The organism is Bradyrhizobium sp. FW305-F6, from assembly GCF_058782905.1.
The window spans coordinates 2,032,702-2,087,696 of record NZ_JBYSYD010000001.1 but is presented as its reverse complement, the minus strand read 5'-3'; the positions used below and the strand labels follow the sequence as shown (position 1 = coordinate 2,087,696).

Below are 54,995 nucleotides of genomic sequence, written 5' to 3'. Positions count from 1 at the left end.
CCGGCGATCGGCGCGGCCGTGAGCCGGCCCGCCGCAGCCGTCACCGGCCACGGGGCAAGTACGGAGTTGTCTCCGTCCTCTTCTGTGCTAGCAACGAGCCGATCTCCTTTGCGTCGGCCGGGGCACGCGATGACCACCTTCAACCGCATCTTCACGACCGAGCGCCTGCTCCAGATCATTCTGGTGCTGGCGGCCACCGCCGCCATGAAGCTGATGAGCTGAGTGCCGGCGGCCTATTGCCCGCCGAGATCGGGCACATCGGGCAGATAGTTCGACCCTTCCGAGCCCAGAAAATCGAACATCGCCTGCGCCGGCGGCAGCAGCACCTTGTCGCTGCGGCGGATCACGTACCATTGCCGCACGATCGGCAAGCCCGCGACGTCGAGCACGACGAGCCGGCCCTCGGCGAGCTCATGCGCCACGGTGTGAGCCGAGATGAAGGCGATGCCGAGCCCGGCGATCACGGCCTGCTTGATGGTCTCGTTGCTGCTCATCTCCATGCCGATGATCGGCTCGAGATCGGACTTCTGGAACAGGCCCTCCATCAGCGTCCGCGTGCCCGAACCGGGCTCGCGGGTGAGGAAGGTCTCGTGCACGAGATCGGTCAGGCTGAGGCCGGAATCCTTCTCCAGCCAGTGCCCCTTGCGGGCGACGATGACGTGCGGATTGCGCCCGAGCTGGCGGACGTCGACGGTGACGTCGGCCGGTGGCCGACCCATCACCGCGAAATCGAGGTCGTAGCCGTGCATCGCCTCGCGGATCTTCTCGCGGTTGCCGATGGTCAGCTTGATCTCGATCCTGGGGTAGCGCTTGGAGAATGCCGCAATCGCATGCGGCACGAAATATTTGGCGGTCGAGACCGCGCCGAGATGGACCGTGCCGCCGGTCCGCCCCGCGAGCAGATCGAGCGCGCCCTGGCAGTCCGTGATGGCGGCCTCGACCCGCTCCGCGAGCGCCAGCACCTCCTTGCCCGCTTCCGTCAGCAGCATGCCGTCGCCGGTCCGCTGCACCAGCGGCAGGCCGGCGAGATCCTGGAGCTGCCGGAGCTGCTGCGTCACGGCCGGCTGGGTCAGACCGAGATGGTTGGAGGCCGCGGTCACGCTGCCCTTGGCCGAGAGCGCCGCAAGCGAGCGCAGCTGCCGGATCGTGAGATGCCGGAGCTGAGCCGCTGCATGGCCAGGACCATTATAAGAAAATTCTTTGAGGCTCATTATGAATAGAAATTTTCCTTATTAAATTGCCCCTGTCAATCTCCTGAAGCCGGGACTGACCGCATCGACCCCCAGTGGGGAGGGAATGAGTGCGGCACCGGCAAAGGGGATGGACGCCGATGACCGGGCAACTCAGGCTGGACGATCACCTTCAACGGTATCGCGAAACCGCACCGCACGCGCTGGCCGTGGCGGCCGCGGTCGATGCCGTCGCTGCGGCGGCGATCGAGATCGCCGACCTCATTGCCGGCGGCGACCTCTCGGACGCATCGGGCCTGACGACGGGGCGCAACAGCGACGGCGACGTCCAGCGCGACCTCGACGTGCAGGCGGACGCGATCCTGCGCAGCTGCCTCGGCAAGCTCCCGATCGCGGCGCTGGCGTCGGAAGAGATGCGCGAGGCCCAGATCGTCGATCGTCAGGGCCGCATCTGCATCGCGATCGATCCGCTCGACGGCTCCTCCAACATCGACATCAACATGACCGTCGGCACGATCTTCTCGATCCTGCCGGCGCCGGACGATCTCTCGCTTGCCTTTCACCAGCGCGGCTCGGCACAGCTCGCGGCGGGCTTCGTCACCTACGGCCCGCAGACCTCGCTCGTGCTGACGCTGGGCGAGGGCGTCGACATCTTCACGCTCGACCGCAAGTCCGGCTGCTTCCGCCTCGCGCGCAGCGGCGTGCAGATCGCCGAGTTTAGCGAGGAGTTCGCGATCAACGCCTCGAACAGCCGGCACTGGGATCCGCCGGTGCGCGCCTTCGTCGACGAATGCCTCGCAGGTGTCGGAGGGCCCGCGAACCACGATTTCAATATGCGCTGGGTCGGCTCGCTGGTCGCCGAGGCCTACCGCATCCTGACCCGCGGCGGCGTGTTCCTCTATCCCTCCGATGCGCGTCCCGGCTATGGCGACGGCCGCCTGCGCCTGACCTACGAGGCGCATCCGATGGCGATGATCATCGAACAGGCCGGCGGCTCCGCCACGACGGGACGCGGACGAATCCTCGACCTCTCCGCGCAAAGCCTGCACCAGCGCGTGCCGCTGATCATGGGCTCGAGCAACGAGGTGCGGCGGGTCGAGGAGCTGCACTGCGATCCGCTGCTGGTCGCCAACGTCTCGGCGCCGCTGTTCGCGCGGCGCGGATTCTTCCGGCTCTGAGCGGGGTGACGCCATGTCCAGGAAACACCCGATCATCTCCATCACCGGCTCGTCCGGCGCCGGCACCACCTCGGTCAAGAAGACCTTCGAGCAGATTTTTTTCCGCGAGAAGGTCAACGCCGTCTACATCGAGGGCGACGCCTTTCATCGCTACGACCGCGCCGAGATGCGGGCGCAGATGGCGAAGGAGGCCGAGCGCGGCAACAAGCACTTCAGCCATTTCAGCCCCGAGACCAATTTGTTCGAGGAGCTGGAGCGTGCCTTCCGCGACTACGGCGAGACCGGCACGGCGGTGACGCGGCATTACGTGCACGACGCCGAGGAGTCCGCGCTGCACGGCGCGGCGCCTGGTACCTTCACCGATTGGAAGAAGCTGCCGGAGAACTCCGACCTGCTGTTCTACGAAGGGCTGCACGGCGCCGTGGTCACCGACAAGGTCAATGTCGCGCGCTATGCCGATCTCAAGATCGGGGTCGTTCCCGTCATCAATCTCGAATGGATCCAGAAGCTGCACCGTGACCGAAGCGCGCGCGGCTATTCGACCGAGGCCGTCACCGACACCATCCTGCGGCGAATGCCCGACTACATCCACTATATCTGCCCGCAATTCAGCGAGACCGACATCAACTTCCAACGCGTGCCGACGGTGGACACTTCCAATCCGTTCGTGGCGCGCTGGATACCGACGCCGGACGAATCGATGGTCGTGATCCGCTTCAAGAATCCGCGCGGCATCGACTTCCCCTATCTGCTCTCGATGCTGCCGCAAAGCTGGATGTCGCGCGCCAACTCGATCGTCTGCCCCGGCGCCAAGCTCGACCTCGCGATGCAGCTGATCCTGACACCGCTGATCATGCAGTTGATCGAGCGCAAGCGCAGCCTGAAGTGAAGGAGGAGAGCATCCGATGAACATCTCCGTCCATGCCGAAGCCGACCTCACGGCGGTCACGCACCACGATCTCGCCAATGCGGTCCGCTTTCTCGCGGTCGACGCCATCGAGACCTCGCAGTCCGGTCATCCCGGTTTGCCGATGGGGATGGCCGACGTCGCCACCGTTCTGTTCTCCCGCTTCCTGAAATTCGACTCGGCCCATCCCAATTGGCCGGACCGCGACCGTTTCGTGCTGTCGGCGGGGCACGGTTCGATGCTGCTCTATGCGCTGCTGCACCTCACCGGCGGCGACCTCAGCCTCGACGACATCAAGGCCTTCCGGCAATGGGGCTCGAAGACGCCGGGCCATCCCGAATACGGCCACACGCGCGGCGTCGAGACCACGACGGGGCCGCTGGGGCAGGGCATCGCGACCGCCGTCGGCATGGCGCTCGCCGAGCGCATGGCCAATGCACGGCATGGCGACGGCCTCGTCGATCACTTCACCTATGTCATCGCCGGCGACGGCTGCCTGATGGAAGGCATCAGCCAGGAAGCGATTTCGCTCGCAGGCCATCTCGGCCTCGGTCGGCTCATCGTGCTGTTCGACGACAACGGCATCTCGATTGACGGTCCGACCTCGCTTGCGACGTCGGACGACCAGCTCGCGCGCTTCGCTGCCTCCGGCTGGTCGGTGCGCCGGGTCGATGGGCACGATTCCGAGGCGGTCGCGCAGGCGATTGCCGAGGAGCGGGAGACCGCAAAGCCGTCGCTGATCGCTTGCCGCACCATCATCGGCTATGGCGCGCCTGATAGACAGGGCACCGAGAAGGCGCATGGCGCGCCGCTCGGCACGGAGCAGACAGCGGCGGCGCGCCGGAATCTCGGCTGGGACTACCAGCCCTTCGTGGTGCCTATCCCGGTGCTCAAGGCGTGGCGGATGATCGGGCAGCGCGGGCAGGTCGACCGGCTCGCCTGGCTCGATCGCTATGAAGGCGCGACGCCGGAGCAGCGCGACCTGTTCGTCGAGGGCAAGGCCGTCGCTCTGCCGGCGGCCTATGTGTTGGCCGCCGCGAAATTGCGCGAGCGCTTCGCCAGCGAACGGCCGAAGCTCGCGACGCGGCAGGCCTCGCAACAGGTGCTCGACGGCATCGCCGGGACCATTCCCGGCCTGGTCGGAGGCTCCGCGGACCTCACGCATTCGAACCTCACGCATGCCAAGGCGCAGGCTCCCGTCAAACGAGGAGCGTTCGGCGGCGAATACATCCACTACGGAATTCGCGAGCACGGCATGGCCGCCGCGATGAACGGCCTCGCGCTGCATGGCGGCTTCATTCCCTATGGCGGCACGTTCCTCGCCTTCTCCGATTACAGCCGGCCGGCGATCCGCCTTGCCGCGCTGATGCGCCTGCGCGCCATCCATGTGATGACCCACGACTCCATCGGCCTCGGCGAGGATGGCCCGACGCATCAGCCGGTCGAGCATCTGGCGGCGCTGCGCGTCATCCCGAACCTCCTGGTGTTCCGTCCCGCGGACGCGGTGGAGACGCTGGAGGCGTGGGACTGCGCACTCAGCTCCGAGAAGCGTCCATCCGTGCTGTGCTTGTCGCGGCAGGCGCTGCCGACCTTTCGCAGCGATGCCCGCGGCCGAAACCGTGTCTCATGTGGCGCCTATCTCGTCGTCTCGCCCGACGGCGGCCGCGACGTGACGCTGATCGCAACCGGCTCGGAAGTGGCGATAGCCCTGGATGCCGCCCGCCTGCTAGCGACCGAGCACATCCGCGCGGCCGTGGTCTCCGCGCCGTGCTTCGCCCTGTTCGAGGAGCAGCCGGACGACTACCGCGCCGCAGTGCTCGGCACCGCGCCGCGCGTCGGAATCGAGGCAGCAGTGTTGGGCGACTGGCCACGCTGGATCGGCGCCGACGGCGAGTTCGTCGGCATGCGCGGCTTCGGCGCCTCCGCGCCTGCGCCGGTGCTGTATCGCGAATTTGGCATCACGCCGCAGAGCGTTGCGGAAGCCGCCCGCCGGGCGATCGCCCGCAAGAGCCAATAAGGAGGACGACCCGTGGCCCGTATCACCCTTCGCCAGCTGCTCGATCACGCTGCCAGCCACGGCTATGCCGTGCCGGCGTTCAACATCAACAACATGGAGCAGGGCATCGCGATCATGCAGGCGGCGGCCGAGGTCGACGCGCCGGTCATCATCCAGGCCTCGCGCGGCGCGCGCAGCTATGCCGGCGATCTCATGCTCTCGCACATGATCGACGCGCTGGAGCGGACCTATCCCGACATCCCGCTCTGCATGCACCAGGACCACGGCAATGACGAGGCGACCTGCGCGTCCGCCATCGCCCACGGCTTTACGTCGGTCATGATGGACGGCTCGCTCAGGGCCGATGCCAGGACCGCGGCCGACTATGATTACAACGTCGCGATCACCCGCCGCGTCGTCGATCTCGCGCATTGGGTCGGCGCATCCGTCGAAGGCGAGCTCGGCGTGCTCGGCTCGTTGGAACATGGCGGCGGCGATCAGGAGGACGGTCACGGCGTCGAGGGCAAGGTCAGCCACGACCAGCTCTTGACCGATCCCGACCAGGCCGTCGACTTCGTTCGCGCCACCAAGGTCGATGCGCTCGCGATCGCGATGGGCACCTCGCACGGCGCCTACAAGTTCAGCCGCAAGCCCGATGGCGACATCCTGGCGATGCGCGTGGTCGAGGAAATCCACCGCCGGCTGCCGAACACGCATCTCGTCATGCATGGTTCCTCCTCGGTGCCGCAGCAGCTGCAGGACATGTTCAACCAGTTCGGCGGCGAGATGCCGCAGACCTGGGGCGTGCCGGTGGATGAGATCGTTCGTGGCATCCGAAGCGGCGTGCGCAAGGTCAATATCGACACCGACTGCCGTCTGGCGATGACCGCGGTGTTCCGGAAAGTGGCCGCGCAGAGCCGCAGCGAGTTCGACCCGCGCAAGTACCTCAAACCGGCGATGGATGCGATGCGCGAGCTTTGTCGCGAGCGCTTCGAGCAGTTCGGTACCGCGGGCCATGCCAGCAAGATCAAGGTGATTCCGTTGAGCGAGATGGCGCGGCGCTATCGCGCAGGTGACCTCGATCCGCGCATTGGCACGCGTGAGCCGGTCGCCGCCTAATCAATTCAGAGAGACGAGCAGGAGAGAGCCATGAATGCGCATGCAGGAACCGTCCGCGGCAAAGAGCGCTATCGATCGGGCACGATGGAATACGCGCGCATGGGCTATTGGGAGCCCGAGTACACGCCGAAAGACACCGACGTCATCGCACTGTTCCGCGTGACTCCGCAGGAGGGCGTCGATCCGATCGAGGCCTCGGCTGCTGTGGCCGGTGAATCCTCGACCGCGACCTGGACGGTGGTGTGGACCGACCGCTTGACTGCGGCGGAGAAATATCGCGCCAAGTGCTACCGTGTCGATCCCGTCCCAGGCTCGCCCGGCTCGTATTTCGCCTACATCGCCTATGACCTCGACCTGTTCGAGCCGGGCTCGATCGCGAACCTCTCGGCCTCCATAATCGGCAACGTGTTCGGCTTCAAGCCCCTGAAGGCGCTGCGGTTGGAGGACATGCGTTTCCCGGTCGCCTATGTGAAGACCTTCCAGGGACCGGCCACCGGGATCGTGGTCGAGCGCGAGCGGCTCGACAAGTTCGGCCGGCCGCTGCTGGGTGCGACGGTGAAGCCGAAGCTCGGGCTGTCGGGCCGCAATTACGGCCGCGTGGTCTATGAGGCGCTGAAGGGCGGCCTCGACTTCACCAAGGACGACGAGAACATCAACTCGCAGCCCTTCATGCACTGGCGCGACCGCTTCCTCTATTGCATGGAGGCGGTGAACCGCGCGCAGGCGGCCTCGGGCGAGGTCAAGGGCACCTATTTGAACATCACCGCTGCCACGATGGAGGACATGTACGAGCGCGCGGAGTTCGCCAAGGAGCTTGGGTCGTGCATCGTCATGATCGATCTCGTGATCGGCTACACCGCGATCCAGTCGATGGCCAAATGGGCGCGGCGCAACGACATGATCCTGCATCTGCACCGCGCCGGCCATTCCACCTATACCCGGCAGAAGAGTCATGGCGTGTCGTTCCGCGTCATCGCGAAATGGATGCGGCTTGCCGGGGTCGACCACATCCATGCCGGCACGGTGGTCGGCAAGCTCGAGGGCGATCCCAACACCACGCGCGGCTATTACGACGTCTGCCGCGAGGACTTCAACCCGACCAGGCTCGAGCACGGCCTGTTCTTCGACCAGCACTGGGCCAGCCTAAACAAGATGATGCCGGTCGCCTCCGGCGGCATCCATGCCGGCCAGATGCATCAATTGCTCGACCTGCTGGGCGAGGACGTGGTGCTGCAATTCGGCGGCGGCACCATCGGCCATCCCATGGGCATCGCGGCAGGGGCCACCGCCAACCGCGTGGCGCTGGAGGCGATGATCCTCGCCCGCAACGAGGGCCGCGACTACGTCCATGAGGGCCCGGAGATCCTCGCCAAGGCCGCGCAGACCTGCACGCCGCTGAAGGCCGCGCTCGAGGTCTGGAAGGATGTCACCTTCAACTACCAATCCACCGACACGCCGGACTTCGTTCCGACGGCGCTGGAAACCGTCTGAGGAGATTCGAACATGAAACTGACCCAGGGCTGCTTCTCGTTCCTGCCCGATCTGACGGATGACCAGATCACCAAGCAATTGCAGTATTGCCTTGCCAACGGCTGGGCGGTGAACATCGAGTTCACCGACGACCCGCATCCCCGCAACACCTATTGGGAGATGTGGGGCCTGCCGATGTTCGATCTTCAGGACGCTGCCGGCGTCATGATGGAGCTCGCCGAATGCCGCAAGGTGTATAGCGATCGCTATATCCGCATCAGCGGCTTCGACGCCAGCCACGGCTGGGAATCGGTGCGGATCTCCTTCCTCGTCAACCGGCCGAAGCAGGAGGCGGAGTTCGAGCTGGTGCGGCACGAGGTGGCGGGCCGCGCGATCCGTTACACCACCGTGCGCAAGCCGGCCGTTCAGGCATCGACCTGAGCGGTTCCCTTCCGCACGGAGCTCTCCCTGCTCCGGATCCTTGGCGGACCATTGCTTCGCGGCTCCCCCGCGGCGAAGCCCTTCTTTCGAGGGTAGCCATGCTCGATGTGCCCCACGTAACGACCACCGAACACAGCGAGACCCATTTCGATCTCCGCAAGGAGGCCGAAGCCGCGGGGATTACCGCAACGCTGCAACAGCTCGATCAGGAGTTGATCGGGCTCAAGCCGGTGAAGAGCCGCGTGCGCCAGATCGCATCCCTGTTGCTGATCGAACGCATCCGGCAGCGCGCCGGCCTTGCATCGGCGCCGCCGACGCTGCACATGTCCTTCACCGGCAATCCCGGCACTGGCAAGACCACCGTGGCGCTACGCATGGCCAGGATTCTGCATGGGCTCGGCTTCGTGCGGCGCGGGCAGGTGATCTCGGTGACGCGCGACGATCTCGTCGGCCAGTATATCGGTCACACGGCGCCGAAGACGAAAGAGATCCTGAAGAAGGCGATGGGCGGCGTGCTGTTCATCGACGAGGCTTATTATCTGCACCGGCCCGACAACGAGCGCGACTATGGCCAGGAGGCGATCGAGATCCTGCTCCAGGTGATGGAGAACCAGCGCGAGGATCTCGTCGTGATCCTCGCCGGCTATGGCGAGCGCATGACGAGCTTCTTCGCCTCCAATCCCGGCTTCCGCTCGCGCATCGCCCACCACATCGAATTCCCTGATTACGCCGAGGTCGAGCTGCTGATCATCGCCGAGCTGATGCTCAAGGAGCGGGGCTATCGTTTTTCCGCAGCGGCGCGAGAAGCGTTCGAGAAATACATCGCCCTGCGCCGGACCCAGCCGTTCTTCTCCAATGCGCGCTCGATACGCAACGCCGTCGACCGCATCCGTCTGCGACAGGCCGACAGGCTGGTGTCCGATCTCGACCGCATGCTCGATGTCGCCGACCTCGAAACCATCGATCCCATGGATGTGCTTGCCAGTCGCGTGTTCAGCGGCGGCGCCGACGCCCGGAGCGCAAAGCCATGACGAGGGAGATCGTCGTCGCTCCCTCGATCCTTGCGGCGGATTTCGCGCGTCTCGGCGAAGAGGTCGCCGCGATCGACGCCGCTGGGGCCGACTGGATCCATTGCGACGTCATGGACGGACATTTCGTTCCAAATATCAGCTTTGGCGCCGACGTCATCAAGGCAATCCGGCCGCTGACGAAGAAGATCTTCGACGTGCACCTCATGATCGCGCCTGTCGATCACTATCTCGAAGGATTCGCGAAGGCGGGGGCCGACGTCATCACAGTTCATGCTGAAGCAGGCGCCCATCTCGACCGCTCGCTCCAGGCGATCCGAGCGCTCGGCAAGCAGGCCGGCGTCAGTCTGTGTCCGTCGACGCCCGAGAGTGCGATCGAGTATGTGCTCGATCGTCTCGACCTGATCCTGGTCATGACGGTCAATCCGGGTTTCGGTGGCCAATCCTTCCTCGGATCCCAGCTTGAGAAGATCAGGCGGATCAGGACCATGATCGGCGAGCGGCCGATCCGGCTCGAGGTCGATGGCGGGATCACGCGCGACAATGCCGCGGCCGTGGTTGCAGCGGGCGCCGATACGCTGGTCGCCGGCTCCGCCGTATTTCGCGGCAAGAGCGCTGCCGAGTATGCCGCCAATATTGCGGCTATTCGCGTCGCCGCGGAGACGGGCCGGGTTCAGAAGCTGCAACATAGTTCCGCGCCCCCACAGCGAGCCGGAGAAAGTGCGCTCATTCGGTAGATTACGGATCAGCCCCGCTGCCGTGGCTAGGGTGTACCAGGGCGCGCCACTTTCTCCGGTTCTCTACGGAGGATGCCGTCCAGATCAACCGGCTCATTCAGGCCGGGGTAACCAACGCACCTGAGAAGGACAATCGATTAACGACCGCGCAAGCCAAGCGTCTCAATCTGTGGTTTAGGAAGGCTATGAGAGCGCGGATGGGGAACCACGGTAATTGCGGGCATGAAGCCCGTACGCGGCGCATAGTGATGGCATGAGCATGCATCGCTTGTTCGCCGAGCAGCTCCGCCGGGCCACCGATGCCACCGGTCAGGTAGATCTCGTCAAGCTAGGCGAGTTCGTCAGCGCGGCCTACGAGGCCGGTGATCGCGAACGTCAGCGGATGATCGAAATACGCGCGCAAACGCGCGACGAGGTCGAGCAGGATCTGCTGCGGACCCGCGAGTTTCTCGATACCATCATCGAAAACATCCCGATCGCGGTCTTCGCGAAATGTGCGGAGAGTTCGCGCTACATCCTGCTCAATCGCGCCGGCGAAGACTATTACGGCATGCCGCGCGAACAGATGCTCGGCCGAACGCCCGAGCAGATCTTCCCGGCTGACGTGGCCCGCATGGTCAACGAGCAGGATAAGCGCGTCGTGGCCAGCGGCATGCCGATGTTTCTCGAGGAACATCTGCTCGAAGTCGGCGTCAAGGGCCGCGACCGGGTCGTCAATTCACGGAAAATGCTGATCACGGATGGGAATGGGGGTCCGCAATATCTGGTCGGGGTGATCGAGGACGTCACGGAGCGTGTCACCACCCGGCAGCGGATCAGCTATCTTGCGCATCATGATGCGTTGACCGATTTGCCGAACCGCAGCGCCTTCAATGCGGCGCTGGCTGAACGGCTGGAGCGGGCGCAGGAGGCGTCGACAAGTTTCGCCGTGCTGAGCCTCGACCTCGACCGCTTCAAGGAAGTCAACGACGTGTTCGGTCACCCCGTGGGCGACATGCTGATGCGGGCGGCGGCTGACCGGCTTGCTGCGGAAGCCGACGGCGCCTTCGTCGCCCGCATCGGCGGCGACGAGTTCATGATCCTGATGCCTGACCACATCAGTCGCGAGGACGTTGTGGCGCTGGCCGAACGCCTGGTCGAGGCGATCGGCCAGGAGCTGGAGGTCGAAGACTATCTCCTCCACGTAGGCCTCAGCGTCGGTATCGCGTTCTATCCGGATGACGGCGTCAACGCCGCGACATTGCTCGCCAATGCCGATTCGGCGCTGCATCGTGCCAAGCGCGAGGGCAGGGGCCGGGTCCGTTGCTTCGTATCCGAGATGGATCAGGAGCTGCGCGACCGCAGGCTGTTGCAGCACGATCTGAGGCAGGCGCTGGAGCAAAACCAGCTCCTGCTCCATTTCCAACCCCAGGCGCGGGTGGATGGCGAGGTGATCGGCTTCGAGGCGCTGCTGCGCTGGAATCATCCGACACGGGGCTTCGTGCCGCCGGACCAGTTCATTCCGCTGGCGGAGGAGAACGGGCTGATCATCGAGATCGGCGAATGGGCCTTACGCGAAGCGTGCCGCGAGGCGGCGTCTTGGCCGCGGCCGTTGCAGGTCGCGGTCAATCTGTCCCCGGTCCAGTTCCAGGCCGGCGATCTCGAACGTTCGATCCACCAGATCCTGCTGGAGACCGGGCTTTCGCCGGCGCGGCTCGAGGTCGAGATCACCGAGGGCGTGCTGATCGGTGATTTCGCCCGCGCGCTCAATCTGCTGCGGCGGCTGAAGGCGCTCGGCGTCCGCATCGCGATGGACGATTTCGGTACCGGCTATTCCTCGCTGTCCTATCTGCAGTCGTTCCCGTTCGACAAGATCAAGATCGACCGCAGCTTCATCTGCAATCTCGAGGCGACGCCGCAATCGGCCGAGATCGTCCGCGCCGTCCTGAGCCTCGCGCACGCGCTGAAGATTCCGGTCATCGCCGAGGGGGTGGAGACGGAGGCACAGCGTGCCTTTCTGGCCCGCGAGGCCTGCGAGGAGATGCAGGGCTATCTTGTCGGCCGGCCCGACCTGATGGAACGCTATCTCGACCTGGTCGGTGTGACGGTGGAGCGCCGCCTCTACGCCTGACGCGCGTTGGCGAGAGTTCCGCGGGGACGTTTGGAACCAAAATTCTTACCCGGCTTTCTCGAAATTAACCGAGCTCAGGCACGTTGCCCGCGCAGCAAATGTTTTGCATAAGCGCCATCGGCCTGACGCAAATCCGGGCAATAAGCCTGTGAACGCGAGGGAGGGTCTCATGGAGAACGTACGTCGCTACCGGGCGCTGGCGTCCCTCTGTCGCCAGCAGGCGGCCTACCGGCCGCTGCAGACCTGGGAACTTCTCGGCCAAGCCGAACATTTCGAGCATCTCGCCGAGATCGAGCTCAAGGCGCATTTCGACGCGTGCAATGTGCATGGCGACGAGGACGCCGCCGCACCCGCGACATGGGAAGCACCCGTCGCAGCGTGACGGCGTCAGGCCGGTGGCTCAATGCGACATCAGTGCGGGGACCGTCATGGCTTCCAGCATGGCACGGGTGACGCCCCCGAGGACGCGCTCCTGCAAGCGCGAATGGCCGTAGCCGCCCATCACCAGGAGATCGAGGCTCTCGTCGGCGGCCAGCGACAGGATGGTCGGCTGGATGTCGGCGCGCGCTGCCGACAGGCCGACCGTGCGGGTTGGCACTCCGCGCCGGCCGAGATGCCTTGCCAGAGCGCTCGCTGAGGCTTCGCCGGAGGCTGCGTCGGTTTCGTTGACCGTGATGATCACGATCTCTGCGGCGCGCGCGAGGAACGGTGCTGCGTCGCGTACTGCGCGGGCGGCGAGGCGGCTGCCGTCCCAGCAGATGCCGATCCGGTTCGCCTTGAAGGCTCCGCGGAACGTGTAGGGCAGGAACAGCACCGGGCCGCCCGCCTGGAACAGGATCTCGCGCGGCACGTCGTTGTCGAACGAGCCTTGCGCCGGATCCGGCTGGAGCACGACGCTGAGGTCGTGCAGGCGCGCCATCTCGCCGAGCGCGCTGGCCGCATCCGCCGGGATCGCGCCGAGTGCGTGGCAGGTGTGGGAGAGACCGGCGTTCGCCGCTTCGCTCTTGAACACCGCGAGCGCAGCCTCGGCTCGCTCCACCGCGCGCTCGCGTTCCAGTTCGAACACGGCCGCCACCGCGGCGCCGCCCTCCATCACGTAAGCCGCACTGGTTGTGACATAGCCGACCGCGACCGCGTCGAGATGTGCGTTCAGGTGCGCCGCGAGCGAGATCGAGCCCTCGATGACGGGACGCATGGGACGTTCGGTGGGAATGTGGACGAGAATGTCTTTGTACATGGCGCGCCTCCGGTCATCATCCGACGCTCGCAGTTTTTCACGGCACCAAGGACCCGTATTGAGCTGCATCAATACGGGAGGTGATTTGCCAAGGCGCCCGCTGCCCCATTGTTTGCCGAGATTTAATCGGATGGACGGGACGCCGTAAGGTGGCAGCGGCCATGTTGAGGGCAAGGCGACACCTGCTCAACATGGACATTTCGACATGAACGACCGCGTCAATTTCGACACCAACACGTCTCGCAAGATACTCAGGCCGCGCCGGCTCGCGCTGCTCGGCACCGTGGCTGCGCTCGGCGTGGCCGTGCTGGCGGCATCACCCGGCGCTTCGCCGTTCGGTATGAATTCCTTCATCGCGCCGGCCCAGGCCGCGGAAACCGCCGCGACGCCGCCCGGCTTCGGCGATCTCGTCAGCAAGGTCAAACCAGCAGTGATCTCGGTACGCGTGAAGATCGACCGAACCAGCGACAAGACGGCGATGCTGCAGCAGAACCGTATGGATTCGGACGAGGACTCCCCGCTCGACCAGTTCTCGCGACAGTTCGGCTTCCGCTTCCCTGGCGGGGCGAACGGCATGCCGCGCCAGCGCCATCAGATGATCACCGGCGAGGGTTCAGGCTTCTTCATCTCCGCCGACGGCTATGCCGTGACCAACAACCACGTCGTCGACCACGCCGAGTCCGTGCAGGTGACCATGGATGACGGCACGAGCTACACTGCGAAGGTCGTCGGCACCGATCCGAAGACCGACCTGGCGCTGATCAAGGTCGACGGCAAGAAGGACTTTCCCTTCGTCAAATTCTCCGACCAGAAGCCGCGCATCGGCGACTGGGTGGTCGCGGTCGGCAATCCCTTCGGGCTCGGCGGCACCGTGACCGCGGGCATCGTCTCGGCCAGCGGCCGCGATATCGGCAATGGTCCCTATGACGACTACATCCAGATCGATGCGCCGATCAACAAGGGCAATTCGGGCGGTCCGGCCTTCGACATGAACGGCAATGTGATCGGCGTGAACACCGCGATCTTCTCGCCCTCGGGCGGCTCGGTCGGCATCGGTTTTGACATCCCGGCCTCGACCGCCAAGCTCGTCGTCGCGCAGTTGAAGGACAAGGGCGTGGTCACAAGGGGCTGGCTCGGCGTGCAGGTGCAGCCCGTGACCTCGGATATCGCCGACAGCCTCGGCCTCAAGGAGGCGCGTGGCGCGATCGTCGACAGTCCGCAGGATGGCAGCCCGGCGGCGAAGGCCGGCATCGAGGCAGGCGACGTCATCACGGCCGTCAACGGCACCACCATCAAGGACTCCCGCGATCTCGCCCGAACCATCGCCACCTTGGCGCCCGGCGCGTCCGTGAAGATCGATGTCTTCCGCAAGGGCGACAGCAAGACGCTGACCGTGGCGTTGGGCGAGCTTCCCAACGACCGCCAGGCGAAGGGAAATGGCAATGCTGACGAAGGCAGCAGACAGCCGAATGCAGGCACGCCGCGCCTGGGCCTCAGCCTGGCGCCGGCCGGTGACGTCCAGGGCGCGGGCCCGAAGGGCGTCGTCGTGACGGAGGTCGATCCGCAAGGGCCGGCCGCGCAACGCGGTATCCAGACCGGCGACGTCATCCTCAATGTCGGTGGCAAGGCCGTCAGCAATGTCGGCGAGGTGCGCTCGGAACTGGCGCAGGCCAAATCGTCTGGCAAGCGGAGCGTGTTGCTGCAGGTCAAAAGCGCTGACGCCACCCGGTTTGTCGCGGTGCCGCTCGCCTAGCGCGAGCCACGGCTGCGCAAATCTGAAAGGCGGCCCTCGGGCCGCCTTTTTCGTGGTCGCGGAAACTCCCACGAGCCGCGATAACATTCTCGTTAACGGCAGGGGCGATGACCATGGACCGTCCGAAAAAGCCGCTATCGCCGATCACACTCTAACAGTGCACTCGGACTTCGCGGCGACGTGGCTGCGGAGACGGGTTGCAAGCGTGGAACTTCGAACGTGCCGGCGCTTTGTGGAACTTGCCGGTGGTTCACATCTGATCGGTGCCGCCATGGATCGATTGAAGCTCTCGCTGAGAAGTGCGCTGCTTGCGGCGCCATTGATACTCGCAGGTGGAAACGTGCTCGGGCGCGACGACGGCCGCTACGCGAATTCTCCCCTGAAGCCGTGGTTCGACAGCCTGCGCAGCCATCTCGGTCCGTGCTGCTCGGATGCGGATGGTTTCGCCGTTGCCGATCCCGACTGGGAGTCCCACAACGGGCACTACCGCGTGCGTCTCGACGGACAGTGGATCGACGTGCCGGACGAAGCCGTCATTACCGAGCCGAACCGGGCCGGCCGCACCATGGTGTGGCCGGTGAAGACTGCGTTCGGGATTTCCATCCGCTGCTTCATGCCGGGCAGCATGATCTGAGATACGCCAACGTCAGCGCTTGCTTGATTTGCGTTTCGACGACTTCTTCGACGACGTCTTGGAGCTTTTCTTGGACGTCTTCTTCGTCGTCTTCTTGGCGCTCTTCCGCTTCGTAGCCTTCTTCGGGACCTTCTTGCCCTTCTTGCGGGCCTTCGACAGTCCGATCGCGATCGCCTGCTTGCGGCTCTTGACGCGGCCGCCGCGCCCGCCACGGCCGCTCTTCGCGGTGCCCTTCTTGTAGCGCCGCATCTCGCTTGCGACCTCGTTGCCCGAACTGCGCGAGTAGCGTCGTTTCTTTGCCTTGCGTGCCATGCATGTTCTCCCTAGGGCGAGAAAAACCACTGGGCACAGCCATGGTTCCGGGAGAGCCTGCGTTCCCTTAGATGACGCAGACTAGAACGAATTCGCCAACGCGATCTCCGCTTCGAGGGCCTGGATGCGCTGTGCGGCCTCGGTGAAGGACAGGTCACGTGCAAATTGGGCGGGCTGATAGGCCTCCTGGCTCAGACGCTTCAGCTTGAGACCCTGCGCCCGCGTCATCTGCTCGCTCAAGAAAACCCTGGCGTCGTCTTTCCCATGAACTCGTTTGCCATGAACTTGCATGCCGCTCCTCCAGCTCAGAATACGACTTGACTATATGTTCTTATTTTGTTCTAACAAGCCATGGACAACAGAATTAATGAAATACGACGTAAAATCAGAGCCTTGAGGCTTGAGATGGCCGACGTCGAGGCGTCGGTGCGCGAGCTCGTCGATCGCGGCTGCGACTGCACGGATAAGGCCCTGGCGCAGATGGATCTGCGCCGGAGAATCAACCTCCTGATCGGCGAATGGAAGGCGGCCGGCGGTAGCCACGCTCTACCAGACGTCCGCCACAGGGTGCGTCTTCGGACCATAAAGATAGTCGGCCGCTGACGGCGGCGGAGCGAGTCAAAGCGAAAGGCTCCGCAATGGCGGAGCCCTTCGCGATCACAGTAAGCACCTATTTGGTGTTGGTCATGCCGCCTTTGTTCGTCATGGTACCGCCCTGATCGGAGCCGGGGCCGGAGCCGCCTTGGCCGGAAGGATCAGCGCCCTTCGGAGCCTTGGTGCTGGCGCCCGTGGTCTGCGACGACGACGTCGAGGATCCATGCTTGGCCTTGTTCGACTTGGCCTGGGCGGCGAACGGCGCGGCGGCGAGACCGGCCGCCACCACGACGGCGAGCGCGAGCTTGGTGGTCTTCATACAGGAACTCCCTGAGTTAAATTGACGCAGGCAGCCAACCGATGCTGGTCGCGGGAGTTCCGGAAGAAAGCATCTATCGCCGGTCACGCACGCTTCAAGATTGCTTGTCCTCCGCAAGAATGAACACGATGCCGGTGAGCGTCGCTCCGACCGCAAATGTTGTCACCAGAGTGAGAGTGACCACAACAGCGGCTTGGCTTCCGCCGTTATTCAGCAGGTCGGCCACGGCCGGATTGGACAGGACGAGCGTGAGGCTGAAGGTGAGGCCGAGAGCAGCGCCCATCATTGCATGCGTCATCAGCTTGAGGAGCCCGCAGGCAGAGACCAGTTCAGACGATTTCTTGGAGCGCATGGGACGGCATCCCGAACTGGCATGCAAACACGCCCGTGATTTCATGGTTCCTCGGTTCAAGGAATTATCGTCACCCGCTTCATCCGGCGTTCATGCCGGGCTTGCGAAGATGAGGCCGATCGAAAGGGGAACATCGATATGGGTAAGGTCGTCTTTCTTTACCGCTCGCTGGCCTATCGCAACGCAGCGGCGGACATCCTGCGCAAGGCACGCAAGCTCCCGCGCGGCGCGGAGCGGAGCGCGGCTCGCCGTTACGCCCGGGCGCTGCGCGATCTGGCGCGAACGGAAGCCTGGCTCGAAGGGCGCGTCGCGCGCGACCACGTGCGGCTCAGCGCATGACGGGCGCGGCGTCCGGTCAACCGGATGCGCGTTGCAATTCGGCGGCACCTGCCGTGTCGAACTTGCCGAGTGCACTCGTCGCCGTCTTGCGTGTCAACGGCACTTCCAGCCGGCACAACAAGCCCTCGGCTCGCCAATTGAACAGCGCCTGCCCGCCAAGCTGGGACTCGACGCTCGCCAGCAAGCTTCGCGTGCCGAAGCCGCGGGTTTTGGGTGCCTTGACCAGTGGACCGCCGGATTCCTCCCAACTCAGCGTGAGCAACTCGCTCTCGACGCGCCAATCGATCGCGAGCCGCCCCGATCGGGTCGAGAGCGCGCCATACTTTGCCGAATTGGTGAAGAGCTCGTGCAGTGCGAGCGCCAGTGTCTGCGCGGTCGTCGGCTGCAACTGGACTTCGGGACCGGCCAATCTGATCTGGTCCCCAAGCGAATAGGGCGCAAGCTCCTCGTCGATCAGCCTCGAGAGCTCGGCGCCCTGCCAGCTCGATAGCGACAGGATGGTGTGCACACGCGCGAGCGCATTGATGCGTCCCTCGACCGCGTTGACATAGGCCTTGACCTCGTCGGCCCGGGTGAGGCGCACGATTGACTGCGCGAGCGCCAGTGCATTCTTGGCGCGATGATCGACTTCCCGCGCCAGCAGGTTCTGCCGTTCCTCGGCACGCTTGCGCTCGGTGATGTCGACTGTGACGCCGCTGACGCGCACCACGCGCCCTTTCTCGTCCATCGTTGCGGCCGCCGTGCCCACACACCAGCGCACCTCACCGTCGGGCCGCAGGATGCGGAACTCGGTCTCATAGGCCCGCGTGCCCTTGTTGAACTCGGCGATCGCCTTGCGCAACTGATCGACATCGTCGGGATGCAACAAGGCCTGAACGTTGGCCGGATTGACCTCGAAGCTCTCGGCGGTGACGCCGAAGATGCGGTATTGTCCCTCGTCCCACATCCAATCGCCGCTGATCCAGTCCCAGTCCCAGGAGCCCATCTTGCCGGCCGCGATGGCCATGCTGCGCCGCTGCTCGCTTTCGCGCAGCATCGCGGTCGAGCGTTCCAGTTCCGCGGTGCGAGCGCGGACGCGGTCCTCGAGTTCGCGGTTCAGGCGCTCGAGCTCGCGGGTCTTGCGATAGAGCTCGGCGAACACCCTGATCTTGGCACGCAGCACCTCCGGCACGACCGGCACCGGCACGTAGTCTACAGCGCCCATCTCATAGCCGCGCAGCCGGTCGATGTCGCTGACCTGGATGGCCGAGATGAAGATCATCGCGGTCTTCTGGAACCGCGGGTGCTCGCGGATCATCGCTGCGAGTTCGAATCCGTCGAGCTCGGGCATGCAGACGTCGACCAGGATCACCGCGATCTCGGTCTTGAGCAGCACCTCCAGCGCCTCGCGGCCCGAAGAGGCGATCACGAGGTTCTCGCCGAGTTCTTTCAGGATCACCTCATAGGCGAGCAGCTTGGCCGGCTGGTCGTCGACGAGGAGGATATTGACCTTTTCGTGGTCCATTCTCTGATCCAACTCAGCGGTGCAGCCACATGCGGATCGCAAGCAGCAATTGATCGGTGTTGACGGGCTTGGCGAGGTAATCGGACGCGCCGGCTTCGAGGCATTTCTCCCGGTCGCCCTTCATTGCCTTCGCTGTCAACGCGATGATCGGAAGACGGGCAAAGGCCGGGTTCTCGCGGATCACGCCGATGGTCTGATACCCATCCATCTGCGGCATCATGATGTCCATCAGCACGATCGCGATTTCCGGATTGGATTCGACCAGGGTCACCGCCTCGCTGCCTGTCGTGGCCGTCAGCACTTTCATGCCGCGTCGCTCCAGCACGCTCGACAGGGCGAAGATGTTGCGGGCGTCGTCGTCGACGAGCAGGGCGGTCTTGCCGATCAGGTCGTCGTCGGAACTGTTCAGCTTCTCCAGCATGCGCTGCTTCGCGACCGGCAGTTCCGTGATCACGCGGTGCAGGAATAACGCGGTCTCGTCGAGCAGGCGCTCGGGCGATTCCACGCCCTTGACCACGATGCTTCGCGCCATGGTGTGGAGCTCTGCATCCTCCTCCGCCGACAGTTCGCGGCCGGTGAACACCACGACCGGGACGTTCGACAGTGCCTCGTCATTGCGGATCTGGTCGAGCACCTCGAAGCCGCTCATGTCGGGCAGCCGCAGGTCCAGCACCACGCAATCACAGGGTTGATCGCGCAGCGTCGAGAGCGCGCCGGCCCCGGTATCCGTCGTCAGGATCTCGATGTCGTCGTGGTGTAGCAGCTCGCGGATCGAGAGCTGCTCAGCCTCGTTGTCCTCGACGATCAGGAGCCGCTTGCGCCGCGGCCGGGCATATTCCTTTATCTGGGTCAGCGCGGCCGAGACGCCTTCGGTCGTGGTCGGCTTGTTGACGAAGGAGAACGCGCCGCGCGCCAAAGCGTGCTGGCGGTCCTCGTCGAGCGTGATGATCTGTACGGGGATGTGGCGGGTGAGCGGATTGTGCTTGAGCTGGCTCAGCACGGTCCAGCCGAGCATGTCGGGCAGGAACACGTCGAGCGACACCGCGGTCGGCTGGTACTGCTTGGCGAGCTCGAGGGCCTCGGCGCCGCGCGCGGCGACAAGAACCTTGAAGCCCTTGTCGCGGGCGAGGTCGATCAGCACACGGGCATAGTGTGGATCGTCCTCGACGATCAGGAGGATGGTGTCGCCGGGCTCGAGGTTGAGCCGGTCGTCGGCAAGCTGCTCGATGACACGCGGCTGGTCGGACGCAGCCGGTTGCAGCGCCGGCGGCTGGCCGTACTGCTGCGGCGCAGGCGCTGCACGCGGTGCAAGCGTCGGGCCGGAATAGTTCAGCGGCAGGTAAAGCGTGAAGGACGAGCCCTTCCCCGGCGCGCTGCGCAGATGGATCTCGCCTCCGAGAAGGCTCGCCAGCTCGCGGCTGATCGCGAGCCCGAGTCCGGTGCCGCCATATTTGCGGCTGGTGCCGGCATCGGCCTGCTGGAACGCCTCGAAGATCAGCTTCTGTTTCTCCGGGGGAATGCCGATGCCGGTGTCGGACACTTCGAATGCGATCACGGCCGGTGCGGAGTTCAGCACCGGATGATCCGTTCCCCAGCCGCCAATCGCGCCGGCGACCTTGAGGCGCACTTCGCCCTCGGCGGTGAACTTGAAGGCGTTGGAGAGCAGGTTCTTCAGGACCTGTTGCAGGCGCTTGGAGTCCGTGACGATGCTGCGTGGAAGGTTCGGATCGACGTCGATCTTGAACGACAGGTTGCGGTTGTCCGCCTCGTGCCGGAACGGGCGTCCGACCGTCTCGAGCAGGTTCGCGGTCAGGATCTCCTCCGCGTCGACCGTCACCGTGCCGGACTCGATCTTGGAGAGATCTAGAATGTCGCTGATGAGGTTGAGCAGGTCGGTGCCGGCGCCGTGGATGGTGCGGGCGAATTCCACCTGCTTGGCCGAGAGGTTGCCGTCGGGGTTGTCGGTGAGCTGCTGTCCGAGGATGAGGATCGAATTCAGCGGCGTACGCAGCTCATGGCTCATATTGGCGAGGAATTCGGATTTGTACTTCGAGGTCAGCGCGAGCTCGGTCGCCTTTTCCTCAAGCGCGCGGCGGGCCTGCTCGATCTCCTGATTCTTGCGCTCCACCTCGACGTTGCGCTCGGCGAGCTGCTGCGCCTTCTGCTCGAGCTGGTCGTTGGTCTGCTGCAATTCGCGCTGCTGGGTCTGGAGTTCGCCGGCGAGCTGTTGCGACTGCTTGAGCAGGCCTTCCGTCTGCATCGTGGCCTCGATCGAATTGAGCACGATGCCGATGGAGTCGGTGAGCTGCTCCAGGAACGTCATCTGCGAGGTCGTGAAGGAGACCAGCGAAGCCAGCTCGATCACGGCCTTGACCTGGCCTTCGAACAGGACCGGGAGCACGACGAGGTTCTTCGGCGCGACGCGGAACAGCGCCGAGTTGATCGGCACCACGTCGGAGGGGATGTCGGAGACGACGCGCGGCCGCTTGTCGAAGGCGCATTGGCCGATCAGGCCTTCGCCGAACTGCAGCACGGGCTGATAGGGGTAGATGCCGTCGCTGGCGTAGGAGGCGAGCAGCAGCAGCTGCGGGTCGTTCTCGTTCTCGACCTGGTAGATCACGCCGGTGTGGGCGTTCACCAGCGGCGACAATTCGGTGAGCAGCAGCCGGCCGACCGTTGTGAGGTCGCGCTGGCCCTGGAGCATGTTGGTGAACTTGGCGAGGTTGGTCTTCAGCCAGTCCTGCTCGGTGTTCACGTCCGTCGTCAGACGGAGATTCGTGATCATCGTGTTGATGTTGTCCTTCAGCTCCGCGACTTCGCCGCGGGCGTCGACCTGGATCGATCGCGTCAGGTCGCCCTTGGTCACGGCGGTCGCCACTTCCGCGATGGCGCGCACCTGAGAGGTGAGGTTGGCAGCCAGAAGGTTCACGTTGCCGGTGAGATCCTTCCAGGTGCCGGCAGCGCCCGGCACGTTGGCCTGGCCGCCGAGCCGGCCTTCGACGCCGACCTCGCGCGCAACGGACGTCACCTGGTCGGCGAAGGTCGCGAGCGTTTCGGTCATGTTGTTGATGGTATCGGCGAGAGCGGCAACCTCGCCGCGCGATTTCATCGTCAGGTTCTGCTTGAGATCGCCATTGGCGACCGCCGTCACCACCTTGACGATGCCGCGCACCTGCTCGGTCAGGTTCGCAGCCATCAGGTTCACGGTGTCGGTGAGATCCTTCCAGGTGCCGGCGACGCCGGGCACCTGGGCCTGGCCGCCGAGCTTGCCTTCGGTGCCCACCTCGCGTGCCACGCGCGTGACTTCGCCGGCGAAGGCGTTGAGCTGGTCCACCATGGTGTTGATGGTGTTCTTCAGCTCGAGGATTTCGCCCTTCACGTCCACGGTGATCTTGCGCGAGAGATCGCCGCGCGCGACCGCGGTGGTGACTTCGGCGATGTTGCGGACCTGGGTGGTGAGGTTCGCCGCCAGCAGGTTGACGTTGTCGGTGAGGTCCTTCCAGGTGCCGCCGACGCCGGGCACGACGGCCTGGCCGCCGAGGCGTCCCTCGGTGCCGACCTCGCGCGCCACGCGCGTGACTTCGGCGGCGAAGGAGCGGAGCTGCTCAACCATGGTGTTCAAGGTGTCCTTGAGCAGCAGGATCTCGCCGCGCACGTCCACCGTGATCTTCTTCGACAGGTCGCCGCCGGCGATGGCGGTCGCGACCTCCGCGATGTTGCGGACCTGGGCCGTCAGGTTCGACGCCATGAAGTTGACGTTGTCGGTGAGGTCCTTCCAGGTGCCGGCGACGCCGGGCACTTCGGCCTGGCCGCCGAGCTTGCCCTCGGTGCCGACTTCGCGCGCCACGCGGGTGACTTCGCCGGCGAAGCCGTTGAGCTGATCCACCATGGTATTGATGGTGTTCTTCAGCTCGAGAATCTCGCCCTTCACGTCGACCGTGATCTTGCGCGAGAGGTCGCCGCGCGCCACGGCCGTCGTCACTTCGGCGATGTTGCGGACCTGGGCCGTGAGGTTGCCCGCCATGGAGTTCACGGAGTCCGTGAGGTCTTTCCAGGTGCCGGCGACGCCGGGCACGTTAGCCTGGCCGCCAAGACGGCCTTCAGTGCCGACCTCGCGCGCCACGCGCGTCACCTCGCCCGCGAAGCGGTTGAGCTGGTCGACCATCGTGTTCAGCGTGTCCTTGAGCTGAAGGATCTCGCCCCGCACGTCCACGGTGATCTTGCGCGACAGGTCGCCGCCGGCGATCGCGGTCGCGACTTCGGCGATGTTGCGGACCTGGGCGGTAAGGTTGCCCGCCATCGAGTTGACGGAGTCAGTCAAGTCCTTCCAGGTGCCGGCGACGCCGGGCACGTCGGCCTGGCCGCCGAGCTTGCCGTCGGTGCCGACCTCGCGCGCCACGCGCGTGACTTCGCCGGCGAAGGCGTTGAGCTGGTCCACCATGGTGTTGAGCGTTTCCTTCAGCTGAAGGATTTCGCCCGACACGTTCACCGTGATCTTCTTGGACAAGTCGCCCTTCGCCACCGCGGTCGCAACCTCGGCGATGTTGCGGACCTGTCCGGTGAGGTTGGAGGCCATCGAGTTGACGCTGTCGGTGAGGTCCTTCCACGTGCCGCCGACGCCGCGCACCACCGCTTGGCCGCCGAGCTTGCCTTCGGTGCCGACTTCGCGCGCCACGCGCGTGACTTCGCCGGCGAAGGCGTTGAGCTGGTCCACCATGGTGTTGATGGTGTCTTTCAGCTCCAGGATCTCGCCGCGCACGTCCACGGTGATCTTCTTCGACAGGTCGCCGCCAGCGACCGCGGTCGTCACCTCCGCGATGTTGCGGACCTGCGCGGTCAGGTTCGAGGCCATCGAATTGACGCTCTCGGTGAGGTCCTTCCAGGTGCCGGCGACGCCGAGCACGTTGGCCTGGCCGCCGAGCCGGCCCTCGGTGCCGACCTCGCGCGCCACGCGCGTCACTTCGCCGGCGAAGGCGTTGAGCTGGTCGACCATGGTGTTGAGCGTCTCCTTCAGCTGAAGGATCTCGCCGGAGACGTTCACTGTGATCTTCTTCGACAAATCGCCGCTCGCGATCGCGGTGGCGACGTCGGCGATGTTGCGGACCTGCGCGGTCAGGTTCGAAGCCATGAAGTTGACGTTGTCGGTGAGATCCTTCCAGGTACCGGCGACGCCCGGCACCTGCGCCTGGCCGCCGAGCTTGCCTTCGGTGCCCACCTCGCGCGCGACGCGCGTCACTTCCGAGGCGAACGAGTTGAGCTGGTCCACCATCGTGTTGATGGTGTCCTTCAGCTCCAGGATCTCGCCGCGCACGTCCACGGTGATCTTGCGCGACAGGTCGCCGCGCGCCACGGCGGTGGTGACGTTGGCGATGTTGCGGACCTGGGCGGTGAGGTTGCCGCACATCGCGTTGACGGAGTCGGTGAGGTCCTTCCAGGTGCCGGCGACGCCGGGCACGATCGCCTGACCGCCGAGCTTGCCGTCGGTGCCGACCTCGCGCGCCACGCGCGTCACTTCGGAAGCGAACGAGCGCAGTTGGTCCACCATCGTGTTGATGGCTTCCTTGAGCTGCAGGATCTCGCCGCGAACGTCGACCGTGATCTTCTTGGAGAGGTCGCCGTTGGCGACCGCGATCGTCACCTCGGCGATGTTGCGAACCTGGTTGGTCAGGTTGTTCGCCATCGAGTTGACGCTCTCGGTGAGGTCCTTCCAGACGCCGGTCACCTCCGGCACCTGGGCCTGGCCGCCGAGCTTGCCTTCGGTGCCGACCTCGCGCGCCACGCGCGTCACCTCGGAGGTGAACACGCCGAGCTGCTTGATCATGGTGTTGACGATGGTCGCCGACTGCAGGAACTCGCCGCCGAGCGGCCGGCCATCGACGTCGAGCTTGACGGTCTGGAGCAGGTCGCCTTGCGCGACGGCGGCGACCGCGCGCGTCACCTCACGGGTCGGCCACAGCAAATCGTCGATCAGCGTGTTGACCGAACCTTCCATGTCGGCCCAGGAGCCCGAGGCGAGGCCGAACTTCACGCGCTGGCGGGTCTTGCCTTCGCGCCCCACCACCTGACCGACCAGTTCGAGCTGCTGCGCCATGCGCTGGTTGGCGGCGATGATTTCATTGAGGGTATCGGCAATCTTGCCGTCGATGCCGAGATATTCGCCGCTCATTCGCACCGAAAAGTCACCGCTGCGCATGGCCTGCAAGGCAAGCAGCAGTTCTGCCCGGGAATCCGGCTCCGACGTACCGTTGGTTGGTGGCTTTGAGGCGCGACGACCGGAGCGTGATGCAGTTCCGGGATCGAGGTCGCTCATACTGATTCCCCCGCAGGCGTCGGCCGAATCCGAGGCATGACGCGTTGGTTGACCGAAATAGAGCGTCAGCCAAATTCGAAATCAAGCGCCAAGGTAACGGCGCGAGATGATGGAACCTGCCTTGCTCAGCCCGGCTAAAGTAACCGCGATCCGCCGGATTGGTTCCATGCCGACGTGAACAAAATGACGCGGGTAAGCCCGCTTTTGCGTCCAGCGGGCGAGGGTCCGTGGCCGGTGATCCGCCGCGAGCCCGCCACCCGCGCGGAAACGACCACCGGAGCGGCCAATCCGAACGACAGCTTTGAGGCCGCAAGGAAGACAATGCGATGCGGGCGCTACAAGATACAAAAGGATTCTGCAGCCGCGCAGCCGGCAATGCCGGCCGACCGACAACCAGAAGCTACTTATCCGCCATGGTGCGCGCCGCGTCCCCGACCTGCGCGCGCAGGATCGGCAACTGCTCGCGCGCGAATGCTGCGAGTGCCGCATTGTCGGGCGACCTCAGATAGCGATCGAGCAGCTCGATGATCGCTTCGTATTCGGGAATCTGCGCGGCATAGAAGCTTCTGACGTAAGCCGGACCATCCGACATGTCGGGCTCGACCAGGCTTGGCGCCGACGATGGCGCCTTGCTGGGGCGCGGCTCCGCGCCGATCGCGTCCTGCACCTCCTTCAAACGTTTGTCGCGCTTAGCCGCTTCCTCGGCGCGGAGGGCGGCGAGGTTCTTGACCTCCGCATTGCCCTTAAGGTCGGTGTTCTCGAGAAGGCCCTGCTGAAACCGGCTGAAGTCGTAGACCGCGCCGATGACCTCTGTCGCGGTCGGGGTCCGTTCGCCGGGCGCTTGACCGGCGATGCTGTCGGCAAGCGCTGAGCTGCCGATGAATGCCAGGATGATCGCCGCCAGAACGCGCATGCATATCAATGACGAACCGCGTGCGGAAGTTCCCCGATGATTACGATCCGGTAACCGGGTTGCAGGGGGACAGTTCCGTCCCCACGTCCTCTGGATGAAACAGTCTGACATCTTCAGAGACAACGCCGATAACTGCCTTCAGCTTGCCGAGCGGGCCGATGGACAGCCCGCGCACAAGCGCTATTCGCGCATGGCCGACGCCTGGACGGCCCTCGCCAACGAGCAGGATTGGCTGGATGGCGAGATCCCGCCGCTCGCTGTGCATACTGCTCCAAGGCGGCGGGCGTGAGCCTTCGCCTGGCGGCCCGCATGTGAGAGCGCTCACGGAAGGTCAGCAACAGGTATGGCACCATCCGAAGGCGGTCGATCACATCGATTCCACACTCATCAGGAGGTTGAAGATGGCTCCGCGTCTGGCTCTTCTCTCTCTCGTTCTCGCTTTCGGCGTCTCGGTCGCGATTGCGGCCGTGACGACGGTGCGACAGGTTCATCTCGAAAGCGCGTCTGCCGTCGTCCATGCCGCGCACAGCTAGTGCTGGCGGGGAACATTCCACCGCGCGGCGCGTAAGGGCTTGAGCAGCAGGAGAGAAAGAACTCATCATGGCCCATTCTGATCAAGGCATCGTCAAGGACGAGCGCGCCGAAGACCAGCCGCGCGACAAGGAACGTGCACAATCCGTTCACAAGAGCAGTCCGAAAGGTTCGCCCTCGCGCGAAGCGACGCGCGATCCCAAGCTGAACGACAACAGCAAGACGCCGGGCTCGGGCGCGATGCCGGACGGCTCGAGCGACGCCACAGGCTAGGTCTCGCAGGGAACCAATTCCCGCGGGACGAGTCGATGGATTGCTTCCCGGTTGTCACGCCCCCGGTGCGCCGGAAGCAGTCTCCAAGGACGACCCCGGCACCAATGTGTCGGGGTCGTTCGCTGAGGAGGGCTGCTTTGGGGCAGGTTGAGCTGTCCCGGGATCGTCGACCTGAAGATCCATCAGCATCAACGCGACCAGACGGATAGATCACCAACGGTGCTTACGCTCGCGAGAGCGCCCGGGCTATGGCAATCAGCATGGCAGAAACACGATGAATGCGGCATGCCACCGAATCCCGTAAAGCGAAGACGAACAGGACCTCGGCAGCGAGCGCAACAGGTGTCCTGGCGATGCTACGGCTGGCCCGACCCGCCTGCCGCGCCGTACACTTGGCCGGTCGCATAGCTTGCGTCGGACGCGGCAAGCTGCACGTAGATCGAAGCGAGCTCGACCGGTTGGCCGGGACGGCCGAGCGGCGTCATGCCGCCGAATTGCTCCAGCTTCTCCATCGTGGCACCGCCGGAGACCTGGAGCGGGGTCCAGATCGGCCCCGGCGCAACGCCGTTGACGCGGATGCCCTTGGAGGCGAGCTGCTTGGCCAGCGACTTCACGTAGCTCATCGTCGCAGCCTTGGTCTGCGCGTAGTCGTAGAGATCCGCCGAGGGATCGTACGCCTGTTCGGAGGTCGTGCCGATGATGCAGGAGCCCGGCTTCAAATGCGGCAAGGCCGCCTTGATGGTCCAGAATGGCGCGTAGATGTTGGTCTTCATCGTGGCGTCGAAATCCTCCGACGACACGTCGAGAATGGAGGCGCGGGCCTGCTGCCGAGCCGCATTGTTGACGAGGATGTCGAGGCCACCGAGGCCTTGCACCGCGCGTTCGATCAACTGCCTGCAAAAGGCTTCGTCCGTGAGGTCGCCGGGAATCGCAAGACCGGTTCGCCCCTCCTTCTTGATCAGTGCGATCACTTCCGCGGCGTCGGCTTCTTCCGCCGGCAGATAGTTGATGGCGACGTCGGCGCCCTCGCGCGCATAGGCGATCGCGGCGGCGCGGCCCATACCGGAATCGCCGCCGGTGATCAGGGCCTTGCGGCCAGCGAGTCGGCCGCAGCCCTTGTAGCTGGTCTCGCCATGATCCGGGCGCGGGTCCATCTTGCCGGCAAGACCCGGCCAGGGCTGCGACTGCTTGTTGAACGGAGGCTTGGGATAACGGCTGACGGGATCGATCAAGCCATGCTCGGCCATGGATGTGTCTCCTTTCGCCGTTGATGCCAGCGAAGCCGCCGCGAGCGCTGCGCTCGCACCGTGCACGACGTGGCGGCGGGACAATGGGTTCTTGCTGTGGGACATGCTGCTCTCCGCTGGGGTCGAGGCTCAATGCGCGGAGATGTTCGACGTTGCTAAGAAAGGACGCCGGGCAGGCCGGCGTCCTTCAGTAGTTCGTTACTTGGTTTGGCCGACGCTCGGCGCCTTGCCGAGGTCCTTGGCCATGTCGAGGTGATGCTTCAGCGCCGGCAGCGTCTTGCCGGCCCAGTCTTTCAGCGCGGCATTGTCGCCGCCCTTGGCGTAGCGATCGAACAGGGAGACGGCGTCCTCGTGGGCGCTGATCTGGTAGGAATTGTAGTCCGAGCTGAAGTCCTTGCCGCTCGCATTCTTGAGCTTGTCGAGCTTGCTCTGGTGCGCGCTGTCGAGCGCCGTCGGCAGGGTGGCCTGCACCTTGCCATCGCTGACCATCCCCTTGAGCTCGGTGCTGGTCTTGGTGTGGTCGGCGATCATCTGCTGCGCGAAGCTCTTCTCCTGCGCGTTGCCCTTCTGCTGGGCAAGCTTGCTCGACTCGATCTCGAACATGTCGCTGATCGCGACCTGCTTGACGAAGTCGGGGGTGCTCGGGGAGACGCCGAGTGCGGAGTTGACGCCCGTCTTCTCGCCGAGCGATTGGGCGAGCGCAGGGCCTGCGAAGAGCACGCAAGCAAGAGCGATGAGGGTGCGTTTCATGGTCTGATCCTTCGATAGTCGCGCGGCCACTTGCCGGCGAGATTGCGCCGACCAACACGCTGCAGGGGCCTAGGTTCCAAACGGCTAATCCGCGGGATTTCGCCCGGTGCGCGGATTGATGGGATCGGTCGGCCTGCGTCGAAGCCGCTCCGGCAGGAACGGCTCGGCAGGGACGGCCGTGGCGTCGGCGCGCACGTCGGCATGGTGCTGCGCCTTCTCGTGTGGCGTGCGATTGTCGTTGATCTGGCGCTTGACGTCCAAGCCTCCGACCGGATCGTTGACGCCGTGCTGGATGTCGCGGAAGTCGCTCATGGCTCACCTCATTGCTTTCCGGGCAGGATCGATTTGGGCGTCTCGCTCGCCAGCGCCTGGTCCCCGGCGGAGCGCGGCATCTGCGGATCGTCGACGAAGATTCCGCGTCAGCTCGGCGAAACGTGAGTAGGGCACGTCGGGGATGCGCTGCTCCAGGTGACCCGGTAAGATCCTCGTTGTTGAAACGCAGACGTGAAGCGTGGGTCTTTTCATTGCGTGCGGCCTTGTTCGGCAGAGCAGCCAAGACCTGAGAACCGCTCGTTTCGCACGATGTTCCTGACCCGTAAGCGGACGTGAACCGGAACGATCACGTTGTCATTCGGTTGGCTTGGTAATGAGCGGAGGATTGCGATGTTGAACCAGGACGAACTCGATCGCAACGAAACGGGCCGTTTGATCGGCAGCGACAAGGTGGAGGGAACATCGGTCTATGGTGCCGATGGCAACCGGATAGGTTCGATCGAACGCGTGATGATCGACAAGATCACGGGCCAGGTGTCCTACGCCGTGCTCGGCTTCGGAGGCTTCCTCGGGCTCGGGAACGACCATTATCCGTTGCCTTGGCAATCCCTGAAATACGATCCCGAGCTGGGCGGTTATATTACCGGCATCACCACCAAGGAATTGGAAGGTGCGCCGAAGTACGACGCGCGCAGCGATTGGAACTGGGGCGACGACGCCGCCGTGCGCGGCATCAACTCCTATTACGGCGTCCCCTTCGCTTGAGTCTCGGCGAAGGCCGAATCGCCGAGGCGGCAAGGCTTGCCTGTCCCGCCTCGGGGCGGGCGAGCAAAGCCCCTATTGACGCTGCGCGCCGGCGGGCACGTCCAGGTCGCCCACTCCTGCCACGTTCCGCACCGGCCCGGACGGATGCTGCTGCCTCTTGTAGAGAAATCTCTTGTAGAGAAATGATGACCGCGCCGCACAAGTCCGGCTAGACTGAACCGGAACCAAAGCAAACTCCGGGGAGGAAAACTGACGTGAAGACCGCGATCACCGAACTGTTCGGCATCGAGCACCCGATCATCCAGGGTGGCATGCATTTCGTCGGCTTTGCCGAATTGGCCGCCGCCGTTTCCAATGCCGGGGGTCTCGGCATCATCACCGGTCTCACCCAAAAGACGCCCGAGCTGCTTGCGAAGGAGATCGCGCGCTGCCGCGACATGACCGACAAGCCGTTCGGCGTGAACCTCACCTTCCTGCCGACGTTCTCGGCGCCGCCCTATCCCGAATACATCGCGGCCATCGTCGAGGGCGGCATCAAGGCCGTGGAGACCGCAGGCCGCAGCCCGGAAGCCTACATGCCGGCGTTGAAAGCGGCCGGGATCAAGGTCATCCACAAATGCACCTCGGTGCGCCATTCGCTCAAGGCCGAGCGCATCGGCTGCGATGCCGTCAGCGTCGACGGCTTCGAATGCGGCGGGCATCCCGGCGAGGACGACATCCCGAACATGATCCTGCTGCCGCGCGCGGCGGAAGAGTTGAAGATCCCGTTCGTCGCTTCCGGCGGCATGGCCGACGGACGCAGCCTCGTCGCGGCGCTGTCGCTGGGCGCGGCGGGCATGAACATGGGCACGCGCTTCATCGCTACCAAGGAAGCACCGGTGCATCAGAACGTGAAGAACGCGCTCGTCGCGGCCACCGAGCTCGACACCCGCCTGATCATGCGAAGCTTGCGCAACACCGAGCGCGTCCTCAGTAACGCCAATGTCGACCGCCTGCTCGAGATCGAGCGCGAGAAGGGCGACAAGCTCACGATCGACGACATCCACGACCAGGTCGCGGGCGTCTATCCCAGGATCATGCTCGACGGCCAGATGGACGCCGGGGCTTGGAGCTGCGGCATGGTCGCGGGCCTGATTCACGACATCCCGTCCTGCAAGGAGCTGATCGACCGCATCATGGACGAGGCGGACAGCATCATCCGCAACCGTCTGATGGGGTTCCTGGACGGGACGGGATCGGCCCGAAAGGTCGCCTGACACCGTCAAACTTCTTAACCACGGCGGCAATTGACCGCTGGAATTGCGCCCCGTGCCTCCTAAATAGGGATAAATTACTCCTTTCATAAATCCATTTCAGGAGGCGTCCGTGGTGCTGAAAAGCGTTCCCTTCGCTATCGCCTTCGCCCTCGTGATCGCGGGGGGCGGCGTTGCGCGCGCTGACGACTACAAGCCCGACGAATATCTCAGCCTCGATCTCTCCAAGGCCGTGCTGTCGCCGAAGCGTCTCGGGCCGGAGACGCATTTCGCGCCGGTCGCACTCGAAGCGCGCGGCGGCAACGAGGCGCAGGCGCGCGCCGAGCCTCTCGACGTGCCGAAGAAGGTAGCCGCCGAACGCGTCCGCAAGGGCGAGCCGAAGGCGGCGCAGGCGAAGAGCACCCAGCCGCGTGGGGCGGCACGTACCAGGCTGTCCCATCGCCATGGCAACCCGCTCGACGCGCAGGCGATGGACACCCGCATCCAGACCTGGCCCTGCCGCTCCGGCGGCATCTGCGACTGGAAGCGATAAGTTCCGGCCAGGCCGTCATTCCCGCGTCGCAAAACCGTTGGCGCGGAGTCAAGAAACCGTAAGCTGGAGGTCAAGGAGCGCAGGCACCTTCCGTCGCGATTCGACGAAGGTTTCCCGAGATGGCAGCGCCCCGCGCTTCGCGCGCATGGACCCGGAGGCAATTCCTGGTCCGTTCGACCTCGAGCCTGGCAGTTGCCTCGCTCGGCACGCTCGCGACACCTTATCTCAGCCGCGCCGCCGACCGCCCGGGAATCGCAGGCGGCATCCAGTCGGGCGATGTCTCGGACGGCTCCGCCGTAGTTTGGGCGCGCGCCGACCGGCCGGCGCGGATGCAGGTGGAATGCTCCACCGTCGAGAGCTTTAAGACGATCATCGCCTCGGTCACCAGCGACGCGCTGCCCGATGCCGATTTCACCTCGAAATTGCTGCTCAACGATCTGCCGACCGGGCAGGACATCTTCTACCGTGTCCGCTTCGAGGATGTTGCGACCGGCATTGCCGGCGAAAGCCGCGTCGGTCATTTCCGCACCGCGCCAGCAGCCGGCCAGTCGATCTCGTTCCTGTGGTCCGGCGACACCGCGGGGCAGGGCTGGGGCATCGACGTCGCCCGCGGCGGCTATCGCAGCTATCGCACCATGCTCGACAACCGTCCGGATTTCTTCATCCACTGCGGCGATCACATCTACGCCGACTGCACGATCCCTTCCGAGCAGAAGCTGCCGAACGGCGAGACCTGGCGCAACCTCGTCACCGAGGAGAAATCCGAGGTCGCGCACACGCTGGCCCAGTTCCGCGGCAACTACAAATACAACCACCTCGACGAACACTTCCGCGCCTTCCATGCGCAGGTGCCGATGTTGGCGCAATGGGACGATCACGAGGTGAGCAACGACTGGTCGCCGCTCGGAACCTATGACGAGGCCGGTTACGAGGACGACGGCGTCCCGCGCCTGGTCGCGCGCGCCCGCCGCGCCTTCTTCGACTTCATGCCGATCCGCGACATCGGCTCGCGTGAGGGCCGGGTCTATCGCAAGATCGCTTACGGCCCGCTGCTCGACGTCTTCATGATCGACATGCGCAGCTACCGCGACGACGTCTGGAACAAGGGCGACGACCATCGCGGCTGGATCCTCGGCGCCGAGCAGCTTGCCTGGCTCAAGCGCGAACTCGCCGCCTCGCGCGCAACCTGGAAGGTGATCGCGGCCGATTTGCCGATCGGCCTGATCAGCCTGGATGCCGTGGCGCTCGGCGATGGGCCGCCGGATCGACGCGAGCACGAAATCGCCGATCTGCTCTGCTCCATCAAGCGCGCCGGCATCCGCAACATCGTCTGGCTCACCGCCGACATGCACTACACCGCCGCGCATTATTACGATCCGGGCAAGGCGCAGTTCAGGGATTTCGAGCCGTTCTGGGAGTTCGTCTCCGGCCCGCTCCATGCCGGCAGCTGGGGTCCCGGCGAACTCGATGACACCTTTGGGCCCATCGCGATGTACCAGCATGGCTGCAGCCCCGCGCAAGGCGAGAATCTCGCGCCGTGTTTCGGACTGCAGTTTTTCGGAAGGGTCGACATCGACGGCCGTAGTGGCGTGATGACCGTGACCCTGAAGGACGTGGACGACCGCGACCTCTGGTCAGTCGACATTGTGCCGCAGCCGCCGATGCGTGGGGCGGTGGTCGCGCAGCATTCGTGAGATGGGGGCAATCCCGGCTTCGATCAGCTAGGACTACAAGGCAAGATTTTGTCGAGCACGCAAGGAAATGGCCCCGTGAGGGGCCATTCCGGAGCGTTACGCATCAGTGATGATGGTGATGGCGGTGGCTGCGCTTGATCACGACAACGCGGTCGCCGCGATGGTGGCGATGCCAGCCGCGATTGTGATGGTGCATGCGATATTCGGCGCGGGCGCCGTGCGCCCCGTGATGATGATGACTGCGCTTGATCACCACTGTCTCTGCGCTTGCCAGCGTCGGCGCGGCGATCACGAGCGCACCGAGGGCCGCAACCATTAAACCAAGCTTCTTCATGATGTCCTCCTCCAAACGAATGCAGATCTAAACCGCAGATCTGCGCGAACGTTCCGGAGAGGCCGGTAGAGAATTCTGAACGGATGTTCAGACGAGGCCCCGCTAGTCGCAGCGCTGCTGCGAGGGAGTTGGTTTGTCGCTGGCGATGTACTTGCCGTCCCTGATCGTGTACTCGCCGCGCTCGCTGCGATTGTAGATCGCGCGCAGGCTGCCGTCCTTCTGCAGCAGGAGTCCGAATTCGCGCGTCTGGCGCAGCGATGGAAAGTACACCATCACATTGAGCAGGCCCTCCGCGTTGATCGTGGCAGATACGACCTCGTTCTCGTCCCTGGCCTCGCCGAAATCGCGGCGGTACATCACGCGTCCGTCCTTCCGGATTTCGTAGGTCAAGAGGGCGCCCTTGTCGCGGTTGGGCCGGGCCGTGCAATCGACCGCCCATGAGCCGAGCAGGCCCCATTGCTCCACGGTTGCGGCCAGCGTCTCGGCACCGGTAGCCGGGGTGAACCCAACCCACAGCACCGCAACCGCGATCCAGCGGCTCAAACAACGCACCATGTTCCGAAAACCCCGCCTCGAAGAACTCCAGAGTGTAGCATCACGCCCGCGTCCGTTCCACGCCGGCTGCCGATCGCTCGCGAATTTGATCCGCGTCAATGATGCAGGGTGGCCGAAGAGTAGGATGGCGCTCCCGAAGGCGAACGTGGATAGAGCAATGCTGAATCAAGTCATGGATTTTGCGGGCGAAGTGCTGCCGGGGAGCTGTGCCGTCCCGCCTTATTCCGAGGCCGCGTTTCTGAGCGAGCTGGGCGGTCGCCTGCGGTCCTCGCGCATGCGCTGTGACCTGTCGCGACGGGAGCTCGCCCGCCGCTCCGGGATCTCCGAGCGCTATATCGCCCAGATCGAGGCCGGCAAGGGCAACGTCTCGATCGTGCTCTTGCTGCGGCTGGCCTCGGCGATCCACGGCAGCCAGCCACAGAGCCAGCCTCACGCGGCCTGACTCAAAAGGGGGTGACCGCATGGGGCAGCTCGTCCTCGCCGCCAAGGTCACCCACGTTCCGTCGCTGATGCTGTCGGAGCTGTCAGGCAGCCCGTTACGCGCGGCGCGCGAGCCGGCGGTCACGTCCTTGCGCGAACTGGGGCGGCGGGCGAGAGAGCGCGGGGTCACCAGCTTCGTGGTGTTCGACACTCACTGGCTCTCCAATTTCGGCTACCACATCAACGCCAATCCTCGGCATCGCGGTGCTTTCACCAGCCACGAAGCGCCGCACATGATCCAGGATCTGCGCTACGACCTGCCGGGCGATACCAGCCTCGCCGAAGCCATTGCGGGCAAGGCCGGGGATGCCGGTCTGAACGTCATCGCGCACCAGGTGGCGAGCCTCGGGCTCGAATACGGCACCATCGTGCCAATGCACTACATGAACCCGGACGGCTTCGCGAAGGTGGTCTCGATCGCCTCGCCGCTGTTCACCTCGTTCGAGGAGAGCCGGATCCTCGGCGAGGCGGTCCGCCGCGCCATCGACCAGTCCGGCGAGCGCGTCGCGATCCTCGCCAGCGGTTCGCTCTCGCACCGGCTGTGGCCTAACAAGAAGCTCGGCCCGGAGGCCTGGACCTCGATCGCCAGCGAGTTCAACCGGCAGGTCGACCTCCGCGTGCTCGAGCTGTGGCAGGGCCGCCGCTACCGCGAATTCCTCGACATGCTTCCGGACTATGCCACCAAGTGCAACGGCGAAGGCGGCATGGCCGACACCATCATGCTGTTCGCCGCGCTGGGCTGGTACGACTACCGCGGCACCGCCGAGCAGCTTTGCGACTATTTTCCCTCGTCCGGCTCGGGTCAGGTCAACGTGGAATTTCACGTCGAGGCGTGAGGCGTCGACCTCAGGCTCGCTTCTCCACATTGGCGCTGCGCGCCGGCACACCGAATTCCTTGCGGCAGACCTCGGCTAGCACGGCGACGCCTTCGCGGATCTGCTGATGCGTCGGACTTGCAAAGCACAGCCGCAGCCGCGAGCGGGAATGGCTCTTGTCGGTCGACCATTCCGGTCCCGGATTGATCGAGACGCCGGCGGCGAGCGCGGCCTGATAGAGCTTCAGCGTATCGACCTGGTCGGGCAGCTTCACCCAGAGGAAGATGCCGCCCTTGGGCTCCTCGAATTCGGCGGCCGTCCCGAATTGCTCGTTGAGCGCTTCCATCAGCGTGTCGAGCTTGGTGCGGAGCGCCTTGGTCAGGGCTGGCACGTGGCTTGCGAAATGCGGCTTGCAGTAGGCGGCCAGCACCATCTGCTCCAGCGCGCCGGAGCCCGCATCCGTCTTCAGCGCCAGCATCCGCGACATTACCTCCCAGGGCGCCACGATGAAGCCGACGCGCAGCGCCGGTGCGATCGACTTGGAGAACGAGCCGATATGAATCACGCCGCCGCCCTTGCTCATCGCGTAGATCGCCGGCGGGCGCTGCCCCGACCAGACGAGGTCGGCGTAACAATCGTCCTCGAAGATCGGCACGCCATACTCCGTCGCGAGCCGCACCAGTTCGGCGCGGCGGCTCTCGGACATGATGCTGCCGGTCGGGTTCTGCACGGTCGGGATGGTGTAGATGTATTTCGGGCGGATGCCGCGGCTCTTCAGGTCGGCCAGTGCCGCGGCCAGCGCATCCATGCGCATGCCGTCCTTGTCGAGGGGGATGCCGACGACGTTGACGCCGAGCCGCGCCAGGCGGTTCAGCGACCCCTGATAGCTGTCCTGCTCGAAGATGACGGTGTCGCCGCGCGCCAGCAGCGTCGCGTTGACGAGGTCGAGCGCCTGCAGCGAGCCGGAGACGATCAGGAGGTCGTCGACCGTGCAGGTGATCCCGGCATCGCGCCCCAGTTTCGTCACCAGGAATTCGCGCAAGGGGAGGTAGCCGTGCGGGCCGTGCGCGAGTCCGTAGGTGGCGAGCGAGCGGCCCTCGCGCCGCAGCACCGAGTTGGTCGCCTCGATCAGCTCGTCGAGAGGCACCTGTTCGGAATCGTTGTTGCCGCCGACGAAGCTGTATTTGGCAAGGCCCGTCCAGCGCGCGGACGGGGCCGGCAGCCCTGCGGGGAACAGGGGCGCGAAATCGAAGCTGGACGTCATGGGAGCGTTCCTCGTTTTGTTCTTGTCTAGCGGCCGGCTGTGCATCGCCCGCCTTAGTTCTTGCCGGCCGTCCAGGTCGGACGGCCTCACTTGTTTGTGGCCGTCCTGGTGGGACGGCCCTGGCTGATGAAAGCGTAATGCGCGTTGGCGATGCCGCCAACCATCAAGGCTTCGACCACCGGTTCGGCGATCTCGCCGGTGGCGGCCCAGTCGACCAGGAAATTGGCGCCGGTCCCGCCGCGCAAATCGTCGGTCGGAACGAAGATCGAGACGGTGGCGAGCGGCCTCAAGGCCACCGGCGTCTTCAGATAGCTCTCGACCTGCTTGCCTGCGGTGTCGAAATAGGCGATGCGTTTGATGACCAGCGGCTGGGTCTCGGAGGCGTTGTGTACGCTGAGCGTCACCGAGAAGTCGACACGCAACTTGCCCTGGCTCATCGCGACGCTGGAATAGGCCGGCACGTAGAATCCGCCGGAGACCGCGAGGTCCTCCTTCGGCATCGTGGTGAGCGAATCGGCAAAGTTCTGTTCGATATTGACCTTGGATTGCGCGGCGGCGGGCACGGCAAAGGCGAGGGGAGCGAGCAGCATGGCTGCGAAGAGCCCATTGCGCATGTGACGAATTGCTCGCTTGCCGCACCGCAACCCGTCTCTAGGGTGCGGCGAAACGGACCAATTTGGCATGCATGAGCTCATTCGCGATATCACACTCTCTATCCTGTTTGCCTGGATGCTGGGGCTTATCGCCCATTTTTCCCGGCAACCGCTGATCCTGGCCTACCTTATCGCCGGCTTCTGCATAGGTCCATTCGGTGCCGGCTGGGTCCATTCGCAGGAATCGATCAGCGTTATCTCAGAGCTTGGCCTGATCTTCATGCTGTTCATGATCGGGCTCGAGATCGACCTGAAGAAGATCGTGCGGGCGGGGCGGGTGATCCTGTTCGCGGCGGGCAGCCAGCTGCTCGGCGGCTGTCTGCTCGGGGTGCTGTTCTTCGTCGGCATCGGCCTGTCCATCGGGGGCGGGCATTTCGATGCGGTCTATCTCTGCGTCGCCTGCGCGCTGTCGAGCACCGTCATCATCGTCAAGGTGCTCTACGAAAAGCGCGAGCTCGATACGCTGCCGGGCCGCATCACCCTCGGCATCCTCGTGCTCCAGGACATCTTCGCCATCCTGTTCCTGGCGGTGCAGCCGAGCCTCGCCAATCTGCAGGTCAGCGTCATCCTGCTCTCGATCGGCCGCGTCGCGGTGCTGGTCACGGCCGCGCTTGTGGTCAGCCGCTACGTGCTGCCGCGCCTGTTCCACCAGATCGCGCGGCGGCCCGAGCTGGTGCTGCTCGGCGCGCTCGCCTGGTGCTTTCTGGTCGCCGAGACCGCGTTTAGGCTGTCGCTGTCGCGCGAGATGGGCGCGTTGATCGCAGGCGTCTCGCTCTCGACCTTCCCTTACGCGCTCGACGTCACCGCCAAGGTCACCACGCTGCGCGACTTCTTCATCACGCTGTTCTTCGTTTCGCTCGGCATGACCATTCCCGTGCCGGGCCTCTCGGTGATCAGCCTCGCCTTGATGATCGCGGCGTTCACGGTGGTGAGCCGCCTCGTCACCACCTTCACCCCGCTCTACCTGATGAAGCAGGGCTTGCGCGCCAGCCTGTTGCCGGCCCTGAACCTCGCACAGATCTCCGAGTTCTCGCTGGTGGTGATCCAGACCGGCGTCGCCGACCACCACATCGCGGCCGAGACGGCGAACGCCGCCTCATTCGCCTTCGTGGTGCTGGCGGTGCTTTCGACCTTCGTGATGACCCGCAGCGACGAGATCACGCGTTGGGCGATCGGCCCCTTGAAGCGGATCGGCCTGCGCGATCTCGACCATGGCAACGGCCATGCCGAGGATGCGCACGAGGGCCATGGCGAAGCCCGGCGCATCGTCATCCTCGGATTTTTCCGCGCGGCGAGCGCTCTGCTGGCCGAGATCGAACGGCAGACGCCCGTGCTGCTGGAGCAAATCACCGTGGTCGACTTCAACCCCAATGTGTACCAGACCCTGCTCTCGCGCGGCTTGCACGTGATCTACGGTGACATCAGCAATGTCGATACGCTGCTCCACGCCGGCATCGGCAAGTCCGAGATGATCATCCTCAGTGTGCCGGATTCGCTGCTGAAGGGCGCTACCAACGAGAAGCTGGTCCGCCACGTCCGCGCGCTCAATCCGACCGCCCTGATCGTCGCCACGGCGGACCTCCTGGCGGACGTCGCCGCGCTCTACGAAGCCGGCGCCAGCTACGTCACCGTGACCCGGCTCAGCGACGCCCACGAACTGTTTACCGTGATCGAAGCCGCCCAGGCCGGCCTGCTCGCCGACAAGCGCGCCGAGCTCGATCAGCGCCTCGGCGAGCGTCGCGAGGTGCTGCCCTGACGGCGTCGGGCCGCCCTCCTTGCCGCCTTCCTTGCAGACAATCCGCGCCTATATCGCTGGTATGCCCGGTGCAAGCCTGAAAGCCGCTGGCAGGCCCGCCGTCCGGCATATGTGGTTGCGCCTGGGGAGACTAGCGCCCCGCCCCAAGTCCGGCTAAGCCTCCCGGCCATAACCGATAGAGATTGGGAAATGCCCGATAGCGTTCAGGAAGTCTTGCAGGCCTTTGCCCGGGGTGAGCTCGTGGTCGTCACCGACGACGAGGACCGTGAGGGCGAGGGCGATCTCATCGTCGCCGCCTCGCTCTGCACCGCCGAGAAGATGGCCTTCATCATCCGCCACACCTCCGGCATCGTCTGCGCGCCCGTGACGACCGAGGATGCGCGCCGCCTGCGGCTCGATCCGATGGTCGCCCACAATGATTCCGCGCACACCACCGCGTTCACGGTCTCGATCGACTACAAGCCCGACGGCGGCACCGGCATCTCCGCCGAGGAGCGCGCCTCGTGCTGCCGCGCGCTCGCCAATCCCAATGTCGGCGCCAACGACTTCGCCCGGCCCGGCCACATCTTCCCGCTGATCGCCAAGGACGGCGGCGTGCTTTTGCGCTCCGGCCATACCGAGGCCGCCGTGGACCTCTGCAAGCTCTCGGGCCTGCCGCCGGTCGGCGTCATCAGCGAGCTCATGAACGACGACGGCAGCGTGATGAAGGGCGAGCAGGTCGCCCGCTTCGCCGCCCAGCACAAGCTCAAGCACGTCACCATCGCGGATATGATCGCCTACCGCCAGGCGCGCGAGAAGCTGATCGAGCGGGTCTCGACCTTCGTCACCGAAAGCCCGATCGGCCCATTGCAGGGCTATGCGTACCGCTCGCCGTTCGATTCCATCGCTCACGTCGCCTTCGTCTATAATGGCGTCGGCGACGGCAAGAACGTGCTGACGCGCTTCCACAAGCCGAACATCGTCAAGGACACCTTCACCGGCCACAAGCGCATGGCGGCCGTTCTCGAGCATTTCAAGAAGACCGGGCGTGGCGTGCTGGTTTACCTGCGCGATGGCGCCGCGGGTGTTCCCGTGGCGCCGCTGCCGGACGAGTCGTCGACCGAGGCCGACCGCAACCGCCAGTGGCGCGAGGTCGGCGTCGGCGCGCAGATCCTGCGCGACCTCGGGGTCACATCGATCCGGCATCTCACGTCCTCGGTGCACGACTACAAGGGCCTGTCGGGCTTCGGCATCGAGATCGTCGCCAACGAGCAGCTCGAAAGCTGACATGCAGCGTCGATCCGGGATGGCGCTGAAAGCCCCAGGCCCGGAATCTCGAAGTGGTGAAAGCGAAGGGATGCCGGGTTCGCGCTTTGCGCGCCCCGGAATGACCGAGACCAGGATACAATTGAACTTGTTGCCGCGGCGCTTTAGTTTGTCCGGCAATTATCGACGGAACCAGACGCGAAAGGACGTTTTATGAGCGTGCGCCCTCAGGCCAAGGACAAGCCGGCTGCGGCTTCTTTCCAGTGGGACGATCCGTTCCTGCTCGATGAGCAACTGACCGAAGACGAACGCATGGTGCGCGACACCGCCCGTGCCTACGCCCAGGACAAGCTGCTGCCGCGCGTGGCCAAGGCCTATCTCGAGGAGAAGACCGACCGCGAGATCTTCAACGAGATGGGCGAGCTCGGCCTGATCGGCATCACGCTGCCGGAGGAATATGGCTGCGCCAATGCGAGCTACGTCGCTTACGGCCTCGTCGCGCGCGAGATCGAGCGGGTCGATTCCGGCTATCGCTCGATGAATTCGGTGCAGTCCTCGCTGGTGATGTATCCGATCTACGCCTATGGCGACGAGAACCAGCGCAAGAAGTATCTGCCCAAGCTCGCCAGCGGCGAGTGGGTCGGCTGCTTCGGGCTGACCGAGCCCGACGCCGGCTCCGATCCGGCCGGCATGAAGACCCGCGCCGAGAAGGTCTCGGATGGCTATCGCCTCACCGGCAGCAAGATGTGGATCTCGAACGCGCCGATCGCCGACGTCTTCGTGGTCTGGGCCAAATCGGCCGCGCACGACAACCAGATCCGCGGCTTCGTACTGGAAAAGGGCATGAAGGGCCTGTCGGCGCCGAAGATCGGCGGCAAGCTGTCCCTGCGCGCCTCCATCACAGGCGAGGTCGTGATGGACGGCGTCGTGGTTCCGGAAGATGCCCTGCTGCCCAACGTCTCCGGCCTCAAGGGCCCGTTCGGCTGCCTCAACCGTGCCCGTTACGGCATCTCCTGGGGTGCGCTGGGCGCGGCCGAGGACTGCATGCATCGCGCTCGCCAGTACACGCTCGACCGCAAGCAGTTCGGCAAGCCGCTGGCCGCAACCCAGCTGGTGCAGAAGAAGCTCGCCGACATGGAGACCGAGATCGCGCTGGGTCTGCAGGGCTCGCTTCGCGTCGGCCGCCTGATGGACGAGGGCAAGTTCGCGCCCGAGATGATCTCGATCATGAAGCGCAACAATTGCGGCAAGGCTCTCGACATCGCCCGCACCGCCCGCGACATGCACGGCGGCAACGGCATCTCGATCGAGTATCACGTGATGCGCCACGTCCATAACCTCGAGACGGTCAACACCTACGAGGGCACCCACGACGTCCACGCCCTGATCCTGGGCCGCGCGATTACGGGCATTCAGGCGTTTTTCTGAGCCGCCGCGTTGAGGGTACTAGGCTATAGAACTCTCCAACTCCGTCATGGCCGGGCTTGTCCCGGCCATCCACGTCTTGAGCGCGCAAAGAACGTGGATGCCCGGCACAAGGCCGGGCATGACGAAGTCAGCAAGGAATGAGCAAGCCATGTCCGACAATGACGACGTCCCGTTTAACCGCGACTTCCCGCTGAAGCCCGGCCTCGTCGAGGAGGTCCGGCCCGGCGTACGCCGCGTGCTCTGCAACAATCCGAGCCCGTTCACCTTCACCGGCACGGTCAGCTACATCGTGGGCGAGGGCAATGTCGCGATCATCGATCCCGGTCCGGACGATGAGGCGCATGCGACTGCGCTGCTCGATGCCGTGCGCGGCGAGACCGTGAGCCACATCTTCGTCACCCACACCCATCGCGACCATTCGCCGAACACTGCGCGCATCAAGCAGGCGACGGGTGCGCAGGTCTATGCCGAAGGCCCGCACCGGGCCTCGCGTCCGCGTTTCGAGAGCGAGAAGCACAATCCGGAATCCGGCTCTGATCGTGACTTCGTGCCGGATATCAGGATCGCCCATGGCGACGTCGTCGAAGGCCAGGGCTGGCGGCTCGAGGCGGTGGCGACGCCCGGCCACACCGCCAACCATCTGGCATTCGCCTGGCCCGAGCGAAAGTTCAACTTCGTGGGCGACCATGTGATGGGCTGGTCGACCTCGATCGTGGCGCCGCCGGACGGCTCGATGATCGACTACATGGACTCGCTGGACCGGCTCGCGGCACGCGAGGAGGATCTCTATTTCTCGGGCCACGGCCCGGAGATTCCCGAAGGCCAGCGCTTCGTGCGTTTCCTGATCCGGCACCGCAAGGCGCGCGAGGCCTCGATCCTGCACCGCCTCGCCAAGGGCGAGACCGACATCCCGACCATGGTCCGCGCGATCTATATCGGGATCGATCCGAGGCTGACGACGGCCGCCGGCTATTCCGTGCTGGCGCATCTGGAAGACCTGGTCGCACGCGGCGTGGTGGCGACGGATGGTGATCCCGTGATCGGCGGGACGTACCGGATGGCGGTCTAAACTCCCGTCATTCCGGGGCGCGCGCCAGCGCGAACCCGGAATCCATCGGGTCGCAGTGCTGGTGGATGGACGGATTCCGGGTTCGATGCTGCGCATCGCCCGGAATGACGGCGGAGGTCACTTCTTCACCGTCTTCGCCGGCGCCTTCGGCGGCGCGACCGGCGTTTTCTTCACCGGCTTGAGCGCGTCGGCATCGGCGGCGGCGTTGAGATCGTCGATGAATCTCTTGACGCGCGCGGCGTTGCTGCCGAGATCGCTGTCGAAATTGCGCGAGGCAGAGCGGATGTCGACGCGGGAATCATCGCCGTCCGCCACGACCCTGATCGAGACGTCTTCTCGAAAGCCCATCATCGGCGTGCGCGCCACCGCCTCGATGCGGCCGATGCGGCGCGGCGGCTGTGGTGCGCGCTCGTCGATCACGATCCATTTGCGCTTGTGGACGAGCTGGAGTGCGATCGCATAGGCGCGGTCGGCCGAAATCTCGAGCTCGACAGGCTCGATATAGGGGTAGAAGTGGCGCTGCTGCTCCGCCGAGTAGAGGCCGGCATAGACCGCGCTGTTGGTGCCCTCGCCGGTGCGCAGCCGCGCCAGTGCGTCGAAGCGCGGGGGATCGATCGGGTCGGTGGTGATGTCGTAGATCGACGGCAGCTTGCGATATTGCAGGCCCAGATAGGCGGGGTAGGCGAGGATCGCCCCGTCGATCAGGAAGGCGAGCAGGATGCGCGCCATGCCGCGCGAGCCGTTCTGCCAGATCGCGGCAAAGCCGGCGAGCCCGAACAGGATCGACAGGCCGGCGATCGCAAGCCCGCCGAGAAACGTCGCAAGCGCGGGCTTCGGCTCCAGGAAATCGAAGCGGACGATGATGACCGAGGCCACCACCGCCACCACCGCGAACACCGCGAGGTTGCGCGCCCAGCTCGCGAGGCTCGACACTGGCTCCGACTGATAGGGAGCGGAAAACCTGCGGGCCATCGAGTAAGCTCTGCCGGGGTTGGCGATGCCGGCCGATCCGGCGAGACGATGGTCCGTTGAGACCACGGCGCGGGGGCAAATTCAAGAGAGACCCGGACTGTTACTGTCCGTCATTCCGGGGCGCCCGAAGGGCGAACTCAGGTGCGCGCTTGCGCACCCGAGAATCTCGAGATTCCGGGTCTGGTCCTTCGGACCATCCCGGAATGACGTTGCTTGCCGTGCCGCTACGCCGCAGCGTTCGGGAAGCGGTAATCCTTGAATTGGTCGCGCAGCGCCGTCTTCAGGATCTTGCCGGTGGCCGTATGCGGGATACCGTCGACGAAGGCGACGTCGTCGGGCATCCACCATTTGGCGATCTTGCCGTCCATGAACTTCAGGATCTCCTCGCGCGTGGCCTGCTGGCCCTGCTTGAGCTGCACGATCAGCAGCGGCCGCTCGTCCCATTTCGGGTGGAACACGCCGATCACGGCGGCTTCCGCTACGGCCGGATGGCCGACCGCAAGGTTCTCGAGGTCGATCGAGGAGATCCACTCGCCGCCGGACTTGATCACGTCCTTGGAGCGGTCGGTGATCCGCATGTAGCCGTCCTCGTCGATGGTCGAGACGTCCCCCGTGTCGAAGAAGCCGTCCTCGTCGAGGATGTTGGTGTCGACACGGTAATAGGCCTTGGCGACCGCCGGGCCGGAGACCTTGAGGCGACCGAAGGTCTTGCCGTCCCAGGGCAGCTCCTTGCCGGCATCGTCGGTGATTTTCATCTCGACCGCGAAGGGCGCATAGCCCTGCATCTGCAGCACGTCGAGCCTGGCATCGCCGGTGGCGTTCTGGAACGGCGGCTTGAGTGCGGCGACGCTGCCGATCGGGCTCATCTCGGTCATGCCCCAGGCGTGGCGGACGTTGGAGCCCATGTCGAGGAAGGCCTTGATCATCGAGCGCGGCATCGCCGATCCGCCGCAGATCACCATCTTCAAATCCGGCAGCTTCAGATTGTTGGCGGCCATGTGCTGGAGCAGCATCAGCCACACCGTCGGCACGCCGGCGGTGTGCGTCACCTTCTCGGTCGAGAGCAGCTCATAGACCGATGCGCCGTCGAGCTTGGCCCCGGGCATCACCAGTTTGGTGCCTTGCGAGGGCGCGGAGAAGGCGATGCCCCAGCTGTTGGCATGGAACAGGGGAACCACCGGCAGCATTGTCTCGGACGCACTGGTGCCGAGCGCGTCGACATTGTTGGCCATTAGCGCGTGCAGCACGTTGGAGCGATGCGAATATAGCACACCCTTGGGGTCACCGGTCGTGCCGGAGGTGTAGCACATCGCCGCCGCCGTGTTCTCGTCAAACTCCTTCCATTTGAATTTGCCGTCGGCCTCCGCAATCCAGTCCTCGTAGGCGACCACGTTCTTCAGCGTCGTCTGCGGCATGTGAGCCTTGTCGGTGAGCACGATGTAGCGCTCCACGCTGGGCAGCTTGTCCGCGATCTTCTCCAGGACCGGAACGAAGGTGATGTCGGTCATCACGATGCGATCCTGCGCATGGTTGATGATCCAGGCGATCTGCTCGGGGAAAAGGCGGGGATTGACGGTATGGCAGATGGCACCGATCCCCATGATGCCGTACCAGACCTCCAGATGGCGCCAGGTGTTCCAGGCGATCGTTGCGACGCGGTCGCCGAGCTTGATGCCCTCGCGATCGAGCATCTGCGAGACCTTGAGTGCGCGCTTGTGGATCTCGGCGTAGTTGGTGCGATGGATCGGCCCCTCGACAGAGCGCGTGACCACCTCCTGCTTGCCATGAATCCTGGCGGCGTGTTCGATGATCCGGTGGCAGAGCAGGGGCCAGTCTTGCATCAAACCAAGCATTCTCACGTTCCTCCGAGAAGTCGCTGGGCGCGTTGTCGCTCTCAGCTTGGGCCAAAGAATTGTCATGACTTTTAGCCTGACGGACTTTCGCCGCAAATGGTCTTGTCGCGGCTATATGTCCGCCGGCGCGGCAATGGTTACCGCCGTGCTGGGGCTGTCATTCGTGCCCATTGAGAGGGCAGAAGCGCGGAAATATCCTGCGCCGCTCGATATCTTCGGCCTTGGTACACCACGGCCGCGCGCGGCCGTTCGTACCGCGAAGATTCCCCTGCCAAAACCGCGGCCCGAAGAGGCGCCCAAAGCGACGGACGAGGCCCGGTCCGAAGCAGAGACAAAGCCATCTCCCGACAAGGCGGGCGCGGACAAGCCCGCCGAGGCCGCGCCGCCGCCGGAGAAGCAGGCTTCCGCCTGCCGGCTCGCGCTGACCGAGGAGATCGCGATCGCGCCCTCCATTCCGGACATCCGCGGCCCCGGCGCCTGCGGGGGCGAGGATCTGGTGCGGCTGGAGGCCGTCGTGCTGCCGGACAAACGAAAGGTGGCCGTCAAGCCCGCGGCCATCCTCCGCTGCACCATGGCGTCCGCGATCGCCGATTGGGTGCGCAAGGACATGGCGCCGCTGGCGACCAGCCTTGGCTCGACCATCAGCGATCTCGACAATTTCGACAGCTTCGAATGCCGGGGCCGCAACCGTGTCGCTGGCGCGACGCTGTCCGAACACGGCAAGGCCAATGCGATCGACATCCGCGCCATCAAGCTTGCCAACGGGCAGTCGATCGGCTTCACCGACCGCACCGCTGCGCGCGAGGTCCGGGAGCGCGTGCTGCATTCGGTTTGCGCGCGCTTCTCCACCGTGCTCGGCCCAGGGTCGGATTGGTACCATGAGGACCACATCCACCTTGACCTGGCGCAGCGGCGCAACGATTACCGGATCTGCCAGTGGAACGTGTGGGAGCCCCTGCCGCAGGTCGCCCCGCTGCTGCCGACGGAACGTCCGGAGGAGGCGCCGCCGCGGGAGATTGCGGCCAAGCCCGAGGCAAAGGAAGGCGCTAAGGAGGCGCCGGAGACATCCGCTTCGCCAGAGGAGAAGCCCGAACCTGAGAAGGCCCAACCGTCCAAGCCGGCAACAAAAAAGCGCCGGTGAACCGGCGCTTTTGAATCCTTTGAAGGTCGACCCAGGTCAGAGGCGATCAGTAGCTGGCCGCCTGGCCGTTTTGGCTGTTGCCGAGCGCAAGGCGCGAATTGTAGGGCGAGTCGCCGTGCTTGGGCTCGAGCACCACGACGATGGTGCCGAGCTTGACGCGATCATAGAGATCGATCGCGTCCTCGTTGGTCAGGCGGATACAGCCCGACGAGATCGAGGCGCCGATATATTCCGGCTGGTTGGTGCCGTGAATGCGGAACAGGGTGTCCTTGCCCCCGGAATGGAGGTACAGCGCGCGGGATCCCATCGGATTGTCCGGGCCGGGCGCGACATAGGTCGGCACGCCCAGGCGCGAGATTTCGCCGGGGGTCGGGTGCCAGGCCGGCCACTCGGTCTTGCTGGCCACCTTGGCGATGCCCGACCAGGCCATCGCCTCTTCGCCGACGGTGATGCCGTAGCGGATCGCTTTGCCGCCTTCCAGGACGTAATAGAGGTAATGGTTGTCGGAATCGACCACGATCGAGCCCGGCGCCTCCTTGCGGTGGAATTCGACGATGGCACGGCGGAACGGCTCTGCGACCGCGGTATTTTCGTACTTCACCTTGGCAAGGAGTTCCTTGTCCTTCGGCTTGAAAGCCTTGGTGTCGGTCGCCTCGTAGCGCGTGGCTTGCATGCAGCCCGACAACATCAGGCCAGCCGCCAGAATTCCAAATATAACTTTCAGCGACGACATGTTCGGTTCCAATCAAAACAATACCGTGCGGAAGGGCCTGAGCTTAGCGCCCAAGTTCCTCGACTCCGTTAATCCCATTATCGTTGAAATCTGCCACAATTCCAGCGCTGATGCCCTTCTCCCGCGCTGCAGGAGCCGACCTGTGGCTTTTCTGCCGCAAATTTGGCTGGGATCCCGGGGTTTTTTGGCCGGATCAGCCAGAGTGTCGATTTCGGGCCACAGTTAACCAGCTCCGCCGCGGGGGCCAAACGATCCCATGATGTTCTTGTCATCGTGATCCTGTCAGAATCGCGCTAAGGGCTGTCCGTCTGCCGCAGGATCTCTGGAGTGTTTGATGTTTTCGGTGTTTGTTCCCTCCGAGTTCGCCCTCAAGAAGGCTGTCATCGAGGATCTTGCGACGGTACCGGAGAACGCGGTCTGGATCGACCTCGTCAATCCGAGCGCGGCCGAGGATAAGGCCGTGGAGCGGCTCGCGGGTATCGCCATCCCGACCCGCGAAGACATGCAGGAGATCGAGATTTCGAGCCGGCTCTATATGGAGAACGGCGCGCGCTACATGACCGCGACGTTGATGTGCCACTCCGATACCGACATGCCCCGGACCACGCCAGTGACCTTCATCCTGGGCGACCACCGCCTGGTGACGGTGCGCTACGACCTGCCGAAGCCCTTCAGCCTGGTCGAGGCCAAGCTCGCCCGTTCCTGTACCCCGTCGATCACCGGCGAGATGGTGCTGATGGAGCTGCTGGACGCGGTGATCGACCGCTGCGCCGACATTCTGGAGCGCTGCGGCGCCGAGATCGACCAGGTCAGCCACGACATCTTCGAGCCCGAGAGCGAGCGCCACGGTCAGGCCAAGAGATATTCCCAGATCCTGATCTCGATCGGTCGCAAGGGCGATCTGACCTCGAAGGTGCGCGAGAGCCTGGTGTCGATCGGCCGCGTCGTGACGTTCCTGTCCGCCGTCGTCGAGGGCGTGAAATGGTCGAAGGACATGCGCGAGCAGCTCAAGACCATGCAGCGCGACGTCGCCTCGCTGACCGACCATGCCTCCTATCTCTCCAGCAAGATCACCTTCACCCTCGATGCCATGCTCGGCGTCGTCAATCTCGAGCAGAACAACATCATCAAGCTGTTTTCGGTCATGGCCGTTGTCCTGATGCCGCCGACCCTGATCGCCTCGGTCTACGGCATGAACTTCAAGGTGATGCCCGAACTCGAATGGGTGCACGGCTATCCGATGGCGCTGGTGATGATGCTGATCGCCGCCATCGTCCCGTACTGGATCTTCAAGTGGAAGAAGTGGCTGTAGGAACCGTGCGCGAGCAAAGATACCTACCGAGAGCTTACGCCGCTCGCAGAGACACGGTGGATCGTGTCGCAGAATAGATCGGGATTGAGGCCGTGCGGTGGCGTCCGCATCGCGCCGCAATTCCTCCGGTAAAATTTGAGCGGTGGGCTGAACGTTTGCGCGAAACTTGTCTGCGATAAGCAGTGCATAGCCGCGAGGAACAGCCATGGTTGAGAAACACATAACGTCGCCCCGCAACGTCATCGATCTGGCGAACTATCGCCAGGTCGTGGCGAGCGGCAAGGCGCCGTCGATGTCGGCACGCATGTGCCGGCACTGTGGTGCTCCGCTGCTCGATGGCGAGAACGATGACGACTGCTCGACTGCATTCAGCACGGCCGCTCCGCGGTCGCACGAAAGGTCACGTCGGATTCGACTCGATTGAGGAACGGAAGCCAAGGGCGATCCAGGTCTTGCGGCGGCGTTGTCTGGATCGCCTTGCTTCCCTCAGCAAGTCTTCGCAGATGCTCAGCTGCGGCGTCCGATCTGGGGCCATAGCGCTCCGCCCCAGTCATCCTTATCTCTCTTGGTGTTCGTGGCGGAGCGGTTAAGCTGCGCTCGTGTCATCGGAGGTGCCGATGGGTGTTGGTATCAAGGAATTCGCCAAAGACCCCGCGAAGGCCGGACGGATGTCGGGCGAACGCTTCCGCGCGTTTCAGGAGCGTCGCCCGGACCATGAGCGCTGGGAGCTCATCGCAGGTGTCCCCATGATGATGACGCCGCCGACGATCGCGCACAACCATATCTGGGGAAACCTCGAGCGTTTGCTCAATGATGCGCTCGCCGGGCATGATCAGGGTCGCATCGCCATGCAGCGTCCCGGCATTGAACTCGGGTCGGGTGAATTCCGCCCGGAGCCGGATGTGGCCGTGATCGATGCCGACTACGAACCGGGGTAGCGGTTCGTGGACAGGGCTTATCTGCTGGCGGAGATCATCTCGTCCACCGACGACACGCGCGTGCCCGACACCGACGCCAAGTGGATCGACGTCAAGCGGACCATCTATCTCGCGCACGCCGCCTGCGAAGCGGTGCTCATCATTGAGCAGGATCGGATGGAAGTGCGTCTCGATACAAGGACGACGGCCGGTTGGAGTTCGCAGACGTTGGGTCCGGCCGACGAACTGAAGCTCCCTGCCTTCGGACTGCAATGTGCGGTCGCCGATCTCTACGAGGGAACGCGCTACGGCCTCGCCGCGGGCGCAAGCGGCCCGCCTGAGCCTCACGTCACCCGTCGGGCAAGACACCCGGAGAAGCTGTCAATCCGTCACCGCAAAAATATTCTTCTTTACCGAAATTCGGTTTCGGCGTATGTGTCCCCCATCCCGGCTCATCCAAGAGGGGCGATCTTGTGGTCGTCACTGTCGCGAGCCGGGCTTGCGGTGGACGCGGCAGCGTCGGCGCGAGAGGTGCGGGCAGGGCGGGTAGTCCCCGTGAGTCCGTAACCGCGTGCGGACGACGGCGCTGCTAGGCTTCGTCTCGTCTGTAAGTTTCCGGCGCTGTCGACGGCATCGGGAAAACTGCGGCGAAATGGCGGGCCGTGCGTACGGCAAAACCGTGTGGTCCTGGCCGTCGTTGCTACGGTCAAGCCTGTCGCGAAGATGTGCGCGAGCCCAACCGGGCAGACGGCATCGTCAATTTGCGGGGCGAGGGAGGCCAGAAGGAAAGTTCGGCTCCCGGGAGAGCACGGCATAAGCCGTCCGACCATCGCGCAGGGAAGGCCGAGTGATCGGCACCACCTGTATGCTGCTGTGCGGTTTTCCTGCGTGTGCATTGTGCGCAGCAGACCGCGGGTGCGATGTCAGCACCCGGCCTTCCCTGTGCCCTCTTGGATTTAGAGGGACGAAAGATGAAGCAAAGCTCGGGTGGACGAAGCCGCGAGGCCGCGAAGCTGTGTCTGAAAATTCAAATGCGAGCTGGAAGGGCGAAGTTGCTGCGTCATATTCCGTCATTGCGCGCGAAGCGAACCAATCCAGAGTCTTTCCGCGGAGGGTTTCTGGATTGCTTCGTCGCAAGGGCTCCTCGCAATGACGAGAAGAGACTACACGTGCTGGCCGCCGTTGATGTGGATCTCGGCGCCGTTGACGTAGGAGCTGGTGTCCGTGCACAGCACGTAGATGATCTTGGCGACCTCGTCGGGCGTGCCGAGGCGGTGCAACGGGATTTGCTGTTCGACGATCTTCTCGGTGCCCGGCGACAGGATCGAGGTGTCGATCTCGCCCGGAGCGATCGCGTTGACGCGCACGCCGATGCGGCCGAAGTCGGACGCCATCTCGCGCGTCAGCGAGGCAAGCGCGGCCTTCGAGGTGGCATAGGCCGCGCCCGCGAAGGGATGCACGCGCGAGCCCGCGATCGAGGTGACATTCACCACCGAACCCTTGGCCGCCTTCAATTCCTCGATCAGTCCGCGCGCGATCATGATCGGCGCGAAGAAGTTGACGTGGAAGACGTGCGTCCAGGTGTCGAGATCGGTGTCGACCGAGCCGAGCCGGGAACCGCCGGGCCCCTTCGGCGAGATCGCGGCGTTGTTGACGAGGGCGTGCAGCATGCCGCCCTCGAGCCGATCGCGGATTTCGGAAATCGCGCGGGTGGTATCCTGGGGATTGCCGAGGTCGACCTGGATGTGGTCCTCAGGGCCGGCGTCCCACGGGCAGTCCTCCGGGAAGGGGTGCCGCGAGCAAGTGATGACGCGCCAGCCCGCCGACGAAAAACGGATCACGGTGGCGTGGCCGATGCCGCGGCTGGCTCCGGTCAGGAGCAGCGTGCGGCGCGGCGCATTGGACGAATGCGGCATGGACATCTTTCAGGCGGCCCAATCTTTACGGATACATCCGCGTCTTGGACCACGGTTGGCCGGCCGCGTCACGGCGAAATTCGATACGGTCGTGCAGCCGGAACGGGCGGTCATGCCAGAACTCGATCCGCGAGGGGGTGATGCGCCAGCCGCTCCAGCCCGGCGGCCGCGGCACTTCGCCGATGACGTATCTGGCCGCGACCTTGGCGATGGCCTGTTCGAAGGCGAAGCGGCTCTCCAACTCCTGCGACTGCTTGCTCGCCCAGGCGCCGATCTGGGCCTGCTTCGGTCGCGTCGCGAAATAGGCGTCGGCCTCCGCGTCGGTCACCGGCGTCACGTTGCCGCGTATCCGGACCTGACGGCGCAGCGACTTCCAATGAAAAAGTAACGCTGCCTTAGGATTTGCGGCAAGTTCGCGGCCCTTCTGGCTCGCGATGTGGCTGTAGAAGACGAAGCCTTCGGTGTCGAAGCCCTTCATCAGCACCATGCGCACGTCTGGCAGCCCGTCAGGGTCGACGGTTGCGAGCGCCATGGCGTTGGGATCGTTCGGCTCGCTCTTGATCGCCTCGTTCAGCCAGCTCTCGAACAGCGCAAATGGCTCGTCGGCGGCGGTGAAATCACCGGATGTTAAGGGTGTCTGGTGTTTCATCGAGGTCGTGTCGGTCATGTCCGGAGTCCGAGTTGCGTTCCGCGGCCCAAAACGCGTTGTTGTCCGCTACCGCCTTATATAGGGTATGGGGAGGCGTTGGCCTATCGGCGATCCGGCCATCCGGTGTCGTCATGACGATGATTCTGATCGGGCTCGGGGCCGGCGGCTGCAGCTTTTCCCGCAACGACGGCAGCGCCTATGCCAAGGCCGACGAGAACGACCTCACCGGCTCGATTGCGCGGCCGGCGAATGATGCTCCCCCGACCGAGACCGATCTCGCTTTCACCCGCAACGCTGCCACCGACGTCCTCAGCAAGGGCGACAAGGATTCCGCCCAGCACTGGGAAAATCCGGAAACCGGGGCGCGGGGCTCGGTGACGCCGATCGCCCAGTCCTATGCCGCCGAGGACGGACGCAAATGCCGCGACTTCCTGGCGAGCTACGTCAACGGCAAGACCGAAAGCTGGCTCCAGGGCGCCGGCTGCCAAGGCAGCCGTGGCCGTTGGGAGATTCATACGCTAAAGCCGTGGCGGAGCTGAGCATCATCCGGCAAAGTGGGGACCGGTTTTCCGATCGGATTATGCTCTAAACATCGCGCGCCAGTTCGCGCTCCTAGTTGCAAAAATGCCACTCTCTTCCCACATGACCCGCAGGTGGGGCGGGGAGCCCAGAACAATTCGATTTTTTTGAAGGAGACGTGACGAATGCGCGACCCCTATGAGGTCTTGGGGGTGCCGCGGGGCGCCAGCGCTGCCGCGATCAAGAGCGCCTATCGCAAGCTGGCCAAGAAGCACCATCCGGACAGCAACAAGGACGACCCGAAGGCGGCCGAGCGCTTCGCCGAGATCAATTCGGCCAACGAAATCCTCGGCGACGAGGACAAGCGCAAGCAGTTCGACCGCGGCGAGATCGATGCCGACGGCAAGCCCCGCTTCCAGGGGTTTCCGGGCGGCGGCGCGCGCGGCCGCGCGGGCCCGGGCGGGTTCGAGAACTATACGTTCCGGAGCGGCGGGGCGGGCGGCCCGGGCGGGCCAGGCGGCGGGGCCTTCGAGGATATCCTCAACAGCATGTTCGGCGGCGGAATGCGCGGTGCGCGGCCCGGCGCCGGCGGCGGTGCCCAGTTCGAGTTCGACACTGGCGGCATCGGCCTGGACCTCGACGTCAACGTCGCCATGTCCGTTTCGCTGGAAGAATCCGCCAAGGGCGGCGAGAAGCGCGTGCGCCTGCCGACCGGCAAGGAGCTCAACGTCAAGATTCCGGCTGGCGTCACCGAGGGCCAGCAGATTCGGCTGCGAGGGCAGGGCGAGAGCGCGCAGGGCCATCCACCGGGCGATCTCCTGATCACCATCAACATCGCGCCGCACCCGTTCTTCAAGGTCGACGGCGCCGACCTCAGGATCGACCTGCCGGTCACGCTCTACGAGGCGGTGCTCGGCGGCAAGGTCCGCGTGCCAACCCTCGGCAATGCCGTGGAGCTCTCGGTCCCCAAAAACACCTCCAGCGGCCGCACCTTCCGCCTCAAGGGCAAGGGCCTGCAGAAAGCCGGCGGTACCGGAGATCTCTTCGTCACCATCAGGATTATGCTACCGGACGGGAACGACGCCGAGCTCGAGGCATTGATGGAGAAGTGGCGGGATCAACATCCCTACAATCCGAGGAGCGGGCTGGGTTAGGTTCGATCCAACGAAGGGATTCTCTGAAAGCCTCAGGGCATCATCCGGGAGATGATGCCCATCATATGCCGCAAGCGTGCTAGCGCTTCATGGATCGACGCGTCGATTGTCCGGCGGGGCAGTCGATAAGAAGGTGCGGCCTCGAGAGGGGGACCAGCGCGGTACCAAAAACCCCAATCGAGGCCGCCCGCGTCGATCGGCGGATCGAACGCCACTCATAATCGCGTGAACACCCGGTGCGATAATGAGACGCGTCCATGTCCTGATTCCAAATTTTCAATGACGGAATCTAGGCACCGAAGGTCGTGCGGTTGTTCAAGTGCCGTTTTTCTCCGCCTGGTCGTACACCGCCTGCGCCACCTTGGTCAGCCGGTCACGGTCGCTGCTACCGCTGACGACATAGCCGACGCCGCGCTCGGCCCAAAACAACGCACCATCCTTGTCCGTCCTGGCGTAGCGCATTTGCGTC

The 54,995-nt window shown here is 64.6% G+C and carries 55 protein-coding genes (1 of these 55 running past the window's edge); 33 read left to right on the top strand and 22 right to left on the bottom strand.

Going from position 1 to position 54,995, the window contains the following annotated elements; translation table 11 throughout:
- Positions 1-233: 233 nt before the first annotated feature.
- A complete protein-coding gene (locus tag AC3WLX_RS10060) occupies positions 234-1,211 on the bottom strand; it encodes a LysR family transcriptional regulator (RefSeq protein WP_492335713.1) in 978 nt (325 codons plus the stop codon).
- 119 nt (positions 1,212-1,330) lie between these two features.
- Here AC3WLX_RS10060 and AC3WLX_RS10055 point away from each other — a divergent pair, with 119 nt between their 5' ends.
- From AC3WLX_RS10055 to AC3WLX_RS10010, 10 genes are all read left to right on the top strand, one after another.
- A complete protein-coding gene (locus tag AC3WLX_RS10055; protein ID WP_492335712.1) occupies positions 1,331-2,368 on the top strand; it encodes a class 1 fructose-bisphosphatase in 1,038 nt (345 codons plus the stop codon).
- 13 nt (positions 2,369-2,381) lie between these two features.
- Positions 2,382-3,257 (top strand): phosphoribulokinase, encoded by an 876-nt coding sequence (locus AC3WLX_RS10050; RefSeq protein ID WP_291623247.1) that lies wholly within the window; start codon positions 2,382-2,384, stop codon positions 3,255-3,257.
- Between the two features lie 16 nt (positions 3,258-3,273).
- Complete coding sequence (gene tkt, locus AC3WLX_RS10045) at positions 3,274-5,292, top strand: transketolase (RefSeq protein ID WP_492335711.1); 2,019 nt, start codon at positions 3,274-3,276, stop codon at positions 5,290-5,292.
- 12 nt (positions 5,293-5,304) lie between these two features.
- Complete coding sequence (gene fba / locus AC3WLX_RS10040) at positions 5,305-6,390, top strand: class II fructose-bisphosphate aldolase (RefSeq protein WP_492335710.1); 1,086 nt, start codon at positions 5,305-5,307, stop codon at positions 6,388-6,390.
- A 30-nt stretch (positions 6,391-6,420) separates the two neighbouring features.
- Positions 6,421-7,881, top strand: coding sequence for a form I ribulose bisphosphate carboxylase large subunit (locus tag AC3WLX_RS10035; RefSeq protein ID WP_291623241.1), 1,461 nt, complete (start codon positions 6,421-6,423; stop codon positions 7,879-7,881).
- 12 nt (positions 7,882-7,893) lie between these two features.
- Positions 7,894-8,301, top strand: a complete 408-nt coding sequence (locus AC3WLX_RS10030; RefSeq protein WP_492335709.1) for a ribulose bisphosphate carboxylase small subunit — start codon at positions 7,894-7,896, stop codon at positions 8,299-8,301.
- A gap of 98 nt (positions 8,302-8,399) precedes the next feature.
- Entirely contained in the window at positions 8,400-9,332 is a 933-nt protein-coding gene (gene cbbX, locus AC3WLX_RS10025; RefSeq protein ID WP_492335708.1) for a CbbX protein, read from the top strand.
- Positions 9,329-10,066 (top strand): ribulose-phosphate 3-epimerase, encoded by a 738-nt coding sequence (gene rpe, locus AC3WLX_RS10020; RefSeq protein WP_492335707.1) that lies wholly within the window; start codon positions 9,329-9,331, stop codon positions 10,064-10,066. Before cbbX ends, rpe begins: the two co-directional genes overlap by 4 nt.
- Positions 10,067-10,319: 253 nt before the next feature.
- Positions 10,320-12,176, top strand: a complete 1,857-nt coding sequence (locus tag AC3WLX_RS10015) for a putative bifunctional diguanylate cyclase/phosphodiesterase (RefSeq protein WP_492335706.1) — start codon at positions 10,320-10,322, stop codon at positions 12,174-12,176.
- Between the two features lie 169 nt (positions 12,177-12,345).
- Positions 12,346-12,558 carry a hypothetical protein gene (locus AC3WLX_RS10010; protein ID WP_492335705.1) on the top strand — a complete coding sequence of 71 codons (213 nt, stop codon included), beginning with the start codon at positions 12,346-12,348 and terminating at the stop codon, positions 12,556-12,558.
- An 18-nt stretch (positions 12,559-12,576) separates the two neighbouring features.
- On the opposite strand, the gene AC3WLX_RS10005 is transcribed toward AC3WLX_RS10010, so the two are convergent.
- Positions 12,577-13,413 (bottom strand): universal stress protein, encoded by an 837-nt coding sequence (locus tag AC3WLX_RS10005; RefSeq protein WP_492335704.1) that lies wholly within the window; start codon positions 13,411-13,413, stop codon positions 12,577-12,579.
- Between the two features lie 205 nt (positions 13,414-13,618).
- Here AC3WLX_RS10005 and AC3WLX_RS10000 point away from each other — a divergent pair, with 205 nt between their 5' ends.
- On the top strand, positions 13,619-15,166 hold the full coding sequence (locus AC3WLX_RS10000; protein ID WP_492335703.1) for a Do family serine endopeptidase: 1,548 nt from the start codon (positions 13,619-13,621) through the stop codon (positions 15,164-15,166).
- A gap of 271 nt (positions 15,167-15,437) precedes the next feature.
- A complete protein-coding gene (locus AC3WLX_RS09995; protein WP_291631709.1) occupies positions 15,438-15,800 on the top strand; it encodes a hypothetical protein in 363 nt (120 codons plus the stop codon).
- Between the two features lie 12 nt (positions 15,801-15,812).
- On the opposite strand, the gene AC3WLX_RS09990 is transcribed toward AC3WLX_RS09995, so the two are convergent.
- Together AC3WLX_RS09990 and AC3WLX_RS09985 are read right to left on the bottom strand one after the other, a co-directional pair.
- The gene (locus AC3WLX_RS09990; protein ID WP_492335702.1) at positions 15,813-16,112 is read right to left on the bottom strand and encodes a DUF6496 domain-containing protein; all 300 of its coding nucleotides are present in this window, start codon (positions 16,110-16,112) and stop codon (positions 15,813-15,815) included.
- 81 nt (positions 16,113-16,193) lie between these two features.
- On the bottom strand, positions 16,194-16,340 hold the full coding sequence (locus AC3WLX_RS09985) for a DUF3072 domain-containing protein (RefSeq protein ID WP_492335701.1): 147 nt from the start codon (positions 16,338-16,340) through the stop codon (positions 16,194-16,196).
- 177 nt (positions 16,341-16,517) lie between these two features.
- Between AC3WLX_RS09985 and AC3WLX_RS09980 the strand changes: the two genes are divergently transcribed.
- Complete coding sequence (locus AC3WLX_RS09980) at positions 16,518-16,715, top strand: hypothetical protein (RefSeq protein WP_291631704.1); 198 nt, start codon at positions 16,518-16,520, stop codon at positions 16,713-16,715.
- 67 nt (positions 16,716-16,782) lie between these two features.
- Here the strand turns inward: AC3WLX_RS09980 and AC3WLX_RS09975 are convergent, their stop codons facing one another.
- Positions 16,783-17,025, bottom strand: coding sequence for a hypothetical protein (locus tag AC3WLX_RS09975; RefSeq protein WP_492335700.1), 243 nt, complete (start codon positions 17,023-17,025; stop codon positions 16,783-16,785).
- A 94-nt stretch (positions 17,026-17,119) separates the two neighbouring features.
- A complete protein-coding gene (locus tag AC3WLX_RS09970; RefSeq protein WP_492335699.1) occupies positions 17,120-17,377 on the bottom strand; it encodes a hypothetical protein in 258 nt (85 codons plus the stop codon).
- Between the two features lie 138 nt (positions 17,378-17,515).
- On the opposite strand from AC3WLX_RS09970, the gene AC3WLX_RS09965 reads away from it, so the two are divergent.
- Entirely contained in the window at positions 17,516-17,716 is a 201-nt protein-coding gene (locus AC3WLX_RS09965; RefSeq protein ID WP_492335698.1) for a hypothetical protein, read from the top strand.
- A gap of 16 nt (positions 17,717-17,732) precedes the next feature.
- Here AC3WLX_RS09965 and AC3WLX_RS09960 read toward each other — a convergent pair whose 3' ends face one another.
- The 3 genes from AC3WLX_RS09960 to AC3WLX_RS09950 all read right to left on the bottom strand — a co-directional run bounded on the left by AC3WLX_RS09960 (position 17,733) and on the right by AC3WLX_RS09950 (position 26,443).
- Entirely contained in the window at positions 17,733-19,220 is a 1,488-nt protein-coding gene (locus AC3WLX_RS09960) for an HWE histidine kinase domain-containing protein (protein ID WP_492335697.1), read from the bottom strand.
- A gap of 13 nt (positions 19,221-19,233) precedes the next feature.
- Positions 19,234-25,530: a HAMP domain-containing protein gene (locus AC3WLX_RS09955; RefSeq protein WP_492335696.1), complete on the bottom strand. Its 6,297-nt coding sequence runs from the start codon at positions 25,528-25,530 to the stop codon at positions 19,234-19,236.
- A 400-nt stretch (positions 25,531-25,930) separates the two neighbouring features.
- Positions 25,931-26,443 carry a DUF305 domain-containing protein gene (locus tag AC3WLX_RS09950; protein ID WP_291627110.1) on the bottom strand — a complete coding sequence of 171 codons (513 nt, stop codon included), beginning with the start codon at positions 26,441-26,443 and terminating at the stop codon, positions 25,931-25,933.
- 94 nt (positions 26,444-26,537) lie between these two features.
- Here AC3WLX_RS09950 and AC3WLX_RS09945 point away from each other — a divergent pair, with 94 nt between their 5' ends.
- The 3 genes from AC3WLX_RS09945 to AC3WLX_RS09935 all read left to right on the top strand — a co-directional run bounded on the left by AC3WLX_RS09945 (position 26,538) and on the right by AC3WLX_RS09935 (position 27,247).
- The gene (locus AC3WLX_RS09945; RefSeq protein WP_291627108.1) at positions 26,538-26,732 is read left to right on the top strand and encodes a hypothetical protein; all 195 of its coding nucleotides are present in this window, start codon (positions 26,538-26,540) and stop codon (positions 26,730-26,732) included.
- Between the two features lie 112 nt (positions 26,733-26,844).
- Entirely contained in the window at positions 26,845-26,976 is a 132-nt protein-coding gene (locus AC3WLX_RS09940; protein ID WP_291627106.1) for a hypothetical protein, read from the top strand.
- A gap of 67 nt (positions 26,977-27,043) precedes the next feature.
- Positions 27,044-27,247: a hypothetical protein gene (locus AC3WLX_RS09935; RefSeq protein ID WP_291627104.1), complete on the top strand. Its 204-nt coding sequence runs from the start codon at positions 27,044-27,046 to the stop codon at positions 27,245-27,247.
- A 356-nt stretch (positions 27,248-27,603) separates the two neighbouring features.
- Here the strand turns inward: AC3WLX_RS09935 and AC3WLX_RS09930 are convergent, their stop codons facing one another.
- From AC3WLX_RS09930 to AC3WLX_RS09920, 3 genes are all read right to left on the bottom strand, one after another.
- Positions 27,604-28,599: an SDR family oxidoreductase gene (locus AC3WLX_RS09930; protein ID WP_492335695.1), complete on the bottom strand. Its 996-nt coding sequence runs from the start codon at positions 28,597-28,599 to the stop codon at positions 27,604-27,606.
- Between the two features lie 93 nt (positions 28,600-28,692).
- Entirely contained in the window at positions 28,693-29,244 is a 552-nt protein-coding gene (locus AC3WLX_RS09925) for a DUF4142 domain-containing protein (protein ID WP_291627101.1), read from the bottom strand.
- A gap of 84 nt (positions 29,245-29,328) precedes the next feature.
- Entirely contained in the window at positions 29,329-29,556 is a 228-nt protein-coding gene (locus tag AC3WLX_RS09920) for a hypothetical protein (RefSeq protein ID WP_291627099.1), read from the bottom strand.
- Between the two features lie 351 nt (positions 29,557-29,907).
- On the opposite strand from AC3WLX_RS09920, the gene AC3WLX_RS09915 reads away from it, so the two are divergent.
- The 4 genes from AC3WLX_RS09915 to AC3WLX_RS09900 all read left to right on the top strand — a co-directional run bounded on the left by AC3WLX_RS09915 (position 29,908) and on the right by AC3WLX_RS09900 (position 33,761).
- Complete coding sequence (locus AC3WLX_RS09915) at positions 29,908-30,282, top strand: PRC-barrel domain-containing protein (RefSeq protein WP_492335694.1); 375 nt, start codon at positions 29,908-29,910, stop codon at positions 30,280-30,282.
- Positions 30,283-30,536: 254 nt separating this feature from the next.
- On the top strand, positions 30,537-31,538 hold the full coding sequence (locus AC3WLX_RS09910; protein WP_492335693.1) for an NAD(P)H-dependent flavin oxidoreductase: 1,002 nt from the start codon (positions 30,537-30,539) through the stop codon (positions 31,536-31,538).
- A gap of 109 nt (positions 31,539-31,647) precedes the next feature.
- Positions 31,648-32,067, top strand: coding sequence for a hypothetical protein (locus AC3WLX_RS09905; protein ID WP_492335692.1), 420 nt, complete (start codon positions 31,648-31,650; stop codon positions 32,065-32,067).
- Between the two features lie 119 nt (positions 32,068-32,186).
- Positions 32,187-33,761 carry an alkaline phosphatase D family protein gene (locus AC3WLX_RS09900; protein WP_492335691.1) on the top strand — a complete coding sequence of 525 codons (1,575 nt, stop codon included), beginning with the start codon at positions 32,187-32,189 and terminating at the stop codon, positions 33,759-33,761.
- A gap of 103 nt (positions 33,762-33,864) precedes the next feature.
- On the opposite strand, the gene AC3WLX_RS09895 is transcribed toward AC3WLX_RS09900, so the two are convergent.
- Positions 33,865-34,095 carry a hypothetical protein gene (locus AC3WLX_RS09895; protein ID WP_492335690.1) on the bottom strand — a complete coding sequence of 77 codons (231 nt, stop codon included), beginning with the start codon at positions 34,093-34,095 and terminating at the stop codon, positions 33,865-33,867.
- Between the two features lie 102 nt (positions 34,096-34,197).
- On the bottom strand, positions 34,198-34,650 hold the full coding sequence (locus AC3WLX_RS09890) for a hypothetical protein (protein ID WP_492335689.1): 453 nt from the start codon (positions 34,648-34,650) through the stop codon (positions 34,198-34,200).
- Between the two features lie 157 nt (positions 34,651-34,807).
- Between AC3WLX_RS09890 and AC3WLX_RS09885 the strand changes: the two genes are divergently transcribed.
- A complete protein-coding gene (locus AC3WLX_RS09885; RefSeq protein WP_291621909.1) occupies positions 34,808-35,092 on the top strand; it encodes a helix-turn-helix domain-containing protein in 285 nt (94 codons plus the stop codon).
- Positions 35,093-35,111: 19 nt separating this feature from the next.
- Positions 35,112-35,966 carry a 3,4-dihydroxyphenylacetate 2,3-dioxygenase gene (gene hpaD, locus AC3WLX_RS09880; protein WP_492335688.1) on the top strand — a complete coding sequence of 285 codons (855 nt, stop codon included), beginning with the start codon at positions 35,112-35,114 and terminating at the stop codon, positions 35,964-35,966.
- A 10-nt stretch (positions 35,967-35,976) separates the two neighbouring features.
- Here the strand turns inward: hpaD and AC3WLX_RS09875 are convergent, their stop codons facing one another.
- Both AC3WLX_RS09875 and AC3WLX_RS09870 read right to left on the bottom strand, forming a co-directional pair.
- Complete coding sequence (locus tag AC3WLX_RS09875; RefSeq protein ID WP_492335687.1) at positions 35,977-37,209, bottom strand: aminotransferase-like domain-containing protein; 1,233 nt, start codon at positions 37,207-37,209, stop codon at positions 35,977-35,979.
- Between the two features lie 86 nt (positions 37,210-37,295).
- Complete coding sequence (locus AC3WLX_RS09870) at positions 37,296-37,823, bottom strand: DUF3124 domain-containing protein (RefSeq protein ID WP_291621902.1); 528 nt, start codon at positions 37,821-37,823, stop codon at positions 37,296-37,298.
- A 67-nt stretch (positions 37,824-37,890) separates the two neighbouring features.
- On the opposite strand from AC3WLX_RS09870, the gene AC3WLX_RS09865 reads away from it, so the two are divergent.
- The 4 genes from AC3WLX_RS09865 to AC3WLX_RS09850 all read left to right on the top strand — a co-directional run bounded on the left by AC3WLX_RS09865 (position 37,891) and on the right by AC3WLX_RS09850 (position 43,360).
- Entirely contained in the window at positions 37,891-39,618 is a 1,728-nt protein-coding gene (locus AC3WLX_RS09865; protein WP_291621899.1) for a cation:proton antiporter, read from the top strand.
- A gap of 189 nt (positions 39,619-39,807) precedes the next feature.
- On the top strand, positions 39,808-40,884 hold the full coding sequence (ribB, locus tag AC3WLX_RS09860) for a 3,4-dihydroxy-2-butanone-4-phosphate synthase (protein WP_492335686.1): 1,077 nt from the start codon (positions 39,808-39,810) through the stop codon (positions 40,882-40,884).
- A gap of 192 nt (positions 40,885-41,076) precedes the next feature.
- A complete protein-coding gene (locus AC3WLX_RS09855; RefSeq protein WP_028135001.1) occupies positions 41,077-42,291 on the top strand; it encodes an acyl-CoA dehydrogenase in 1,215 nt (404 codons plus the stop codon).
- A gap of 148 nt (positions 42,292-42,439) precedes the next feature.
- Positions 42,440-43,360 carry an MBL fold metallo-hydrolase gene (locus tag AC3WLX_RS09850; RefSeq protein WP_492335685.1) on the top strand — a complete coding sequence of 307 codons (921 nt, stop codon included), beginning with the start codon at positions 42,440-42,442 and terminating at the stop codon, positions 43,358-43,360.
- Positions 43,361-43,477: 117 nt separating this feature from the next.
- Here the strand turns inward: AC3WLX_RS09850 and AC3WLX_RS09845 are convergent, their stop codons facing one another.
- The gene (locus AC3WLX_RS09845) at positions 43,478-44,332 is read right to left on the bottom strand and encodes a DUF1499 domain-containing protein (RefSeq protein WP_291621890.1); all 855 of its coding nucleotides are present in this window, start codon (positions 44,330-44,332) and stop codon (positions 43,478-43,480) included.
- Positions 44,333-44,556: 224 nt separating this feature from the next.
- On the bottom strand, positions 44,557-46,185 hold the full coding sequence (locus tag AC3WLX_RS09840) for a fatty-acid--CoA ligase (protein ID WP_492335684.1): 1,629 nt from the start codon (positions 46,183-46,185) through the stop codon (positions 44,557-44,559).
- A gap of 64 nt (positions 46,186-46,249) precedes the next feature.
- Here AC3WLX_RS09840 and AC3WLX_RS09835 point away from each other — a divergent pair, with 64 nt between their 5' ends.
- Positions 46,250-47,326, top strand: coding sequence for an extensin family protein (locus AC3WLX_RS09835; protein ID WP_492335683.1), 1,077 nt, complete (start codon positions 46,250-46,252; stop codon positions 47,324-47,326).
- A gap of 46 nt (positions 47,327-47,372) precedes the next feature.
- On the opposite strand, the gene AC3WLX_RS09830 is transcribed toward AC3WLX_RS09835, so the two are convergent.
- A complete protein-coding gene (locus AC3WLX_RS09830) occupies positions 47,373-48,059 on the bottom strand; it encodes a L,D-transpeptidase (protein WP_291621882.1) in 687 nt (228 codons plus the stop codon).
- A 334-nt stretch (positions 48,060-48,393) separates the two neighbouring features.
- On the opposite strand from AC3WLX_RS09830, the gene AC3WLX_RS09825 reads away from it, so the two are divergent.
- The 3 genes from AC3WLX_RS09825 to AC3WLX_RS09815 all read left to right on the top strand — a co-directional run bounded on the left by AC3WLX_RS09825 (position 48,394) and on the right by AC3WLX_RS09815 (position 50,855).
- The gene (locus tag AC3WLX_RS09825; RefSeq protein ID WP_291621881.1) at positions 48,394-49,371 is read left to right on the top strand and encodes a magnesium transporter CorA family protein; all 978 of its coding nucleotides are present in this window, start codon (positions 48,394-48,396) and stop codon (positions 49,369-49,371) included.
- A 617-nt stretch (positions 49,372-49,988) separates the two neighbouring features.
- Positions 49,989-50,309, top strand: coding sequence for a Uma2 family endonuclease (locus AC3WLX_RS09820; RefSeq protein ID WP_492335682.1), 321 nt, complete (start codon positions 49,989-49,991; stop codon positions 50,307-50,309).
- A gap of 6 nt (positions 50,310-50,315) precedes the next feature.
- Positions 50,316-50,855, top strand: a complete 540-nt coding sequence (locus tag AC3WLX_RS09815) for a hypothetical protein (protein WP_492335681.1) — start codon at positions 50,316-50,318, stop codon at positions 50,853-50,855.
- A gap of 596 nt (positions 50,856-51,451) precedes the next feature.
- Here AC3WLX_RS09815 and AC3WLX_RS09810 read toward each other — a convergent pair.
- Positions 51,452-52,204, bottom strand: a complete 753-nt coding sequence (locus tag AC3WLX_RS09810; RefSeq protein WP_291621876.1) for an SDR family NAD(P)-dependent oxidoreductase — start codon at positions 52,202-52,204, stop codon at positions 51,452-51,454.
- A gap of 25 nt (positions 52,205-52,229) precedes the next feature.
- Positions 52,230-52,871: a pyridoxamine 5'-phosphate oxidase gene (gene pdxH, locus AC3WLX_RS09805; RefSeq protein ID WP_291621874.1), complete on the bottom strand. Its 642-nt coding sequence runs from the start codon at positions 52,869-52,871 to the stop codon at positions 52,230-52,232.
- A 113-nt stretch (positions 52,872-52,984) separates the two neighbouring features.
- Here pdxH and AC3WLX_RS09800 point away from each other — a divergent pair, with 113 nt between their 5' ends.
- Together AC3WLX_RS09800 and AC3WLX_RS09795 are read left to right on the top strand one after the other, a co-directional pair.
- The gene (locus tag AC3WLX_RS09800; protein ID WP_492335680.1) at positions 52,985-53,392 is read left to right on the top strand and encodes an RT0821/Lpp0805 family surface protein; all 408 of its coding nucleotides are present in this window, start codon (positions 52,985-52,987) and stop codon (positions 53,390-53,392) included.
- A 165-nt stretch (positions 53,393-53,557) separates the two neighbouring features.
- Positions 53,558-54,526 (top strand): DnaJ C-terminal domain-containing protein, encoded by a 969-nt coding sequence (locus AC3WLX_RS09795; RefSeq protein ID WP_492335679.1) that lies wholly within the window; start codon positions 53,558-53,560, stop codon positions 54,524-54,526.
- Positions 54,527-54,841: 315 nt separating this feature from the next.
- Here the strand turns inward: AC3WLX_RS09795 and AC3WLX_RS09790 are convergent, their stop codons facing one another.
- On the bottom strand, positions 54,842-54,995 hold the 3' end of the coding sequence (locus AC3WLX_RS09790) for an anti-sigma factor family protein (protein ID WP_492335678.1). It continues 617 nt past the right edge of the window; only the last 154 of its 771 coding nucleotides appear in the window; its start codon lies beyond the right edge, outside the window; the stop codon is at positions 54,842-54,844.

Excerpts from the sequence above, each read along its gene's own strand:
- AC3WLX_RS10060 (WP_492335713.1), bottom strand. The coding sequence starts at position 1,211 with ATGAGCCTCAAAGAATTTTCTTATAATGGTCCTGGCCATGCAGCGGCT.
- AC3WLX_RS10055 (WP_492335712.1), top strand. The coding sequence starts at position 1,331 with ATGACCGGGCAACTCAGGCTGGACGATCACCTTCAACGGTATCGCGAA.
- AC3WLX_RS10050 (WP_291623247.1), top strand. The coding sequence starts at position 2,382 with ATGTCCAGGAAACACCCGATCATCTCCATCACCGGCTCGTCCGGCGCC.
- tkt (WP_492335711.1), top strand. The coding sequence starts at position 3,274 with ATGAACATCTCCGTCCATGCCGAAGCCGACCTCACGGCGGTCACGCAC.
- AC3WLX_RS10035 (WP_291623241.1), top strand. The coding sequence starts at position 6,421 with ATGAATGCGCATGCAGGAACCGTCCGCGGCAAAGAGCGCTATCGATCG.
- AC3WLX_RS10030 (WP_492335709.1), top strand. The coding sequence starts at position 7,894 with ATGAAACTGACCCAGGGCTGCTTCTCGTTCCTGCCCGATCTGACGGAT.
- cbbX (WP_492335708.1), top strand. The coding sequence starts at position 8,400 with ATGCTCGATGTGCCCCACGTAACGACCACCGAACACAGCGAGACCCAT.
- rpe (WP_492335707.1), top strand. The coding sequence starts at position 9,329 with ATGACGAGGGAGATCGTCGTCGCTCCCTCGATCCTTGCGGCGGATTTC.
- AC3WLX_RS10015 (WP_492335706.1), top strand. The coding sequence starts at position 10,320 with ATGAGCATGCATCGCTTGTTCGCCGAGCAGCTCCGCCGGGCCACCGAT.
- AC3WLX_RS10010 (WP_492335705.1), top strand. The coding sequence starts at position 12,346 with ATGGAGAACGTACGTCGCTACCGGGCGCTGGCGTCCCTCTGTCGCCAG.
- AC3WLX_RS10005 (WP_492335704.1), bottom strand. The coding sequence starts at position 13,413 with ATGTACAAAGACATTCTCGTCCACATTCCCACCGAACGTCCCATGCGT.
- AC3WLX_RS10000 (WP_492335703.1), top strand. The coding sequence starts at position 13,619 with ATGAACGACCGCGTCAATTTCGACACCAACACGTCTCGCAAGATACTC.
- AC3WLX_RS09995 (WP_291631709.1), top strand. The coding sequence starts at position 15,438 with ATGGATCGATTGAAGCTCTCGCTGAGAAGTGCGCTGCTTGCGGCGCCA.
- AC3WLX_RS09990 (WP_492335702.1), bottom strand. The coding sequence starts at position 16,112 with ATGGCACGCAAGGCAAAGAAACGACGCTACTCGCGCAGTTCGGGCAAC.
- AC3WLX_RS09985 (WP_492335701.1), bottom strand. The coding sequence starts at position 16,340 with ATGACGCGGGCGCAGGGTCTCAAGCTGAAGCGTCTGAGCCAGGAGGCC.
- AC3WLX_RS09980 (WP_291631704.1), top strand. The coding sequence starts at position 16,518 with ATGGCCGACGTCGAGGCGTCGGTGCGCGAGCTCGTCGATCGCGGCTGC.
- AC3WLX_RS09975 (WP_492335700.1), bottom strand. The coding sequence starts at position 17,025 with ATGAAGACCACCAAGCTCGCGCTCGCCGTCGTGGTGGCGGCCGGTCTC.
- AC3WLX_RS09970 (WP_492335699.1), bottom strand. The coding sequence starts at position 17,377 with ATGCGCTCCAAGAAATCGTCTGAACTGGTCTCTGCCTGCGGGCTCCTC.
- AC3WLX_RS09965 (WP_492335698.1), top strand. The coding sequence starts at position 17,516 with ATGGGTAAGGTCGTCTTTCTTTACCGCTCGCTGGCCTATCGCAACGCA.
- AC3WLX_RS09960 (WP_492335697.1), bottom strand. The coding sequence starts at position 19,220 with ATGGACCACGAAAAGGTCAATATCCTCCTCGTCGACGACCAGCCGGCC.
- AC3WLX_RS09955 (WP_492335696.1), bottom strand. The coding sequence starts at position 25,530 with ATGAGCGACCTCGATCCCGGAACTGCATCACGCTCCGGTCGTCGCGCC.
- AC3WLX_RS09950 (WP_291627110.1), bottom strand. The coding sequence starts at position 26,443 with ATGCGCGTTCTGGCGGCGATCATCCTGGCATTCATCGGCAGCTCAGCG.
- AC3WLX_RS09945 (WP_291627108.1), top strand. The coding sequence starts at position 26,538 with ATGAAACAGTCTGACATCTTCAGAGACAACGCCGATAACTGCCTTCAG.
- AC3WLX_RS09940 (WP_291627106.1), top strand. The coding sequence starts at position 26,845 with ATGGCTCCGCGTCTGGCTCTTCTCTCTCTCGTTCTCGCTTTCGGCGTC.
- AC3WLX_RS09935 (WP_291627104.1), top strand. The coding sequence starts at position 27,044 with ATGGCCCATTCTGATCAAGGCATCGTCAAGGACGAGCGCGCCGAAGAC.
- AC3WLX_RS09930 (WP_492335695.1), bottom strand. The coding sequence starts at position 28,599 with ATGTCCCACAGCAAGAACCCATTGTCCCGCCGCCACGTCGTGCACGGT.
- AC3WLX_RS09925 (WP_291627101.1), bottom strand. The coding sequence starts at position 29,244 with ATGAAACGCACCCTCATCGCTCTTGCTTGCGTGCTCTTCGCAGGCCCT.
- AC3WLX_RS09920 (WP_291627099.1), bottom strand. The coding sequence starts at position 29,556 with ATGAGCGACTTCCGCGACATCCAGCACGGCGTCAACGATCCGGTCGGA.
- AC3WLX_RS09915 (WP_492335694.1), top strand. The coding sequence starts at position 29,908 with ATGTTGAACCAGGACGAACTCGATCGCAACGAAACGGGCCGTTTGATC.
- AC3WLX_RS09900 (WP_492335691.1), top strand. The coding sequence starts at position 32,187 with ATGGCAGCGCCCCGCGCTTCGCGCGCATGGACCCGGAGGCAATTCCTG.
- AC3WLX_RS09895 (WP_492335690.1), bottom strand. The coding sequence starts at position 34,095 with ATGAAGAAGCTTGGTTTAATGGTTGCGGCCCTCGGTGCGCTCGTGATC.
- AC3WLX_RS09890 (WP_492335689.1), bottom strand. The coding sequence starts at position 34,650 with ATGGTGCGTTGTTTGAGCCGCTGGATCGCGGTTGCGGTGCTGTGGGTT.
- AC3WLX_RS09885 (WP_291621909.1), top strand. The coding sequence starts at position 34,808 with ATGCTGAATCAAGTCATGGATTTTGCGGGCGAAGTGCTGCCGGGGAGC.
- hpaD (WP_492335688.1), top strand. The coding sequence starts at position 35,112 with ATGGGGCAGCTCGTCCTCGCCGCCAAGGTCACCCACGTTCCGTCGCTG.
- AC3WLX_RS09875 (WP_492335687.1), bottom strand. The coding sequence starts at position 37,209 with ATGACGTCCAGCTTCGATTTCGCGCCCCTGTTCCCCGCAGGGCTGCCG.
- AC3WLX_RS09870 (WP_291621902.1), bottom strand. The coding sequence starts at position 37,823 with ATGCGCAATGGGCTCTTCGCAGCCATGCTGCTCGCTCCCCTCGCCTTT.
- AC3WLX_RS09865 (WP_291621899.1), top strand. The coding sequence starts at position 37,891 with ATGCATGAGCTCATTCGCGATATCACACTCTCTATCCTGTTTGCCTGG.
- ribB (WP_492335686.1), top strand. The coding sequence starts at position 39,808 with ATGCCCGATAGCGTTCAGGAAGTCTTGCAGGCCTTTGCCCGGGGTGAG.
- AC3WLX_RS09855 (WP_028135001.1), top strand. The coding sequence starts at position 41,077 with ATGAGCGTGCGCCCTCAGGCCAAGGACAAGCCGGCTGCGGCTTCTTTC.
- AC3WLX_RS09850 (WP_492335685.1), top strand. The coding sequence starts at position 42,440 with ATGTCCGACAATGACGACGTCCCGTTTAACCGCGACTTCCCGCTGAAG.
- AC3WLX_RS09845 (WP_291621890.1), bottom strand. The coding sequence starts at position 44,332 with ATGGCCCGCAGGTTTTCCGCTCCCTATCAGTCGGAGCCAGTGTCGAGC.
- AC3WLX_RS09840 (WP_492335684.1), bottom strand. The coding sequence starts at position 46,185 with ATGCTTGGTTTGATGCAAGACTGGCCCCTGCTCTGCCACCGGATCATC.
- AC3WLX_RS09835 (WP_492335683.1), top strand. The coding sequence starts at position 46,250 with ATGACTTTTAGCCTGACGGACTTTCGCCGCAAATGGTCTTGTCGCGGC.
- AC3WLX_RS09830 (WP_291621882.1), bottom strand. The coding sequence starts at position 48,059 with ATGTCGTCGCTGAAAGTTATATTTGGAATTCTGGCGGCTGGCCTGATG.
- AC3WLX_RS09825 (WP_291621881.1), top strand. The coding sequence starts at position 48,394 with ATGTTTTCGGTGTTTGTTCCCTCCGAGTTCGCCCTCAAGAAGGCTGTC.
- AC3WLX_RS09820 (WP_492335682.1), top strand. The coding sequence starts at position 49,989 with ATGGGTGTTGGTATCAAGGAATTCGCCAAAGACCCCGCGAAGGCCGGA.
- AC3WLX_RS09810 (WP_291621876.1), bottom strand. The coding sequence starts at position 52,204 with ATGCCGCATTCGTCCAATGCGCCGCGCCGCACGCTGCTCCTGACCGGA.
- pdxH (WP_291621874.1), bottom strand. The coding sequence starts at position 52,871 with ATGACCGACACGACCTCGATGAAACACCAGACACCCTTAACATCCGGT.
- AC3WLX_RS09800 (WP_492335680.1), top strand. The coding sequence starts at position 52,985 with ATGACGATGATTCTGATCGGGCTCGGGGCCGGCGGCTGCAGCTTTTCC.
- AC3WLX_RS09795 (WP_492335679.1), top strand. The coding sequence starts at position 53,558 with ATGCGCGACCCCTATGAGGTCTTGGGGGTGCCGCGGGGCGCCAGCGCT.